47 protein-coding genes and 2 pseudogenes (2 of these 49 only partly in view) are annotated in these 57671 nt (G+C 42.8%); 1 reads left to right on the top strand and 48 read right to left on the bottom strand.

Features of this window, described 5'->3' with window-relative positions:
* The 40 genes and pseudogenes from LA360_RS01765 to LA360_RS01570 form a co-directional block, all read right to left on the bottom strand.
* Positions 1-771, bottom strand: the 5' portion of a protein-coding gene (locus tag LA360_RS01765) for a WD40/YVTN/BNR-like repeat-containing protein (protein WP_330411419.1). 288 nt of this gene lie to the left of the window's left edge; the window shows 771 of its 1059 coding nt (coding positions 1-771); it begins with the start codon at positions 769-771; its stop codon lies beyond the left edge, outside the window.
* Positions 772-777: 6 nt separating this feature from the next.
* Positions 778-1218, bottom strand: coding sequence for a hypothetical protein (locus LA360_RS01760; protein ID WP_112483082.1), 441 nt, complete (start codon positions 1216-1218; stop codon positions 778-780).
* An 11-nt stretch (positions 1219-1229) separates the two neighbouring features.
* Positions 1230-2498 carry a DUF6070 family protein gene (locus tag LA360_RS01755; RefSeq protein ID WP_225537264.1) on the bottom strand — a complete coding sequence of 423 codons (1269 nt, stop codon included), beginning with the start codon at positions 2496-2498 and terminating at the stop codon, positions 1230-1232.
* Positions 2499-2502: 4 nt separating this feature from the next.
* Positions 2503-3780: a DUF6070 family protein gene (locus LA360_RS01750; protein ID WP_112483084.1), complete on the bottom strand. Its 1278-nt coding sequence runs from the start codon at positions 3778-3780 to the stop codon at positions 2503-2505.
* The gene (locus tag LA360_RS01745) at positions 3780-5021 is read right to left on the bottom strand and encodes a DUF6070 family protein (RefSeq protein ID WP_112483086.1); all 1242 of its coding nucleotides are present in this window, start codon (positions 5019-5021) and stop codon (positions 3780-3782) included. The genes LA360_RS01750 and LA360_RS01745 overlap by 1 nt, the downstream gene beginning before the upstream one ends.
* Positions 4969-7080 (bottom strand): penicillin-binding transpeptidase domain-containing protein, encoded by a 2112-nt coding sequence (locus LA360_RS01740; RefSeq protein WP_112483088.1) that lies wholly within the window; start codon positions 7078-7080, stop codon positions 4969-4971. The genes LA360_RS01745 and LA360_RS01740 overlap by 53 nt, the downstream gene beginning before the upstream one ends.
* 187 nt (positions 7081-7267) lie before the next feature.
* Positions 7268-7474 (bottom strand): transposon-transfer assisting family protein, encoded by a 207-nt coding sequence (locus LA360_RS01735; RefSeq protein WP_112483090.1) that lies wholly within the window; start codon positions 7472-7474, stop codon positions 7268-7270.
* 3 nt (positions 7475-7477) lie between these two features.
* The gene (locus LA360_RS01730; RefSeq protein ID WP_112483092.1) at positions 7478-11341 is read right to left on the bottom strand and encodes a YodL domain-containing protein; all 3864 of its coding nucleotides are present in this window, start codon (positions 11339-11341) and stop codon (positions 7478-7480) included.
* A 131-nt stretch (positions 11342-11472) separates the two neighbouring features.
* The gene (locus LA360_RS01725; RefSeq protein WP_002582170.1) at positions 11473-12084 is read right to left on the bottom strand and encodes a hypothetical protein; all 612 of its coding nucleotides are present in this window, start codon (positions 12082-12084) and stop codon (positions 11473-11475) included.
* Positions 12068-12262, bottom strand: coding sequence for a hypothetical protein (locus LA360_RS01720; RefSeq protein ID WP_002582171.1), 195 nt, complete (start codon positions 12260-12262; stop codon positions 12068-12070). Before LA360_RS01720 ends, LA360_RS01725 begins: the two co-directional genes overlap by 17 nt.
* 124 nt (positions 12263-12386) lie before the next feature.
* The gene (locus LA360_RS01715; RefSeq protein ID WP_330411424.1) at positions 12387-13481 is read right to left on the bottom strand and encodes a hypothetical protein; all 1095 of its coding nucleotides are present in this window, start codon (positions 13479-13481) and stop codon (positions 12387-12389) included.
* A 25-nt stretch (positions 13482-13506) separates the two neighbouring features.
* Complete coding sequence (locus LA360_RS01710) at positions 13507-15363, bottom strand: recombinase family protein (protein WP_001820670.1); 1857 nt, start codon at positions 15361-15363, stop codon at positions 13507-13509.
* A gap of 54 nt (positions 15364-15417) precedes the next feature.
* Positions 15418-15609 (bottom strand): hypothetical protein, encoded by a 192-nt coding sequence (locus LA360_RS01705; protein ID WP_001820669.1) that lies wholly within the window; start codon positions 15607-15609, stop codon positions 15418-15420.
* Positions 15610-15680: 71 nt separating this feature from the next.
* A complete protein-coding gene (locus LA360_RS01700; RefSeq protein ID WP_001206986.1) occupies positions 15681-15911 on the bottom strand; it encodes a YdbC family protein in 231 nt (76 codons plus the stop codon).
* A gap of 45 nt (positions 15912-15956) precedes the next feature.
* Positions 15957-16811: a ParB/RepB/Spo0J family partition protein gene (locus LA360_RS01695; protein WP_000743700.1), complete on the bottom strand. Its 855-nt coding sequence runs from the start codon at positions 16809-16811 to the stop codon at positions 15957-15959.
* Between the two features lie 8 nt (positions 16812-16819).
* Complete coding sequence (gene mobV, locus LA360_RS01690) at positions 16820-17785, bottom strand: MobV family relaxase (protein ID WP_001820668.1); 966 nt, start codon at positions 17783-17785, stop codon at positions 16820-16822.
* Positions 17786-18302: 517 nt separating this feature from the next.
* Positions 18303-19335 (bottom strand): annotated as a pseudogene (locus LA360_RS01685) (AAA family ATPase).
* A 154-nt stretch (positions 19336-19489) separates the two neighbouring features.
* Positions 19490-19964: pseudogene (locus tag LA360_RS01680) on the bottom strand (RNA polymerase sigma factor).
* An 83-nt stretch (positions 19965-20047) separates the two neighbouring features.
* Positions 20048-20473, bottom strand: coding sequence for an RNA polymerase sigma factor (locus tag LA360_RS01675; protein WP_000323895.1), 426 nt, complete (start codon positions 20471-20473; stop codon positions 20048-20050).
* 94 nt (positions 20474-20567) lie between these two features.
* Complete coding sequence (locus LA360_RS01670; RefSeq protein WP_105116765.1) at positions 20568-21077, bottom strand: sigma-70 family RNA polymerase sigma factor; 510 nt, start codon at positions 21075-21077, stop codon at positions 20568-20570.
* Between the two features lie 490 nt (positions 21078-21567).
* The gene (locus tag LA360_RS01665; protein WP_004614788.1) at positions 21568-21738 is read right to left on the bottom strand and encodes a cysteine-rich KTR domain-containing protein; all 171 of its coding nucleotides are present in this window, start codon (positions 21736-21738) and stop codon (positions 21568-21570) included.
* 54 nt (positions 21739-21792) lie between these two features.
* Positions 21793-23712: a tetracycline resistance ribosomal protection protein Tet(O) gene (tet(O), locus tag LA360_RS01660; RefSeq protein ID WP_000691758.1), complete on the bottom strand. Its 1920-nt coding sequence runs from the start codon at positions 23710-23712 to the stop codon at positions 21793-21795.
* A 366-nt stretch (positions 23713-24078) separates the two neighbouring features.
* Complete coding sequence (locus LA360_RS01655) at positions 24079-24453, bottom strand: TnpV protein (RefSeq protein WP_001129922.1); 375 nt, start codon at positions 24451-24453, stop codon at positions 24079-24081.
* The gene (locus LA360_RS01650; protein ID WP_112483094.1) at positions 24434-32362 is read right to left on the bottom strand and encodes a DUF3849 domain-containing protein; all 7929 of its coding nucleotides are present in this window, start codon (positions 32360-32362) and stop codon (positions 24434-24436) included. The genes LA360_RS01655 and LA360_RS01650 overlap by 20 nt, the downstream gene beginning before the upstream one ends.
* A gap of 84 nt (positions 32363-32446) precedes the next feature.
* Positions 32447-33550 (bottom strand): DUF5688 family protein, encoded by a 1104-nt coding sequence (locus LA360_RS01640; protein WP_112483097.1) that lies wholly within the window; start codon positions 33548-33550, stop codon positions 32447-32449.
* The gene (locus tag LA360_RS29495) at positions 33550-33684 is read right to left on the bottom strand and encodes a hypothetical protein (protein WP_263870208.1); all 135 of its coding nucleotides are present in this window, start codon (positions 33682-33684) and stop codon (positions 33550-33552) included. The genes LA360_RS01640 and LA360_RS29495 overlap by 1 nt, the downstream gene beginning before the upstream one ends.
* A 14-nt stretch (positions 33685-33698) precedes the next feature.
* Entirely contained in the window at positions 33699-34004 is a 306-nt protein-coding gene (locus LA360_RS01635) for a hypothetical protein (protein WP_112483099.1), read from the bottom strand.
* Between the two features lie 26 nt (positions 34005-34030).
* The gene (locus tag LA360_RS01630) at positions 34031-36133 is read right to left on the bottom strand and encodes a type IA DNA topoisomerase (RefSeq protein WP_112483101.1); all 2103 of its coding nucleotides are present in this window, start codon (positions 36131-36133) and stop codon (positions 34031-34033) included.
* Positions 36133-37746 carry a CD1107 family mobile element protein gene (locus LA360_RS01625; RefSeq protein ID WP_112483103.1) on the bottom strand — a complete coding sequence of 538 codons (1614 nt, stop codon included), beginning with the start codon at positions 37744-37746 and terminating at the stop codon, positions 36133-36135. Before LA360_RS01625 ends, LA360_RS01630 begins: the two co-directional genes overlap by 1 nt.
* Positions 37721-38005: a cell envelope biogenesis protein TolA gene (locus tag LA360_RS01620; protein WP_112483106.1), complete on the bottom strand. Its 285-nt coding sequence runs from the start codon at positions 38003-38005 to the stop codon at positions 37721-37723. The genes LA360_RS01625 and LA360_RS01620 overlap by 26 nt, the downstream gene beginning before the upstream one ends.
* 19 nt (positions 38006-38024) lie before the next feature.
* Positions 38025-40646, bottom strand: a complete 2622-nt coding sequence (locus LA360_RS01615; RefSeq protein ID WP_112483108.1) for a CD1108 family mobile element protein — start codon at positions 40644-40646, stop codon at positions 38025-38027.
* A complete protein-coding gene (locus tag LA360_RS01610) occupies positions 40646-43096 on the bottom strand; it encodes a VirB4-like conjugal transfer ATPase, CD1110 family (RefSeq protein ID WP_112483110.1) in 2451 nt (816 codons plus the stop codon). Before LA360_RS01610 ends, LA360_RS01615 begins: the two co-directional genes overlap by 1 nt.
* The gene (locus LA360_RS01605) at positions 43059-43451 is read right to left on the bottom strand and encodes a PrgI family protein (RefSeq protein ID WP_112483112.1); all 393 of its coding nucleotides are present in this window, start codon (positions 43449-43451) and stop codon (positions 43059-43061) included. Before LA360_RS01605 ends, LA360_RS01610 begins: the two co-directional genes overlap by 38 nt.
* Positions 43452-43483: 32 nt before the next feature.
* Complete coding sequence (locus tag LA360_RS01600) at positions 43484-44356, bottom strand: VirB6/TrbL-like conjugal transfer protein, CD1112 family (protein ID WP_112483114.1); 873 nt, start codon at positions 44354-44356, stop codon at positions 43484-43486.
* Between the two features lie 3 nt (positions 44357-44359).
* Positions 44360-44575, bottom strand: coding sequence for a Maff2 family mobile element protein (locus LA360_RS01595; RefSeq protein WP_002582189.1), 216 nt, complete (start codon positions 44573-44575; stop codon positions 44360-44362).
* Between the two features lie 167 nt (positions 44576-44742).
* The gene (locus LA360_RS01590; RefSeq protein WP_416822206.1) at positions 44743-46596 is read right to left on the bottom strand and encodes a VirD4-like conjugal transfer protein, CD1115 family; all 1854 of its coding nucleotides are present in this window, start codon (positions 46594-46596) and stop codon (positions 44743-44745) included.
* On the bottom strand, positions 46593-47069 hold the full coding sequence (locus LA360_RS01585; RefSeq protein ID WP_112483116.1) for a PcfB family protein: 477 nt from the start codon (positions 47067-47069) through the stop codon (positions 46593-46595). Before LA360_RS01585 ends, LA360_RS01590 begins: the two co-directional genes overlap by 4 nt.
* A 178-nt stretch (positions 47070-47247) precedes the next feature.
* Positions 47248-49569, bottom strand: coding sequence for an SEC-C metal-binding domain-containing protein (locus LA360_RS32085; RefSeq protein WP_330657039.1), 2322 nt, complete (start codon positions 49567-49569; stop codon positions 47248-47250).
* A gap of 16 nt (positions 49570-49585) precedes the next feature.
* On the bottom strand, positions 49586-50236 hold the full coding sequence (locus LA360_RS01575) for a hypothetical protein (RefSeq protein ID WP_112483118.1): 651 nt from the start codon (positions 50234-50236) through the stop codon (positions 49586-49588).
* Positions 50237-50336: 100 nt separating this feature from the next.
* Positions 50337-50699 carry a hypothetical protein gene (locus tag LA360_RS01570; protein ID WP_330411425.1) on the bottom strand — a complete coding sequence of 121 codons (363 nt, stop codon included), beginning with the start codon at positions 50697-50699 and terminating at the stop codon, positions 50337-50339.
* 169 nt (positions 50700-50868) lie between these two features.
* Here LA360_RS01570 and LA360_RS01565 point away from each other — a divergent pair, with 169 nt between their 5' ends.
* The gene (locus LA360_RS01565) at positions 50869-51075 is read left to right on the top strand and encodes a helix-turn-helix domain-containing protein (RefSeq protein WP_035779437.1); all 207 of its coding nucleotides are present in this window, start codon (positions 50869-50871) and stop codon (positions 51073-51075) included.
* 52 nt (positions 51076-51127) lie between these two features.
* Here the strand turns inward: LA360_RS01565 and LA360_RS01560 are convergent, their stop codons facing one another.
* The 8 genes from LA360_RS01560 to dusB all read right to left on the bottom strand — a co-directional run.
* Entirely contained in the window at positions 51128-51457 is a 330-nt protein-coding gene (locus LA360_RS01560; RefSeq protein ID WP_112483122.1) for a DUF6050 family protein, read from the bottom strand.
* Entirely contained in the window at positions 51438-52508 is a 1071-nt protein-coding gene (locus LA360_RS01555) for a DUF6017 domain-containing protein (protein ID WP_112483124.1), read from the bottom strand. The genes LA360_RS01560 and LA360_RS01555 overlap by 20 nt, the downstream gene beginning before the upstream one ends.
* Before the next feature lie 15 nt (positions 52509-52523).
* Positions 52524-53417, bottom strand: a complete 894-nt coding sequence (locus LA360_RS01550) for a ParB/RepB/Spo0J family partition protein (RefSeq protein ID WP_112483126.1) — start codon at positions 53415-53417, stop codon at positions 52524-52526.
* A complete protein-coding gene (locus tag LA360_RS01545) occupies positions 53410-54192 on the bottom strand; it encodes a ParA family protein (RefSeq protein ID WP_112483129.1) in 783 nt (260 codons plus the stop codon). The genes LA360_RS01550 and LA360_RS01545 overlap by 8 nt, the downstream gene beginning before the upstream one ends.
* A gap of 199 nt (positions 54193-54391) precedes the next feature.
* Complete coding sequence (locus LA360_RS01540; RefSeq protein WP_112483131.1) at positions 54392-54865, bottom strand: DUF6075 family protein; 474 nt, start codon at positions 54863-54865, stop codon at positions 54392-54394.
* Between the two features lie 293 nt (positions 54866-55158).
* Positions 55159-56655, bottom strand: a complete 1497-nt coding sequence (gene lysS / locus LA360_RS01535) for a lysine--tRNA ligase (RefSeq protein ID WP_112483134.1) — start codon at positions 56653-56655, stop codon at positions 55159-55161.
* A 24-nt stretch (positions 56656-56679) separates the two neighbouring features.
* A complete protein-coding gene (greA, locus tag LA360_RS01530; protein WP_002574940.1) occupies positions 56680-57162 on the bottom strand; it encodes a transcription elongation factor GreA in 483 nt (160 codons plus the stop codon).
* A gap of 105 nt (positions 57163-57267) precedes the next feature.
* On the bottom strand, positions 57268-57671 hold the 3' portion of the coding sequence (gene dusB / locus LA360_RS01525) for a tRNA dihydrouridine synthase DusB (protein ID WP_022202830.1). Its footprint extends 562 nt past the window's final position; 404 of the gene's 966 nt are visible here — the last part of the coding sequence; the start codon falls outside the window, past its right edge; it ends in the stop codon at positions 57268-57270.

Here is a 57671-nt window from a genome sequence, read left to right as displayed (position 1 = left end):
TGCAATTCCAAAATTATCATCCAAAAACATCACCCCTTCAGCAACGCCTGCTTGATTATCAAAAGGATCTTCGTTAATTCGCTCCCAAGTATCACCGCCATCAGCAGTCCGTTCCATAACGTAAAATCTACTTCCAGCAGCCGCATCTACTACCACTAAACGCCATCCATTCTGTTCATCCAAAAAGAAATACATGGTTCCATTACTTTCATCCATTGTCCAGCTTTCTGCTTTTTTCGCTTTATCTACCTGCTCTGTAATATTTTTTTGATTTGATTCTCCCAGATCAATGCTATCAGGCTTCGTGGTATATTCAACAGATGTATCATTTTCTTGCTCTGCAACTTCTGTATTAGGCAACTGTTTCATATCTACCGTACCATCAAAATATAAAATGACTTGCTCATCAAATTGTTCTTCGCCTGACAGGATTACTTCTACATAGTCCTCATACCATGTAACTTTCCAACAACTACTGGTGATGCTTCCACCGTCATTGTCCAATTCAAAATCTGTTTGAGATATCTTATCTTTGCTTTCCATAAGGACTAATCGTCCACTTGCTGAACCAAAAGGCCAGTCTGGTTCTCCGACTGCCTGAAGTGTCAATTCGTATTTTCTATCTGGCGAATTCGAGGTATCAATAGTTATCTTCTTATAATTTGTAATATAAGAAAAGGATATCCCCAAAATTAAAATCATCGCACAAACTAAACCTATAAAACAAATAATAACTTTGAAATATTTCTTCATAATCAGTATCATCTCCAATCCATTTTAGTGTCCACGTATATCCAATTCCCTCAATAAAGAATTTCCACTTCCCCACGAATATACAATATAATAACTGTTGCCCTTTATTTCTTCTGAAAATTGTAGTCCACCGTGTTCAAGCATCTCAACAGACTGCCCTTCCTGAACTTCCACAAGATATTCCCATCCATTACTCCTGTACTCTGAATAGTAAGCATCCAATTCTTCCAAAGACAATTCACTCTTGATTAGAATTGCCCCGAAATATTGCATCCCATTTCCGTTTCCCGTCAGCTTTCCTGCCTTTGATATAGCTTCTATCAATTCTGTCTGTTCTGGCAAAGGTGTTTCACACAACATTTTCTCTACATTATATGCACAGTAATTATTGTAAACAGGAACCGATACAAATGCTGCAAGTATCAAAACAATCAAGCATATCCCCGCTATTTTTGTTTTTTTCATACTCTGCCTCCTTAATTCACATTGATACGATATTGATAATCTGGTATCTGCTTAATTCCATCATTCAGAATTTGATTCCCTAAATACTGAAAACTGCCATCCTCTGCAAACCTTACCGTAAGTTCATGGGTTATGACCGCATCATCACAAATGACCATATCACAAACCGCCTCCACAGTTAACGTGACTGTCCCATCTTCGTTATCTTTGATATCGACAACCTCCGGAAGGGAAGTTCCAAAGAAAGTAGGTGCATAATTAAAACATCCAAGTCGCACCCAATAATATGTCTGGTTTTCATCATCAAATTCTGCGTACTCCCGTATCTGCTCTGCTGTTACAGGGAGATACTCCATAATCAAACTCTCAAATTCCTCTTTTGGTATTCCATCCGGATAATCCTCTGAATTAAACGCTTTCTGATATTTCATTGCATACAGATATTCATACATTCCGTTGTAATCTAATTTCTCCATATGATTATAATCCCAATTAGAGCATAAAACGTTATTGCCTTGATAACCAAGACCTCTCACACATTTTTCAGACATTTCACGCTGTTCCTCTGTCATTGGCTTTACTCTGACTAGGCAGCTTCCATCCATAATTTCACTGACCTCTGGCGGTTCTGGCACACATAACTCATAGCAGAACCATCCTTTATCTGTATATTTCCACTCTTTTATTCTGGTGTAAGATATATAGGACATTCCCGGCTTGTTATTATCATCCCACCCACATCTTGCACTTACAACATACATATCCGTTCCATCATAAATGTATTTTATTCTACCTATTCCACCATCACTATGTATCTCATAAACTACTACAGAACCACGTTTTCCTTCCATACTCTCAGTAAGAAAATCGTCCACATTTTCATAATTTTCCATATTTGAGTATGTTATCAATGTTGTAATTGAACATTTCGTCTCTGCCAGTTTTTTTTGCATTTCAAAGACTATCTTATCACTCAATACAACATTGGATGCCGAACCTTTATCTGCCCCTTCATAAATATCAGAGATAAGTTCAATCATCGCTATGCAATCATTCTCAGCTTCTTTCGCTTCCTGTTCATCCACAGGAAGGTCATAGCCTTTTGACCATTGCTCTGCCGCTTCTTCCTCAGCCCCTTTTGTTTTCTCAATATAAGCTGATTCTTTTGTATCTTCTACAAGTGATTCACTTGCATTATTATCTTCTTTTCCACATGCACATATGAAGTACCCGATTATAAATATTATAAGCACTATAAAGTATTTTTTGCTTAATTCCATAATGTCACCCTTTCCTTCTTGCTATAGGTGGTAGTTCCAATTCTATTTGCTCTATAGAATTAGAAAGATATCTGAAAGTCCCATCTCCAAAAGGCTGAACTACAATCTTATTTCTAAAAGCAAGGTCAGAATTGTAATCCGGCCATACTCCGTCCACGATAAGTGTAATCGTTCCATCCGCATTTTCCGTATAGTCAACAACTTCCCCGAAAGGTGGATATGGACTGGCGTAAATCATTTCATACTCATAGCTATTACTACTCTCGTCATATTTACAATTTTTCCTTAATTGTTCTACAGATACCGGAAAATAAGTGGTCATTATATTCTCATATTCTTTTGCTGGAATCTTCCAATCTTCAGTTTTTAAATTTTCACCCGTGTGAATACGATAAATATCTTCAAACATACATGGCATCAATATGTCTTCCACATTGCTGCTATCCCAGTTTACAACGAGCATATTATAATTTACATAGCTTAATCCCGAAATGTATTTCTCAGTTAGTTCTCTGCATCTTTCGGAAAGAGGTTTTATCCTCCAATACTGCCTTAGACTTGCATGAGCCATAACTTCTTTATAGGCATAGATAAAATATCCTTTTTCTGTCAGTTTTATTTCAGCCACATCACTTACAGAAGTTCCTTGTATTTCGGGCACTCCGCCTTGCTTCCATCGAACCCCAATATAATAGTTCTGTAACTTTCCTTTCCGATAAATAAAGGTTACTGCTCCAATCAATCCATCTTTCTCTACCTCAAACACTGTAATCATCGAATCTTGACCATTCAAATAATCTGAATAAAAATTCTCAATTAGTTCTGAATTTTGCATATAAGTATCTTCTTCTACACTCACCAATCCTTTACTGCCCAAGTGTTCTACAACAACTTTTCGCTGTTCGCCAGTGAAGTCACTAATACCAGAAGAATAGTTTGGTGCATCTGAAATTACTATATCCACATATATTTCACTGACTGATTCAGCTGCTGATAATACCATACTTTGTAATTCTTTCTTTTCCTCATCTGTAATTAAACACTCCTCAGATTGAGGCACGAACCAATATACAGACTCCATAGAAGATTCCGTATCTGCTTCCTCTACCGATACCTCTTCGCTGTTCTCGATTTCTACAGGAGGTTCCCATACTTCCTCTGCTACATTTTGAGGTTTCTCCGTTTTCAATTTTTCCCAACAGACCGTACCAACTATAACAACAAACAAGAATATCAAAATTGGAAATCCGCACTTTCTAAGCAGCCATTTCACATCTTCCATCATTTACCTCCATATATTTCATCCCATTCCTTCGCTGTCAGGCGAGGTGTATGCCATGTTTCCTCACAATTATCCTCTGATGGTATAATTCGGTTAGACACATACTGTACTCCTCCATTCTCTAAAGGACGAACTACAACCTCATGTGCATATACTTTAGAATCCCCCACATACGGAAACACCACATTGGCTGTCAGAGTAAGTGTTCCATCACCGTTTTCTGTGAATCCGATTACCTCTGAATATGGGTATTCCGGATACTCTACTTCCTCAAATCCTCTCGGTTTATATTCATATGTTTTATCCTCTGCATTATAGATGGTTTTGGATTGCAATGTTTCACTATCAATATTGAAATAGGGCAGGATAACACGCTCAAAATCATCCTTGGGTATTTGATAAACAGCGCCAACTCCCAAATTGTCATCTGCAACATAAGGAATATTTGTCCCATAAACTTTTGGATAGAGCAGGTCAAACATATCGTAGAAATTCAATTCTCCAAAATCATCCTCACTCCAATCTACAAGAAACATATTATTCTGTTCAAATCCGATTGAAAGAAGATATTTCCGACTCAACTCCCGGTATGTTTCATCCAATGGCTGAACTCGTAATGCGGTATGCTCCTCTGCTCCACTTAATGTAAGAAGATATAATTCTTCTGAGAACCAGACCCCTGAAAACATAAGATATCCTTCTTTTGTATAGCTCCAATTTTCAGCCTGATAGCTTATTGTAGCCTCTCTTTGCATATTTCCGTTTTCATATTTATAACAGGTATTGACCACATTGACTTTTCCATCTTTTGTATTCAAATCATATTTGACAAATCCCCCTGAATAACCAACTTCAATAATTGTTATTTCAGCTTCTCCCTGTGTCTCTACAATCTCACAAAATTCTACTACCTGATCCGCTTGGGTCATATCAACTTGGTTTTTACTGTCAACAGCGGAATACCCATTTTCCCCAAACTGATTTACAATACTGCGAACCACTTCTAAATCAGCAATCTTGTTTTCCTCTGCTGCATTTTCATAAAGATGCAAACAAGTATTTATAATCTCCTCTTCATTTTCCTTCGTATTCTGCTGTTGAACTTGTACCTCATCTTCACTATCTACAAAAGGTACTTCTTCCGAAGATATATCACTACACCCAGAAACGCTAAGCAACGTCATAATGCTAATTACTATGAAACCACTCCTCCAAAACTGCACTATCCTTTTTAACGACATAGCCACTTCCTCCTCTTCCTTTTACATCCTCTACCATGCTGATAATCAATATAGGGTGTTCCACTGTATTATCTGTCGTATAAATAGCAAACCATCCCAGTTCCGTACCCGAAGTATCATCCTTCGATGCCTTAATCTCTGCGGTACCTGTCTTTCCAGCCAAAACAATATCATCCCGATGGGCTGCATATCCGGTTCCATGAGAATCATTCACAACTCTTTTTGTTCCTTCTAATACCCGGTTTGCTGTTTCCTTAGAAAATGCTCCCGGCATCCAATACGTGACAGCTGCTTCATTCTGATAAACCAAATAAGGTTTAATGATATTTCCCTCATTACAGAAAGCAGAATAGATACATGCCATATGCAAAGGATTTACCAAAACCTGTCCTTGTCCATAACCACTGTCTGCTAATTGTATTTCCGTTTCAATGTTTTCTGTATTAGAGTATTGTGATTTTGCCATCTTAATATCAAATGGAATCTCTTCATTAAATCCCAGTTCCGTCAATGAGCTTTCCATCTCTTCTGTACCAATTTTTAATGCAGCTTTTGCAAAATAAATATTATCTGAATAAATTAATGCATTCTCTAAAATGACAGGTTCATATGTATGAAGTGTAGTCACACAATAAGACCCCCATGAAGAATCTTTTTGCCAACTTAACCCTTCATTTCCATAGTCCTCCATCGGATCAATTGCTTCTGATTCCAACCCAATTGCTGCAATTATCGGTTTGAAAGTCGATCCAGGACACCATACCTGTCGAAAGCGATTATACATCGGCTTATTCTCGTCCTCGTTCAGTGCAGTCCACTGTTCATTAGATAACCCCATGATGAAATCATTATTATCATAGGACGGTGTACTGACCAAAGCCAAAACTTCTCCTGTATACGGGTTCATCGCTACAGAACAACTTTTATCTTCTTTAAACTGCTCATATAATGACCTCTGAAGTTCAGCATCTATAGTTAGTTGTATGTCCTTTCCATCCTGTACAAATATGCTCGCAAGTTCCGCTTTCTTGTTCCCATTAGAATCTACAATATAAATGTCGCAGCCGTTTTGTCCTTTCAGTTCTTTTTCAAATAAACCTTCCATTCCGCTTTTACCCATTACGCTATTGGCTGTATATCCCTCTCCCGCATGGTTCTCTAAATCTTCTGCGGTAACACTCTGTACATAACCTACTAAATGCGCAGCTGCCTCACCTAATGGATACTCTCGCACCTCAGTGTCAGATATCATCACTCCCGGAATTTCAAGCAATTTTTTTTGTCTTTCATTCTCTTTCAACACCTCTTCATCCGGCTCGATTTTCATTAACTCAATTTCTGCCACTTTAGGAATCGTTTTAATTGGTACAAAGGAATCTTCTTTTACCCACTTTGCAGACAGTATCTTTTCAATCACTTCTGGTTCAATTTCCAACAACTCTGCTATTTGCTGAATAGCTTCATCTCTATCTTCCAATTTTCCCGGTACAATTCCAACCGAAGATGCAACGCCTTTTCCGGCAAGAACCCGCCCATTTCTATCCAAAATATCCCCTCGATTTGCCTGCGTGGTAGAAATCTTTACCTTGTCTGTTGAACCTAATTTCGGAAAGATCAGTGAATCGTCCCATACCAACTCATATCCCTCTTCGTCCTTCTGAAAAATTGCCTCATTTTCAAAACTGATATTACCTGCTACCGTATCAAAAGAAGTTTGATAAGTTACTGCTTTTCGTTCCTCATCATATGCTGTAACTTCAATCTCCATATTGTCCACTTCAATACCTTCATAAATAGCCGAATTTCGCTTTACAAAATCATCCTGACTTATATTTCTTGATGCTTCAATGTTTAACATCGCATACATTTCTTCATACTCCTGCTTTGGAATATGATTCATATATTCAACTAAAAGTTCTTCTGGAGAAACCAATGTATTTTGCTTTCTATACAAAATGCCAATACATACAATAGCTCCAATAAACGTTATTCCCAACACAAATACCGTCAAACAAATTGTCGTTCTTTGTTTCTTTTTCCTTCTTACTCTACGCTTCACCTTTGTCTAACCTCCGTTCTTTACAAAATATATTTCCTACTCACCTTTAATATTACACTTGTAAGATTTTAAACTAAAAAAAATTCTCTCGTGTTAAATATTACACCCGTAATATTTTTGTGTCAAGCTAATATAATTTATGCTGGCAAAACACATGCATTTCCATGCTCTGCCAGCAAAACTATTTCTATTCCGTTACTACAAACTCCATCACTGCGAATTCTTTATCTGTCATATTATTCAACTTGGCAACTACCCGATTTGACAATTCTACCATTTCACCATCATCCAAATGCTTAATCGCTTTTTTAATATCACTTATAACCTTTGTCCTGCTCTTACACTCAAAAATGCAGATTAAATTAACTTCTTCTACTGTAAATTTATTATTCATCGCTTATATCTCCCTCTGATTTTTCTTTGTATTTTCCTGTACTTCATGTTCCTGTCCACAACCTTCCACCTGTGCTTTTTTCTCAGCCAATCTAGCTTTTAAGGAAACTTTTACCGCAGATTGTTCCTGATTCTTCTTGTTTGCTTCCCTCTGTGCTTTCTCTGCACCATTATTCAGCACATTGTCAATCATGTTATAATTTTGTTCTTCCATTTCTTCAATCTTGGCAAGAGGCTTGTATTCAGCCAATTTTTCCAGCAATACTTTTGCCCTTTGCATTTCGTCTGGCAAAGCTCCCTCGGAAATAACCTCGTTCAACCAGTCTGTAATAGGCTCCGTATTCCCTTGAACTATCATCTCGGAAATCTCTGACACGCTTTCCGTCATATTTGGGTTGTTGTTGCGGTAGGAATAAATATCATAATCATGGCTGAAACGGTCAATTTCCACAGCAAGCTGTTCTGCAGGTGTCAAATCCGGCATACGTTTCTCCCATACCTTTGCTTCCATATCTTCAGACATGACACCATCTATCTCCATTTCAGGCAGCTTTGCTACAAGCTCTGCAATGACTTCCATAGCCTTCGGTTCACCGGTTATACTTGGGATATGTTCTAATATCTCCAGATCAATCCGGTTACCCGATAACAGGTCAACTTCGTCATCCATATAGTTTTCTTCTCCCGGTCTGTGAACATTGATGCCGATTGCAGGAATGCCATGCATTTGTTCTGGCGGTATCTGTTTCCAGATAGCGATTGCCTCCTCTACTGTGGGAATATTCTCATAAAATTCTCCCAAATTATGAAATTCTCCACACTCGGATACCATCAATGTTACTTCAACCTCTTCTTTCTTCATTTCGCCCTGTGTATGCATCTGTTGTGTCAGCTCCTGCTCCCTTTCCTGCCGGATGCTCTCCAGATACTTCTCAGCCTGTGGCAGATACGTTTCCAGTGTCCCGGTACGTTGGGCAGTAATCGGATTGATGTCAACCTTTACCTCACCGATATGTAACCCGTCCTCATTAAACGCATTGAATAAGTCATCCTCTCTCTCATTCGTAGAAAGTTCCACTACCACATCAAGATCAGAGCTGTCCTTCTCCAAACCTCTACACCTGCTTCCTACAACAACAGCATCAATGATTGTGGCATCAATATCATACTCATCAATCTTTGCCTGTACATGGCATTTTATCGTTTCTTCTATTTCTGCCGGATTCATTTCACTAATGTCATGGAACATTTCATTGGTCTTTGCCCTGAAATCTGCTATGATGCTGCTCTCTTGATTTTTTGGTACAACTTCATTGGCTTCCTCAACCTTTTCCATCAATCCATCATAATCAATCGGTATCAGCTCATCCTTTTCCTTAATACTCCCTTTCGCTCCGTTATGGTCTGGAGCGGATTTCAAATCATCTATGATGTCTGTCAGTGCCTCCCTAATTGTCACATCCGGATTGTCATAAACTCCACCGTCAATCTCCTTATAATCGGCTCCCATAATGGAATAATCATAGCCTCCATCCACCTCTTGGATACTGATATAGCGGTCTGCAATCTGAAAGGCAAGCTCGGTTTCTTCCCCAATCTCCAAGGATTTCTTCATATCTGCAAGCACCTGTTCCTTTTCATCACCAAGGTCAATGATTTCATCCCCATCTTCCAACGTGTTGTCCGAAGTCTCCAGCTCCTGTTTCTCCGGCTCTGACTTCTGGACATCCTGTCCAGAGGTGTCAATCTCCGCTTCCTGCTCTTTTACTCCCTCCAAAGTCTGCATAAAATCAGAAAGTCCGGTAAATCCAAAGGAATCCACAAAATGAGCACTGTTTTTCCCATTCTGATGCAGGACCACAATATCACTGACAGACAGGGAATGCCCTCTGTAATCTTCCGGGTGGTCTATATTGAATTTCTCATAGATTGCTTCCAGCATTTCGCCCTCTGTCTGCTCTTGCAGTTCAGACAGATTTCCTACATAAATCAGTTCATAATTTTCTGGCTTGATAGCATCAAAATTGTCCTTTGTAATACCCATACGCTTTAAAGACTCTGTGCCCTCAAACCGCAAATGATCTAATTCCGGATTATGCTTCAACTGATAAATACCGTACTTGTCAGAACTGCCGTACAAAAGCTTTGCTTCTTTATTTATTTCATTGTCCGAAAGTTCAGCCTGCATAGAACGAAGTTTTCTTTCATTTTCCCAATCACCTTTTTCAATGCCAAAAATTCCTTCATGCTCCGTAATCTGTTTTCTATCTTCTACCGTGGTTTCCGAACCATCATTGTGTAACAGATACACGGGCAAATCATGGTCAAACAATTCCAATGCTTTCTCCTGCGTCAGTGGTAGCATTTCATTCCATGTATAACCGTACTCACGCATTTCAGACAAACCAATCATCGGGTCTGGAAGTGCATCAATCTCTGCCTGTGCATCTATGATAGTCAGACCCACATCCTGCTGTGCATACTCAAGCTGATATGCCAGTTTTTCTGCAAGCTCCCTTGTCTTATTCATATCATCGAGCTTATAAGCATAATTTACAATCAAGTTACTCTCATCTGATGTAAATATGGTTTTCTCCGCTTCCAACTGATTGATAAGCTTCTCTGCCTGTCCCATCACAGAAAGGTTACTGTCAATCTGTTCAGTCATTTTTGCTTTTACATCAGTAATCTCATCCGTATCAAAATTGTAACGAACATCAAGGTGGTATTCCTCAAATTCTCTTGATTTCTCATTGCCAAGCTCTGTAGTCCATGCACCTTTACTTTCCAAGTATGCCTGTATACTGAGTTTATCATCCTCACTCATGTTAGTAAGAGCAGCCACAAGCTCCTGCGTATCCATTCCACGGACATTGACAAGGCTGAACTCCGTCAAATCCTCATTCTGTATCAGCAGGATACACTCTTTACTCTGTTCCTTCTCTATGGCACGATTTAGCTGCAATTCCTGTAACGCTCCTTCAATTCCTGTAATAAGCTCCGATGCTGTCTTTCGTATGGTGTCCAGGGAAGATTTCAGTTCCTTCATATCCTTGCCACTGCTCCACCCTGCAATATAACCAAAGGAATAATCAGAGGTATCTATGCCAAAATGCTGGCATACCGTATAGGCAACGCTTTCTGCTTCTACTTCTTTTGTATTTCTGTCTTTTGCAGGTACTTCCATCAAATCATCCCGATTGATTTCCTTATTATGTAGCATGGAATGAGCTACCTCATGAACCATTGTCTTTAAAGTCTGGCTCTCGCTCATATTCTCCTGCACCGCAATCCGCTTTTCCTCTGTATGGAAATATCCTTTGGAATCGCCTGGAATATCCTCAAAGCCAATAGGAACCGGGGCAACATTCATAAGTGCCTGCACAAAGTCCTCATATCCCTCCACTGTAGATAACAACTCCTGTGCTTCCAGTTCCGGAATTGGCTTTCCGTCTGTCTGCGATACATCAAATACAGACACAGCACGAAACGCCGGAATCGTGACCTCTACCTGCTCCTTTTGAGGCATACCGTTTTCGTCAAACATCATCTCTCCCGTCACAGGGTCTAATTTATCCCGTTCCTCTTTGATTTTATAAGGAGCCGGGGCAAGAATACGGATTGCCTTTTCTCCTTTATTGACGTGTCTTTCAAAATTTTTCTGCCATGCTTTATATCCAGCTACAAGCGTTGCTTCCGGCTTTTGCATGGCGATAAGTAAAGTGTTGTTAAAGCTGTAATTATGAAATTTTGACATGGTGGAAAGATAAGTCTTGTACTTTTCGCTCTCAAATAGTTCCTTTAACCCTTCCTCCAGCTTGTCTGTGATTTCCTGTACTTTTTGTTTTTCTGTTCTTTCGTCTGCCATAATTTTTCTCCTTTTCAAACGCAAAAATACCGCCCTGTAAATTCACAAGACGGTATCTCAAAATTAAAAAAAGTGTATGGACTTGATTTCTCTTTTTCCATACACCTTTATGGTTAATATTTAGTTTGCTTTTAGAGCAACCTTAAAAGCTGCACAAGCTCATGAGGTTCTTCCGAATCCGTTGCGGTCTGCCGGGTATCAAATGTCTGGAAACGGTTCGCCTGATAGAATGACAGCAACCTCTCACTGTTCTCTGCTTCCAGAAAGGTTACCATTCCACCACCCATGTACTGCATCTTTTCAACAATGTCCCAAGCAAGTTCAAGCAATTCCTCACCAGTAATCTTTTTTTCTGCTCCATTTTTGAAATTCTTTCCAAGCTGCGCAATTAAATATGCTGACATTGTATATGTTTGTGACTGTTCGTCCAGCTCACTGACACGCATCAGCTTCTTTTTAACTGTATTACTTACTGTTTCACCTCTGACTGTCAGCGGCTTCAATGCTATGGTAAAATATCCTACCAATTCCATGCTGCTTACATCAAAGACAAGATATGTAACAGACTGGTTCTTTTTTGTAAATTCTATGGAGCTTTTCTTTAGAAAGCGTTCAACATCCGGGTTCTTCGGACAAGAAAAACCGGAGAGAACTTGAAGAAGCCTGCTCTCTCCGAGTTTTGGGTTATCACTATTGAGATATCGCCGTATGTTGATAACAGAAAATTTATTTGTTTCCAACATTTGCCTTCTCCCATTTTTCCATAAATTCTATCAATTCCGCTTCTTCCGTTATTTCCCTTGCGGATACCGGAACACGTACAGGACGGTTTTTGGCAGATGCTTCAATCGCATCAGCAAACATCTCCACCTGTTTCTGACCGGATATGATAAAATTCTTAGTGATACTTGAAGTTGCCATAAAAACACCTCCTTTATTAGTGTGGCTTATCTTCTCTTATTCATACTTCTTCAACTATATTTTATGATGTTATCCCAGCTTTTGCAACAAAATTTTTGTGAATTTTTTGTAGTATGCTTTTCAGTTATATAGTCACCTCTTTTCCTTTGTCCATCTGTTTGCCCGGCTTTTCAGCTCCGGCAACCTTTGCTTTCATCACCTCCAACTTCGCCTTCAGGGACACTCTTTCTGCAGGTGCATCCGCATACTGTCTGATGCCCTTATCCTGCTCTGTACCCACTGCTTTCTCTGCAATCGGAATATTCTTCGCCGGACAGTCTGCAACCTCTTTTTCGCTCTTTGGAGCTTCCGGCTCATCATCCATATCAATCCCATCATTGCCCTTTTCATCCATGTTAAGCAGGGCATTTAATGCAGACAGACGCTCCAACTTCTCTGCAAGCTCCGCTTCCTGCGCAAAAGGCTTGGTTACCTCCACCTTTGCGGTTTCAAGCTGATGCTCCACAGTTTCAAGTTTTGTCTGTGCTTCCATGAGTTGCTTTGGCATGGATTCCAGTGCATGGTTGATACGGGCAATATTTCCAATCGGGTCTGAACCGACTTCCAGATTGTGGGAAAGCTGACCTTTCAGGTTCATCACAAATTTGTGGTTGAACGCATCAAAAGATACTGCCATCTTAAAACCTGCATATTCGCCAATGACCGCAGGGGCATTGACTGTTTTTATTTCTTTGCACATCTCCACAAGGGCTGTTCCGGCTTCTTTTTTATCCGTATAGAGCTTGTCCCCCACTTTCATAGAAAACTGCTCTTTATCCACCGGAAGGTTTGCTTTCGCAGCCTGAATGTCTGCCTGCATCCCGCTGATACGCTCCTTTAAAATTGTAATCTGCTGGGGATAATGCTTTGCGATGTTGTCCTCCAGTCGGTATTTCTGACTGGTATGGTTTGCTTTCATAAGTTTCAGTTTTGAAACCTGAATATCGAGGTCCATCTTCTCCTTGATGTAAGGATTTCCTGTTGCCAGAGCCTTGACCTCCGCATAAGTAAGTGCTGCTTCATCCACATCCTCACAGGAACGTACCGGAGATTTGCTTGTCATGATCTGACCGATGAATTTCTGCTTGTTCTCAATGAGCTGCCACGAATAACTATCAAAGGTTCCTTCCGTCACATAGCGGAAAATCTTGACCTTTGGATTAAGATTGCCCTGTCGCAAAATACGCCCTTCCTGCTGTTCAATATCAGTCGGTCATTTTTTGCGGACAGTTCATACATGCTATCCTTTTCTGTTCTCTGCTCCTGCGTTTGCTCTCGTTTGATTTCTCCCTCCGTATCTTCTTGGCACAAGCAGGACAATACCTTGATGCACCAGAGCCCGGGACATATTCAACGCCGCACACCGTACAATTTTTAGCGGGCATTGCTGCCCACCGTTTTGTAGGTATGATATGTAATTCATCGACAAAGCCGATGAATTTATAGTAAATCTTGATTTCCTGCTTCACTGTTCCGTCTGCCATCTTCTCACGCTCCGAAACAAGTATCTTGTCTATGAGTGCGTTTATAACTGTTGCATCCAGTTCTTTTAAGCCTTGATAATTTCGGATAAGGGCGAGGAAGTCACGGATTCCCCGTGATTTCTCGTAGCTTTCATTAAGAGTTTCCGTCACCTCTTTCAGCCTTGCTTCAATTTCAAGCTGCTCTTTCTGGTATTTCCCCGACATCATCTCAAAATTCCGCTCGGTAATACGCTCCATGACCTTATCCTCGTAGAGAGAGGAAAACAGCCTGTCCAGTTCCGCAAGGCGTTTGTTCAGCTTCTTACGTTCTTTCTCTAATGCTTTCGCCCTGCTCTGGTCTGTTTCCGTGAGCCGCTTTTCTATGGCCCTGACCGCCTTTTCATCATTCACTGCCATATCCGCAAAACAGTTGATGTCGGCAAGAACGGCATTGAATAAATCCCTTGCTTCTATATTGTGGGCACTACACTCGCTTCTTCCGTTTCTTGCATAATTATTACATGAATACTGTACACAGTCGATAATCTCTGGGCGTTTCCTCCTGTGTACGTTCATTGCCCGCAGAGCACATCCGCAGTCCACACACTTGATAACGCCTGCAAAAATATTTACAAATCCTCCCTTGTTCTGTGGAAGCCTACGACTTGTAATAAGCTGTTGGACAATATCAAATTCCTCCTGCGTGACTATTCCCTCATGGGTATTGGGTATCACTTCCCATTCTTCGGGCAGCTTAGAGGGGCGTTTCTTGCTTTTCATATTGGCGGCAATCCGTTTGTAGCCTACAAGATTTCCCGCATATATCGGGCTTCTTAAAATGCTCCTCACGCTGTTCCCACTCCAAATATAGCGTTTGTCCTCGTTCCCCTCAAAATGACGTTCAAAGCCTGTTTCGCCACGCTCCGCCGCATAAGCGGCAGGGCGTAGGATATGCTGTTTATTAAGATGTCTGCAAATTTTGGCAACTCCATTCCCTTTTAATGCAAGGTCGAATATCTCTTTTACAACATGTGCCACTTTATCATCTATCAGCAGATGGTTGTGGTCGGCAGGGTCTTTGATATAGCCATAAGGGGCGGTAGTTCCCATGAATTTCCCCTGTTGAAACCTCGCCCGATATGCCGATTTTATCTTAACAGATATGTCAGCGGCATACATTTCGTTTAAAATGTTGCGGAAAGGCGTGATGTCCATAGCAGATTTATTCAAGGTATCTACGCCGTCATTGACCGCTATATACCTCACGTTATGCTCTGGGAAGAAAACTTCCAGATATAACCCACAATCAAGATAGTTTCTCCCCAGACGGGATAAATCTTTCGTAATCACGCAGTTTATCAGACCGCTTTCAATGTCTTTTATCATATTCTGGAAACTTGGTCTTTGGAAATTTGTACCAGAATAACCATCGTCCACATACGTTTTTGCTATGTGCCATCCCTGCTTTTTCACATAATCCGTGAGGATGGATTTCTGTGTCGCAATGCTCGCACTCTCGTTATCCGTACCATCGTCTTTAGATAAGCGGCAATAAATGCCGACTAAATAGATTTTCTTTTCTTCTTTGATTCCTGCCATACTGTAAAACCTCCGTATCTGTCCTATCTGTTTTCATGTCCCATTGCGTACATTCTAAGCGGACAGCCCCTCATTGTCGAAGGTGTCGCCCTCGGCAATCTTCTTCCGAATATCCTCGGAGATAATCGGGACAAACGCTTCTGTAACGGTCTGTGTGCCGACATATTCACGGCTGATTATCATCTGCACTGGTGCTTTTGGCACGATACGCTTTCTCTTTTTATCTGCTTTCTTATCCTCGCCCATACTTAAATCTTCCTTTCCAGACAGGGCAGGGAAGAGTTTGGAAATGTCCCCGCCCTGCCAATCAGATACCATTAATCCTCGCTGTTTAATTCTTTCTGTAATGCTTTAAGGAGTGCCGCCGCTTCATCAGCGTTCAGCGTGATTCCCTTGCCGCACTTTTCACGGTTCGGGGAAAAGCTGCGGATGTCATACTTCGGCTCTTTCCCATTCCATGAAATGAGATTGATTTCCTTTGTGTAGCCACTGTCGCCCGTAGACAATACTGCGATTTCCTTTACGATTTCATACTGGATTTCTCTCATTCTCCATACCTCAACTCTCTGTATTTACTTCCCGAAAAAAGAAGATTAGCGGCTGTCACGGTTGCGTTTCCTCTGCAACTCACGCTCCAAAAGTTTGATGATGGTTTCCTCCATCTGCTTCGGCGTTGTGTTCTTCGGAAAGTATTTTTTCAGCTTGCTTGTGTTGATTTTCAAGGTTTCTTTCTGGTTGCCCTTTTCCTCCGTCATAATCGCAAATATCGTATCCATGTCAAGCCGCCCGCTCTGGCTTAACTGTTTCATCCGCTGTGCCTGTGAGAGTGAGGGCGTTGCTTCTTCGCTCTCCATCGTGGCAAAGAGGTTTTCCTGCTCGTCTTTCTTCAAGAAGGACAGTTCCACCGCAGGCGTGAGGGCGATTTTCCCCTCGTCCACCATCTGCAAAATCGGCGGTATCAGTTCCGTCAGGCGGATAAAACGCTGCACGGTCATCCTGCCCACGCCGAAGCCCTGTGCCACCTTGTCGTCCGTCCGCAACTTCGTCACAACTTGTGACGAGGTTAAGTCTGTGCGGAAACCCTGCCGCTTCATGGCTTCGGATTTCATCTTGTAAGCAAACGCCCGCTCCGATGGCAGGATATTCTCACGCTGCAAATTGCTGTCTACAAGGGTGATGATGGCTCGGTCACGGTCTAAGGGCAGGACAAACGCAGGCACGGTATTTATCCCTGCAAGTTCAGAAGCACGGACACGCCGCTGTCCTGCAATCACTTCATAACCGTCCCCGTCCTCTTTCGGGCGTGTGATTATCGGCGTGACAATGCCAAATTCCTTGATGCTTTCCGCTAACTCTGACAGTGTTTCATCTTCTGCCACATGAAACGGATTGTCGGGGAACGGGTACAAGTCTTTGGTCTTTAACACCTTAAAATCCTGTTTCTTCATTCACATATCTACCTTTCTTTCGCTCTGCTTCTATGATTTTTCTGCAATTCTTCCAACACTTCGGGCGGTATTTTTGACAGCAGCCGCCCCATCTGCTCGTTGGTTCTCTGCAATTCAAATATCTTCTGATTCGCTTTCTGCACCTTTAGTTCCTGCTCGTACTTTTCATCACGCATACGCCCCGCATAGTCTGATTCCTGCCCAATTCTCTCTTTCAAACTGTCGATATACGCCTGCTGTTTCCCGATTTCCTTAGAGAATTTCTCCACGTCTGGCAGCCATGCAGAGAGTAAATCTAACGCTTTATCCCTTTTCTTCCCTGCGTTAAAGGCGTTGATGTCGGATAGGGCAGACACGATTTCTTCATACTGTTTATCAAGCCTGCCGCCTAATTTATAGAGCCATGTGGGGACGTGTTTCCGCTTGGTTTCCATTGAGGACTGCCCCCGTTCAAGCTGATTCCACCGTGAGGACATCCGCTCATGGTAGGCGGTCTGCCACTCGGATAATGATTTCTGGTTGCCTAAGATAGCTTTCGCTGACAGCTTATTGTCTGGCGTAATCGGCACAAAGCAGAGGTGCATATGGGGCGTTCTCTCGTCCATATGGACGACAGCGGAGAGGATATTCTGCTTTCCAACACGCTCCGAAATGAAGTCAAGAGCCGTCTGGAAATACGCTTTTTGTTCTTCGGGCGGTAACTGGTTCATAAATTCTGGTGAAGCTGTGATGAGCGTTTCCACCATCATCACGCTGTCTTTCCTTGTCCTGCACCCCGCTTCGGCTACCATGCGGTTAATCTCTTTCTTGTAGGTGTACTTTGGTGGTGCTATGAGATGGTAATTGTTTTTAGAGCGTTCCATATCTATATCTGGGTTGCTTTTGTAGGCTTCTTTCTTCCGCTCGTTGTGGCGTTCACAAGCCGCAACGCCGCCCGCTTTTCGTTTCTGGAAACGCAGGATTGCATAAGGCATAGGCGGATTCCTCCTTTCTTTCGGCGGGTGACCGTCCTTTGGGGTGACAGCGGTGACGGTGGTGACAGCAGTTTTGGGATACCCCCTGCCGACTGCCGCAACTGTCACCCTCACCCCCTGCATGACGGTCATGTCGATGATGACGGTGTTTTTGGGATACCCCCCTCGCAAGAGCCGTCACCGTCATGCCGCCATTCTTTTATCCGAAGCCGTAAGGCGTAGGATAGCAGGGCACAGCCCTGCCTTAAGGGAGTCCAGAGGGAACGTCTGGCACACGACTTTGCAGGGCAAAGTGTAGTGTGTTACACCCTGTAAACGCAGTCGGAAAAATCGGAATGATTTTTCTGACCGCAGGGGTGGTTTTACACGACCGAAAAGGGCGAGTAAATCTCACGCCTGCATTTTGCGTTTACGGGGTGTTCTCCCGTAGGGATGACAGCGGCAGGGTATCCTAAAATCACTGTCACCACCGTCACTGCTGTCACCCGCAGGGCAGAGCCGCCAGCTTTACATGGCTTTAAGCGTCAATGACAGTAACAGGGGGGTATCCTAATATCGCTGTCACCACCATCACCGCTGTCACCCGCCCTCCTTGCAAGGGCAATCCGCCTGCCGTCTTTCCTGCGGCTGTACTGGTAGCAGATACGGTTCTCGCTTAAAAATGTGGTGCGGTATTCATTCAGCCATTTCGTAATCACCGTGGGTATGGTTTCCGTTTCCCCCATAGCGGCTAACAGTTCCGTTGCCGTGCCTATCCATTCTTCCTTATCCCTCATAAAATCCACCAACCGAAAAAGGACATCTGGTATCGTTTCTTTCGCAAGCTGCTCCTGCGTTTTCCGCTCCACAAGCTCCCAACGGCAATCACGGAAACGCAGCGTGTATTCCTGATAAGGCGTGTCCCTGCCCGTCACATACAGCTTGGCGGTGTCAGACGCACGTTTCTCCTTTTCCAGAACAAAGGTAGCGTCCGCACTCCCCGTTAATCCTGTCGTCCCAGACACCTTGTTGAACACGTCGCTGTCATTCTGCTTTCGGATGTGGTGTACGACAATGACCGCCAGAGAGTGCCTGTCGGCAAAGTCTTTGATGAGGGAGATGTCCCCATAGTCGCTTGCATAGGCATTGTCTTTTGAAGCTGTACGGACTTTCTGCAAGGTATCAATGACAATGAGCCTGCTGTCTGGGTAATCTTTCAGATAATCTTCAAGCTGCACGATAAGACCGTCTGACAGCTTGCAGCTTGCCACGGCAAAGTGGAGCCGCCCGCTTGCTTCGTCCGTCAAACGAAATAACCTGTCCTGTATGCGGCAGAACGTGTCCTCAAGGCAGAGGTAAAGCACATCGCCCTCCATTGTCGGCATATCCCATAAAGGGATTCCCTGCGACACGCATAAGCATAGCTTCAGCATGAGCCAGCTTTTGCCTATCTTCTGTGAGCCGCAGAACAGCGATAAGCCTGTCGGGATAAGGCTGTCCACCACAAAGGATGGTTTCTCAAGCGGTTCATAAAGGAGCGTTTCGGCGTTGACTGTCTGTAACTTCTGCATGGCTTTCCTCCTTTCGGGCGGTGTCTTTGTTTTCGTTGCACATAGGCGTTGACCTCCTTAAAAATAGATTTACTCCCACGGAAAAAAGTGAGAGTATGTAATGCCGCCAATCCCACACAAATAAAAAACAGATTTCTTTTTCGGGCGGTGTCGGTCACGGTTGGAGATATTTCTTCAATTTCCGCCTTTACTTTCTCCTTTGCAATCGCAACAGATTTCTGTATTGCCGAAGCGGTGCAATGCTCCATAGCGGCGATTTGGTAAAAATTGAACTCATACTCGTAGTAGAGCAGGAAACGCCGCCTTTGTATCTCTGGAAGGCTCCCAACCGCCTTATAGAGCGTTTCATTCCGTTCTTCCTCAACCATGCGTTCATCAAGGCTCTTAGGCACACGCAACGCCCGTCTGTAAAGGGTTTCGTCCCATACCTCGTTAAACTCCCTGTGCCGCTCGTCCCATTAGAAAAGATTCCTGTTCCTGCGCTCCATCTGCCGAAACTCCATAAAGAACTGTTCCGACACTTCCAACTCGTGGGATTTGCCCTGCCCGTCCTTAAAGCTGATAAAATACCTTGTGCCGCTTTCCGTGGATTCCTCCCGAAGCGTGTATGCCTTAACCCTGTATGCCATCCTGTTGTCCTCCTGCAAAAAATGAGTGAGGGGATTTCCATCCCTCACCCAGTAGCCCGCAGGATGGCAGGCTGTTTTAGAAGCTATAAAATTTTCCGCAGCTTCTTCCGCAGATGGTCTAACCTCGCATAGATGGCACCAGTCGTCAAATGCACAAGCGGGGCAATCTCCTTTGTGGAATACCCCTGCATTTTCAGCAGGACGATTTTCAAGGTACGCCCGTCCACCGTGACTAATACTTGATAGAGATTTTCGCTCTCAATCTCTTCCAGTAACTCCGCAACCGTACCCACTTCCGCCTGCCGCTCCCTGCCTGCCATGTCCTCAAGATATTCCGCAACGTCATTCGTCCATCGGTAAAACCGCCTGTTGGAATTGAAGTCTGCCCTGTCCGCCATGCGTATCTGCTCAATGGTCGCTTCATCAACGCCGCACTCACGCAGCAGCTTTTCCTCCGCTTCTTTCCAGATACGCCATTTCCTGTCCTCCCGTCCGTGGTTGTATGCCATTCTTACTTCCTCCAATCAGAATTGATTGAGAGGGCAGAGAAAAGCCCCCTCATCTTCCCAAAGGAAAAAACAAGGGGGCTGAACGCCTTAAATTTTAATTTTCTATTATCTTTCTTAGTTTTATTAGGATTCTGGCTTTGCGTTTGTTTACAACGCTCTGGGTTATGCCCAACCTCGCCCCGACTTCACGCTCGGAAAGTCCGTCAAAAAAGATTGCCTGTATCAGCTCCTGTTCACTATCCGACAGCAAAGGCAGGGCGGCTTTCAGCCTGTCCACCATGACCGCATTGACAACGGTTTCTGCAATGTCCACCGCTTCATCAGTGATAAAGTCCAGAGGATTCCCCTCGCTGTCCGTAAATCCGTCGAGAGATAGCAGTCTATTCTTTGTATCTAATTTTTGCAGATAACGCCACCGTTCCTTGTCACGGTAGAAGTCTGTGTATTGCTCCCTCACGACTTCAAGCAGACAGCCTTGAATGGGGATAAACAGCTTGTCCATATAGGTCTGGTCGGATTCCCTGCAACGGCAGAACTCCGTGTAGGATAATTCCACATAGCCGCCACTTTCTCTGATATATACCTTTCTTGGTGCATATTTCACCATAAATACCTCCCATCTGAATTTTTGAAATGTAAAAAATCCAGATGGAGAGGCGGAGAACGACACCGCATATCAGAAACAGCCCTACGGCACTTTCCAACAAAAATCGACAAAAGAAAAACCGCAAAGGCTCTGTGACCTTTACGGTTATAGGAAATAGTAATTCTATTGTATGGAGATTGTACTTCTACTTTCAAGGTGAGAAGTACCGTTGCACTGGCAGAAATTTTTTTAACTGGTTTCCTGCCGTTCTCTGATATGCTATGTATTGATAAATTTTGCTTCGTATGAGCAGATAGATAACTGCCCGAAAAAAGGACATAAAAAAATCCCTCCAAATTTAAAAACAAATTCAGAGGGTAATTTAGGGTATAACAAAATAACCCACCCGAATATCGTTTTTTTTATTTGGTGAGTTTGTTCTTTCAAATACGAAACAAAAAGAGCCGATGATTCGTGAATTGTTCCACAATTTCATCGGCTCTGCGTCTTAAGCGTCTGGCTCTTTGATGACAGTTATCTTCAAGTTGTCAACTTTAATCAATCTTTCTTGTCTGCATTTTGGACAATAAAGGGGATAATTCTCCAAAACAGTGTCCTTCCTAATTTTATTACGGGTTTTGCTCCCACAAACAGGACACAATATCCATTCGCATTTCATCATAATTAGTCTCTAATCCTTTCAAATCTCATTTTATATGACTTTTGCAAGCTGTTAAGCTAACTTGTGGAACATATGCCGAACCTTATCTATACGGCTATTCGGGCGGCGGGGTTGGCAAATAAATTTACCAATAGCTGGCTGGTATCCTTTTAACTCTGTCAAGCAGACTCCCTGCCCATTTGTGAAATAAGTTAAATCGTTCCTGTATTCTTGAATACATCTAGCAGGGATTTCTCCTTTCAGAATGACCTCGTCATTCTTTATCTGAGTACTTACAATATCTGCACAATACCTTGGAGCATCATGATACGCCCGTGAGAGATATTCCTGCGGTGCATAAATTTCAAAGTGGAGATATGGCTCTAATAGTTCTGTCCCTGCTTTTTTTAAAGCCTGCTCCAATACGATAGGGGAAAGCAGCCGAAAGTCTGCGGGGGTACTTACAGGACTATAATACAATCCATATTCAAAACAGATTTTACAGTCTGTCACTTTCCATCCATACAGCCCCTGCTCGCAGCCATAAAGAACCCCCTCCATAACCGCATTTTGGAACGATTGATTTAAATATCCAAGTGAAACTCTGCTTTCATACTGCACTCCGCTTCCAATAGGGAGCGGCTCTATGGACAACCCGACAGAAGCCCAGAAAGGATTTGGCGGGACTTCTATGTGGATGGTATATTCTGCTTTTCTAAGCGGTCTTTCCATATATATAACAGTAGGCTCTTTTATTTCTGCCTCCACATGATATTTTTCCTCAAGGATGGCACAAATGACTTCCATCTGCACATTCCCCAAAAAAGAAAGTATAATCTCATGCGTTGTAGTATCCACATAATATTTTAAAAGAGGGTCGCCATCTGAAATTTCTGTAAGTGCCCCAAGCAATATTTCCCGCTGTTCAGATTTCTTTACTGCAATCGTTGTTTGGAGCATAGGGAGAGGATTTTCAATAAATTTTCTCTGCGGCAACAGTATTTCGTTCCCCAAAATACTGTTTAGCTGCAAAACATCATTTGGTAAAATTACAATATCACCAGAGCAGGCTGTATCGGATGAATATAATTCACCGTTTGTCGGAACACACATCTCTGTGATTTTTATTTTCTCTTTTTCAGATATTCTAATAACATCCCTCAAATGCAATGTTCCGCTATATATACGCACATAAACAAAACGCCGCCTTTTCTCTGAATATTCAATCTTAAAAACCTGCCCGCATAGTTCAGATTGACCTTCAGGCGTTGATGAATAAAATTTACTGGCAATTACTTCTATAAGCTGCCGAATCCCCAGATTGTTTTTAGCGCTTCCGTGATAAACGGGAAATAACGTTCCGTTTTGGAATCTCCTGTTTTCTTCCTGTTCCAGTTCTGACATTTTAAACGGTTTCCCTGACATATATTTCTCTAATAGTTCATCGTTTCCCATAATTACCGCATCCCACTGTTCCATATCGTCATTGTCCGTTACATTTATATGGGGATGCTGCCCAACCTTTTGCTTCACTATAATTTCCGAAGAAAGCTTTGCTTTCATTTCCCGATATACCATTGGCAAATCAATCCCCTCTTGGTCAATTTTATTGATGAAAAAAATTGTCGGAATCTTCATTATCTGTAGTGCATGAAACAGTATACGGGTCTGTGCCTGTATGCCATCCTTTGCAGAAACTAATAATACTGCTCCGTCTAATACGGATAAAGAACGGTATACTTCCGCCAAAAAATCCATATGGCCTGGCGTATCTATAATGTTGACTTTTACATCCTCCCACTGAAAAGATGTCACTGCTGTCTGGATAGTGATTCCCCTTTGACGCTCCAAATTCATTGTATCTGTCCTTGTTGTGCCTTCATCTACGCTCCCTAGTTCTGCAATTGCACCACTGGTATACAATAAACTTTCCGTTAATGTTGTCTTTCCTGCGTCAACGTGAGCCAGAATGCCTAAGTTAATTATTTTCATGTGATTTTCCTCCTATCAACACCCAAAAAAGGGCATAAAAATACCCAGTGATAAATACTCCTATCACTGGGTAAATAACTCCAATAGCCCCAAAACACTTATATGTTTTCGGGCATATAAAATTACATGATAAAAGTATTCTTAAACTGGGTACAAAAAACTAAGCCCCATATTAAAAGTGAAACGGGACTGCTACTTTTTGTTCCCACTATCAAATTGACAGTTTATTTAAGAATACCTTGCCGCATATTTATTAACTCCTTGTATAATACTGAATCTAATTATATTCCTTAACCCTTTATTTGTCAAGCTGACAAACTAAAGCAGAAAAAGCGGCAGGATTTCCCCCTGCCACTAATCATCTGTTTATGCAAAAATAATTTCCTTTTCCACAATCTCCCTCGCACAAGCCCTTATGTTATTGAGGCATCCTGTCCATTCTAAGGCGTTTTCTGCCTTTAGCTGTTCCGTTATGCCCTGTGCCTGTTTCATACCCTCTATGAGCCTTTCAAAGCGTTCCTGTGCCTGTCTGTTGATGTCGGCAAGGTAGGCGTTTAGCCTGCCGCTTGTAAGAAGATTGGTGTATGTAACTTTACGGTACTGTTTTAGATAATCTAAATGCCGTTGCCCCCAGATGCCTATTGCCTGTTCTTCTTCGGCGGGTACAGTTAAGCACGGTATCAAATAATCCCCTTGCCTTTCGTATTTGCCGCCCAGTTCCTCAAATAATGATTTTGCCATTGTCTGTTACCTCCACATTCTTTTTTATTTTGAATGTCCGCAAAATCCGTCCTACATCAGAAGGACGCCAAGGCACATCAAGGTGGTGCAGTGCGATAAGTCTGTCCTGCACATTGGTTCCGGCTCCCATCTTCTGTGTGGAACCAAGCAAAAAACGGACCTGTCCGCTTCTTACTTTTCCGAACAGCTCCGCTTTCCTAAGCTCCGTATTTGCTTCATGTATAAATGCGATTTCTTCCGGTGGGACACCCTTTTCTATCAGCTTGTTTCGGATGTCCTCATAAACATTAAATGTACCATCTCCTTTCGGTGTTGACAGGTCACAGAAAATAAGCTGCGTTGATTTCTGCTCCTTTGTCTGCTCCCATATTTCAAATGCCTTTTCCACACAGTTGCTTGCCTTTGAATTTTCATCATCCGGCAACATATCATTGATAAGTCTCTGGTCTAATGCCAGCTTTCTTCCGTCATTGGTAATCTTTAGCATATTGTCCTCATAAGGCTGTACCTGTCTGTCACGCACGGCTTCTGCCCTTTCTGCCAAAGATGCCACCATGTCCTTTTGATATTCACTTGGCTTTAGCACCACATTTTCATACTCTGCTTCCGGCACAGGAAGATTTAGCATATCCGGTGTCTGAATATCCGCACTCTCCTTAAAAAGTGCAATCAGCTCCGGGAGATTAAAGAACTTTGCAAACCTTGTCTTTGCCCGGTATCCGGTTCCCTCCGGTGCAAGCTCTATGGCTGTCTGCGTTTCTCCAAAAGAGGATGCCCAACTGTCAAAATGTCCCAGTCCCAGCTTCTGAAGCGTACCATACTGAAGGTAACGCATATTGGTATAAAGCTCTGTCATACTGTTTGAAATCGGCGTACCTGTCGCAAAAGTTACACCCTTACCGCCTGTCAATTCATCAAGATACTGACACTTTGCAAACATATCCGAGGATTTCTGTGCCTCTGACTGTGCGATTCCCGCCACATTTCGCATCTTGGTATAAAGAAACAGATTTTTGTAATTATGGCTCTCATCCACGAAAAGCCTGTCCACGCCAAGCTGCTCAAAGGTCACTACATTATCTTTCCTTGATGCATCATTCAGCTTTTCAAGCCTTGTAAGAAGTGATTTTCTTGATTTCTCCATCTGCTTAATGGTGTAGCGTTCTCCGTTGTCGGCTTTTGCCTGTGCAATGGCAAGCTCTATCTCATCAATCTGCCTTTCAATAATGGCTACCTGTCTTTCCTGTGAAAGCGGAATTTTCTCAAACTGACTATGCCCGATAATAACCGCATCATAATCTCCCGTGGCTATTCTGGAACAGAATTTCTTACGGTTGGCAGGCTCAAAGTCTTTCTTTGTTGCAGCAAGGATATTGGCTCCGGGATATAACCGCAAAAAATCACTTGCCCACTGCTCCGTCAAATGGTTCGGAACCACAAACAGGCTCTTTTGACATAATCCTAGACGCTTGCTCTCCATGGCTGCCGCTGTCATTTCAAAAGTCTTTCCGGCTCCCACACAATGGGCAAGCAGGGTATTATCTCCGTAAAGTACATGAGCCACCGCATTTTTCTGGTGAGGCTTTAACTCAATATCCGGTGTCATGCCGGGGAATTTCAGATGTGAACCGTCATATTCCCTTGGTCTTGTGGAATTGAAAAGCTGGTTGTATTTTGCCACAAGTACCTGTCTGCGTTCCGGATCACGGAACACCCAGTCCTTAAATGCTTCCCTTATGGCTTCCTGCTTCTGTGATGCAATGGTGGTTTCCTTTTTATTTAAGACTCTCTTTTCCTTGCCGTCCTCCTCTATGGTATCGTAAACACGGCTGTCCTTTAAATTAAGGGAATCCTCCAGAATGGTATAGGCATTTCTCCGGCTTGTACCGTAGGTCATATTTACAAGGGAATTTCCATAGTCCGCATTTTTGCCCTTTATGTTCCACTGTCCTGTCACATCGGAATACTGGACTCCTACGACATTCCTGTCTAACAAATGCTGCGGCGTTTCAAAGGTCTCCCCCATAAAATCCTCAATATACTTCGGGTCAATCCATGTGGCACCGATACGCACCTCAATCTCGCTGGCATCCAGTTCCTTCGGCTGTACCTGTGTAAGTGCCTGCACATTCACGGCGTATTCCGGGTGGCTCTCTGCATAGACCTTTGCTGTTTCCAGTTTGTCACGGACATTTCCACTCAGATACTCATCCGCTGTTTCCCATTTATCCGTCAATGGGTTCTGAAATATAATTCCTGTCAGCTCCTCCTTTACCGTATCCACATCTTTTCCGGTCAGCTCTGCCATGTAATCGAGATCAACCCTTGCTTTTTCCGACAAGGATACTGCCAATGCTTCACTTGCCGTATCCACACTTGTGACAACCTCTGCCTTTTTAATGGTACGCTTCGTGAACATATCCGCTTTGCCCTTGAAATTGCCCTCATCGTCCAATTTTTCAAGAGAACACAACAGACAATAGCTGCTGTCCTGATTAAATGCTCTTTTGTTGGTCTGCGAGTTGATCAGACCGTGTTTCTTGGAAAAAGCATCATATAAGCTGTTTAACTCCGCCTGCTTTTCCTTGATTACTGTATCCGGATATTCCTCTAATTGCAGATTGATAAGCTCCTGCGTACAGTTTCGGATACCCACCATGCCCTTGATACGTTCCTGCATGGAATCGGACATATCCACAGGCTTCATAATGGAATTTTCACGATAATACACCTTGTCATCCACAAGAGTATAGCTGTAATTCTTGACATCCGGATCCGCTGGAATAGTTGTATCCGCAAGCTCATCTGCCAGCTCATCCAGTTCCACCGCTTCTATCTCTCCATCAATATGGCTGACTGCTTCCTGCAGCTGCTGTGCAAATGGTCTTGTAGTATCGGGCATACAGGTACTTTCCATGCCATACGGTCCGCTGACCATTTCCATTTTTCCCACGATCATTTCCGGGTGTTCGGCAAAATAGCTGTTCATGGCAATGCCGTTCCCATCCTCTGACAGATGCACCCAGTCCGGCTCCAAATCCATCACACGGTCACGCTTCTTTAAGAACAAAATATCAGAAGTGACCTCTGTTCCGGCATTCTCCTTAAATGCTGTGTTGGGCAGTCTGACCGCACCAAGAAGCTCTGCTCTCTGTGCAAGATATTTTCTGACCTCCGGACTTTTCTTGTCCATCGTTCCCTTGCTGGTAACAAAGGCAACCACACCGCCGGGACGAACCTTATCCAGGGTCTTTGCAAAGAAATAGTCATGGATTAAAAAATTCTGCTTGTCATACTGCTTATCCGCCACCTTATACTGTCCGAATGGCACATTTCCGATTGCCACATCAAAGAAATCGTTCGGATAATCTGTCTTTTCAAAGCCTGTGATTTTAATGTCGGCATTCGGATATAGCTGCTTTGCAATCCTCCCCGTAATGCCGTCAAGCTCCACACCGTATAGTCTGCTCTCCTGCATCTTCTCCGGTAGCATTCCGAAGAAATTTCCGATACCCATTGCCGGCTCCAGCACATTTCCTTTTTCAAATCCCATTTTTTCCAAGGCATCATAGATACTGCGGATTATGGCAGGGCTTGTATAATGGGCATTTAAGGTACTCTCCCTTGCCGAAGAATACTCCTGTTCCGATAACAGTCCCTTTAATTCCTGATATTCATTTGCCCAGGCACTCTTGCTTTCATCAAAGGCATCCGCAAGCCCGCCCCAGCCAACATACTGAGATAAAATCTCCTGTTCCTCCGGTGTTGCGATACGGTTCTCGCTTTCTATTTTCTCTAACGTGCGTATGGCTTCCACATTTCTGCGGAATTTTTCCTTTGCAGTACCAATTCCTAAATCATCATCCGTGATACGGAAATTGACAGCTCCGGTCTTATCAATCTGCGGTTCTGCCTGCTTCACGGGTACTTTGATATCCGGCTCTAATGGTGTGTCTGACACTTCCTCCGGCTTTTGGACATCCTGTCCGGAAGTTTCCCTATTTTCTCCAGACAGCTCTTTTTCCTTCTGGCTAAATTCTTTCCATACCCTATCTGAAACTGCCGAAAAATAAGGAGACTCATCTTCCATAATACTGAACTGAATCTCCTCCATATCCTCTACGCTTTTTGCATCTGCTATTTTATCATGGTATTTAAAATACAAAGCTTCACGGCTGATAATGCCCTCAAGACGCTCAAGTTCCGGCTCAGACATCCGTTCCCAAATATCATCCTTCTGCGTATGAATGGTAAAACCTTCCCCATCATCGTGATGCTCTAAGGTATATTGCAATGTGTCATGTTCTCCACGAATATCGCACCCAAAATCATAAACCGTGGTTCTGGTCCCTGCAGAATACTCCCTGTTAATCAGAACCAGATTTTGCACATCCTCTGCCGTTAATGGTGATTCCTCAACACCTTCAGGATAATCTTCGCTTCCTTCAATCTGTGTAAACACCTCTGTTTCGTGACGGTCTATATCCCTTTCCGTCATCTCGTTGAGATAATCTTCCTCGACTTCTCCCCGCTGTGGCTGATAATCGTACTCAAAGGCAACACCATTTACCTCTGCATAAAAAAATTGATTATCTGTTACGGAATTTCCAAGCACATAGGTTTCTTCCTCAGTCCCCCATTCATCGACTTTGATGCACTCCTGTCCATCAATCGTGATTTTCTCAGCCGCCTGTGCCGCAAGCTCTTTCTCCTGCTCGATATACCGTCTTGTCTGGTTGATAAATCCATTTAATACAGCCGGGTGGGAATCCACAACCATATCCTCATTTTTCACCATGGCATAAGGCTCAATAGCTTTTGCCCACTCCTTATTCTCCGGAGAAAACCGTCCATCCTGCCTTTTGTGCATGACAGAATTGGCAAGCACATAACTTACTCGTTCAGAGCCATATTCCTGAATGACTCCCTCCGCTGTATCCTTTGGCAGACGATACCCGTCAAACTTCTCAGCGATTGCCTTTTCAATGGCATTCTTACAGGCTACCTTGGTTTCATGCTCCATCTTTGCCTGTGCCTGCTCCAAAGCCTTCTGCTCCTGCTCCACTCTGTACTGTACATAGGCTTCTTTTCCTTCCGTAGATAAATACTTATCTTCTTCAATGAGCTTTCGGATACGTTTCTCCACAACCTTCCAGGACAACAGCACTTCTGCGTATGGTTTTCCGATATTTCCCTTTTTCAGCTTTATTCCTTTTGCATCATGATCCTCATAGCTGTGGTCAGCTCCGGCAAGTGCATGGCTACTGCCGCCTGTTCCATATTCATTCTTTAAGAAATTAGCTGCTTCTTTGCTGTCATGCCCTTCCTTAAAATAATCATAAATACGAAAAGACCCATTTGAAAAACCACTTCCCCTGCCAAGCCTGTGGTCAATCTCATCCTGCGTGATAAAATCCTCGTGTTTAATTTCCACATGTTCAGCAGCTGGAAATGTCAGCCTGTCTACCAGAAGGTTATCGAGTTCGGCACGAAGCTCCTCTTTTGGCATAACAGAACGGAAACGCAGGCTTTTTTCTCCGGTTTCCAACTGATGCAGAGCATGATCCATGTGGGCAGCTATCCTCTCCACCTCTTCCGGTGTAGAAAGAAGTTCCACCAGTCTTGCATGGGCATCCGGGTAATTGCCCGCCTTTAATTCCAATTCTTCCGGCATTTCTCCCATACCGTCACGGAAAAAGAAAAATAAATGGTTTGCAATCCTGCTACGCTCCACCTCATCCACAAGATAAGCTTCATTTGCACCCATATATGTGCCATTCTCTACCTGCCTGCGGATATTCTGCTCAATCTCTTTCCATTCCATCGTGAGTATCGGATGCTCCGTTGCTGACGTACCGTATCCAACACGCATGCCGCCTTCATCAAACCATACGGCTATCTGCTTTCCGTCAAACTCAAAGCCTTTTCCGGTGGTTCCATACTCTTTTTTCAGAAAGGCAGTCATTTCTTCCGCCGTCTTTCTCTGTTGGTACTTGGCATAAATACGCTTGCGGCTGTCATCCCTGCCTCCGCCGCTTCTTAAAATATCATCAATCTGTTTCTCCGGCAGTACAAAGCCTGTCGGCATAACACTTTTTTCTTCTGCCTGCTTCATGGCAATGTTGCCGACCTGCTCCGAAAACATGGTAAAAAGATCAAGCTGTTTGAACATTCCGTCTGTATCAATCTGCTCTGCCACTTCCCCCGGAAGTAAATAGACACCATCCTCGATATAAGAATCGACCCAGTATCTTGCATCTTCCCATGACAACCTGCTCTCTGCTTCACGGGTCAGATAATTGCCTTTCCACATGGTAAGCCCGTCCTCATCAGCTCGATACCCGGCTCTTACATCCCCAATATACAGCTCTGTAAATTCCTCCATACGGAAAGAATTTTTCAGATACTCCGTCTGTAAAACCGCATCCTGCTCTGACTGGAAATATCCCGCAATCTCCGGTCTTTTATGGATAAGGTGATTATCAAAACATAAGATTCCCTTTTGAAGCTCTGTGAAATCTTCGGTTTTATCCGAAAAAGAACCGGATAATGAATTGCTGTCACTATCCGGCTCCTGCATGGTAATATTAGCTTGTTCCTCACTGCTTAAATGTAGATCAGTTCTGTCAGCACGATTTCCTCCGCTGAGTGTCTGATGTTGTTCATCTTCGCTACCCAGCCCATCTGATCGGCTGCTTTCAGTTCCTCGTTCACTCCCTCCGACTTCGCCATCTGTCCGGTCAGAAGTTCCATTCTCTGTTCTGCCTGCTCCTGTACCTGCAGACAATGTGCTTTCAGTTCCCCTGTCAGTATCATTCCCTGATAAATCCCTCTCCTGTGTTCCTTCAGAAAGTTCTTCCTCATCAGTCCGTACTTGGTCAGTGCCTGTTCCGGCTCCTCGTTCGCTGTCAGGTTCGGAATCAGATAATCCCCGTTCTTTTCGTATGTCAGTTTCATTGGCAATGCCCTCCATTTCTGTATAATTTTCAGTTTCCCTTGGTTTTTCTATAGTTGTTTCGCTTTCACGCTTTAAAGCATTATAGTCTGCTTCTGGTGCATTTGCAAGTCCTTTTTCAACATTTTCCTCATGGCTTCCAATATACTCCCCAGCCGCTTTTTCTCTTGCCTTATTTGAGGCATTCTGCCTTGCAATCTGACGCTCGTATGCCCCTATTGTCCTTCCAATTTCCATAAGCAGGGGCTTACACATTTCCGTAGTTGCATTTCCAATGACAGCTAATGACTTTGTATTATTAAATTCGTGGATATATTCAAAATTCATGTCATCTTTCCACAAATCCATATCGGCACCGCATCGGGATAGCAGGGTAAAGGAGATACTGGAAGCCAGCGTTTCCCTCAACCTGATTCCAAGATTCAGTTCATCCAGATCACCAAGGAAACTGCCCTCTTTCACATAGTTTAGCTCCGGTAAAAGTTCCTCATAATAATCCTTGGCAATCCTGTCAGCTATCTCCATAATCCTCTCTTCAAAAGGCATATTTACATCGGTTCCACCATAAGTCTTTTCAAGCTGTGCAAGCACAGGAGCCTTATGTTCCTCCTTAAGTTCCCACAGATAAGGATCACGCCCGATTCTCCTTGCCTTATGCACATCTGATACATCAAAGACATATTTTAATCTCGGACGTTCGCTATCCGTATCAATCAAGGCAATTCCCTTTGCTCCACGGTTGACCCAGCAATTCATCTTTTCATTCCACGTTTCCAGAGAAGCACAGGCTGTTGCATCCGGTCTTTGAGCGTATATTAACATCTGCTCGTTAAAGGGATATTTATACAGCCTTGCAGCCGTGGTCAGAAATCTGGTCCATTCATTTTCGTTTTTAACAATATCTCCTGCTGTCATTTCTGCCAGTGCAGATATATAATGATATTTTCCTGCCATAGATACTCCTTTCGATTCATTTTGTCCTAATAGCAGAAAAGCAGCCCAAAGTGGCTGCCTTCCTGTGTTTTATGTATAAAGTGGCTAAATCACCGCTTCTTTCTTTTTATCTGCTGTCGGCTGTTTCCTGTCAGCATCCATCTTAATTACATCATTTTTCTTTTCTGCAAGTCTCTCTTTTAGTGAAGGACGTTCTTTCTTCTCATCACGCTTTTCCTCTTTCTGCTTTGCACGTTCCTCGGCACGGTCACTGCGGAACAGCTCATGTTCTTTTGCATCATACTCATACACATGATCCGAAAGTCGTTCCTCTGGTGCTACCTGTGTCTGGTTCACTTCCTGCACCATCTGTTCAAGGTCTCTTAACTCCATTCCGGCATCTTTCGGGATAATCAGCGTTTCATGCACAGATGAAGGCAGTACATAGAAGTCTCCAACCTTGTCTGCAATTTCCTGTCTGGTATCATCATTTAATATAGCGGCAGCTCCATTTACCTTCGTGTCATTTGTCAGTACAAACATTGTATCAGGAACATCCGGTATCATCTGGGACGCCATTTCTCTTGCCTCTGATATGTCCATGCCAGTATCCCTTGCAATGTCCCCAGCCATCATTTCAATAATGGTCTCGCTCATTCCCTTGAAGCTGTATGGCTGTAAAACATCCATGTTCAAAAGAGCCTGTTCATGCAAATCCTCAAGAGTAATCCCATACCTGTCCATCAGATTATCTGTAATCGTTATGGTTGCAGTGCCTTCCGCATTTTTGTCCATTAAAATCTGATACACAGCTGCCAGATCTTCCACCTTGGTGTATGGTTTGTCCTCAAGGAACTGCCTGTTGGCTTCTTCATTGATGAGCTTGCACACAATCTTGTCTTTTACGTTATCAAAATCAGTAACTGCAGATACATCCATATCATGGTCAATATAATGTGCCTGATATGTGGCTGCAATCTGCCCAAGCACATCATCCATCTCAGCTCCATCCTGTATCTGTTCAAAATACGGATTCAGATACACGGTTGGAGAAATATTGCTTTCCTCTGTCCGGATTGTCAGACCATCCAAAATACAATCATTATTCTTTACTACCTGATGAACAGAAACCGTTGCATCTGCAAATTTTTCCGGTAAAAAATCCTGTATCTGCTCTTTTACCTGTTCTACAAAATCCTTATATTCCATTACTTTCTCTCTCCCTTCCCGGTATTCTTCTGTGATTTGTCTGTCAGCTTTGATGCTTTCGTTCCATATAGCTGATAACGTTTCATCATGCTCTGCTTGTTTGTTTCTGTGACTTCTTTTTCTAACTGTTTCATTCCTGGTTTCCTCCTTACTCTGCATGTGTTCCAAAAGAAAAAGATGTATTATCCTGTTTCTTTGTACTGAATTTTGCTTTTACATCTGCTACCTTATTATCTAAAGCACCAAACATAGCCTCTACCTGCTCCGCTGTATATTCATAAGCTGACTTATTGGCAAGGTGTTCCAATCTTCCGATCGCATCAATCGCTTTGTTCATGCGGTATTCTCCAAGGCGGATGAACTTCTCCGCTTTGGTTTCATTATTCTTTGCCACAGGCTCCTCATCCTGTGTTCCGACTCCGTTTACAGTTACATTTTCATTTGCTTCATTCATGTTCGTATCCTCCATTTTCTATGCTGTTACTTACTTCTTTTTGCAAACTCCAGCTTGACCTTATACTGTGAGCCTTTGATTTCCTTGCCATCTTTGGTATAGGAATAATCCTCAATTCCTTCTGGAATCAGGTAAGCATCGTAAGTGCCTTTCTTTCCCTTTAAACCTTTGACGAAAGTCTTTTTCCCCTCTAGCATACTCTTAATCTGCGTATCAGAAAGTACAGTCCCCATAGCCTTGCCAACATTCATACCACACTTACTTTTGCAGTAAGCTCCATATTTTCCCTTTACCACATCCCCGCCACATTTCGGGCATTTTCCAAGGGCTTCCTGTGCGCTCTGATTTCCTCCAAACATGGATTTCTGTTCATCACTAATGCTGTGATAGGTCTGCACAAGGTTCTTTACCATATCCGCAATTCCATCCATAAATTCCTGCATGGAATACTCGCCCTTTGCAACAAGGGTAAGGGCATTTTCCCAATCAGCGGTAAGTTTTGGGGACTTCACCACATCGGGAAGCACCGTAATCAGCTTCATTCCGTCCTCTGTGGGAATCATCTGCTTTTTCTCTCGTTTCACGAAACCGTCCTTGACTAACTTCTCTATAATGTCTGCTCTGGTGGCAGGTGTACCAAGTCCCTTGCGCTCCACATCGTCACTCATGTCCTCGTTTCCGGCTCGCTCCATTGCAGAAAGAAGGGAATCTTCCGTAAAATGTTTCGGCGGTGTGGTGTAATGCTCGCTGATTTTCGTCTGTACCCCGTCAAAGGTCTGCCCCTTTGAAAGCTCCGGCAGCTTCTTATCCTCCTGCTCTTTCTCTTCCGTGGTCTTAAAAGAACGTTTAAAGGCATCTTCAAAATCTTTCCACCCGTTTTTTAAGACCGACTTGCCGGAAGCAGCAAAGGTGTAACCGCCACAGGAAAACTCTGCCTTGACTGTTTCATAAAGATGTTTCTCCCCCGTAGCGCACAGCAGCCTGTTGGCCACAAGGGATAAAATCTTTCGCTCCGTTTCCGGCAGGGCTGCAAGGTCAGCTTTGGCAATCTCCATTGTGGGGATAATCGCATGGTGGTCTGTGACCTTTTTGCTGTTTAACACACGCTTAATATCCGGATTGAACATCCTATTTTCCTCAAACAATATGGAACCAAAAATTGCTTCAATCACATTTCCGGCTGTCTGCTCCATATCATCAGACAAATACTGACTGTCCGTTCTCGGATAGGTACACAGCTTCTTTTCATAAAGGCTCTGGGTGTACTCTAAGGTCTGCTTTGCTGTAAAACCGAATAGACGGTTGGCATCCCTCTGGAGTGTGGTAAGGTCATAAAGTTTCGGCGGTGCCACCGTCTTTTCTTCCTTTGCCACAGACGTAACAAGAGCCTGTCCGTTCAGACAAGCTCCTGCAACATTTTCTGCTTCTGTTTTACTGTCAATCCTCTCTGTGACCGCATCCACGCCGCCACAGAGGATATGAGCAATAAAATACTGCTCTTTCTTGAAATTCATAATCTTTGCTTCACGTTCTACAAGCATTGCAAGGGTAGGTGTCTGTACTCTGCCCACCTTTAACACCTTGCCGCCATATAAAACGGTAAAAAGCCTTGTCCCATTGATACCCACAAGCCAGTCCGCTTCCTGTCTGCACAGTGCTGAATGGTATAAGTGATCATAGTCACTTCCCGGCTTTAAGTTCTCAAATCCTTCTCTTATGGCACTTTCCTCCATAGATGAAATCCATAAGCGTTTCATCGGTTTGCTGCATCCCGCCAGTTCATACACCAGACGGAAGATAAGCTCTCCTTCCCGTCCTGCATCCGTGGCACATACCACGCTGTCTACTTTAGTATCATGCATCAGCTCCTTTAATACCCTGAACTGTGCAACCGTGTCTTTCTTGACCTCATGCTGCCAATGCTCCGGTATCATAGGCAGGCTGTCGTAAGTCCACTTTTTCCATGCATCAGAATAGGCATCCGGCTGTGCCAACTCAACCAGATGCCCCACGCACCATGAAACGATAGAACCGTTTCCCTCCATGTATCCGTCTTTTCTTTCATCTGCACCAAGCACCTTGGCAATTGACTGTGCCACACTCGGCTTTTCCGCTATCACTAACTGCATTATTCTTCCTCCTGTTCCTCAAAGAAATCATCATCCGAACTTCCCTCTGATTCCTCATCTTCGTTCTCATATTCTTCGTTATCTTCCTCGTCCTCATCTTCGTCCTCGATGAAATCCTCTTTCTTTTTGCGTACCACTTTGAAATAATACGCACCTCCGATTACTGCCACTGCAAGACCTCCCATAAGGATATAGGAAATCATAGGATTTGCCTGCTCTTTAACCTCCGTTTCTTCCGGTTCCTCGGTGCTTTCTGTATCTTCCTCGGTTCCCTCTGTATCTTCCGCAGCTTCCTCCTGCTTATTTTCCTGTTCTGCATTATTATTTGGCAATGCACTTTCAGAAGTCGGGATTGCAGACTCTAATGCGGCAGAGTTTTTCGGTAAGGTCTCGCTGTTATCAGATGTGGTATTCAGCAAGTCATTTTCCGTAATCTCTGTCAGGAAATAGACCACTTCTTCCTCACCATCCCTGTCGATAATCAGATAAAACACCTTGTCCGATGCCGTCTGAATGGTATAAAATTCCTTGCCCTGCCCGGACTGCTTACTCTCCTTATCCTCATTCTCTCCTTTCTCCGAAGCATCCGCTTCCGCCATTGCCTGCTTTTTCTGCTCCGCAGGACTTGTCTGTGAAGTGGTATTTCCATCACTGTCTGTCTTTGTATGCTCTGTTACGGTTCCTGTGGCACTTCCCGGCTTGGTAGCTTCTGCATTAACCGGAAGCTGTTCTGCCGGATTTTCATCACTCTCATCTGCCGGGTCTTTGTAGTATGGATTTTTCGTCTTGTAGACCTCCGACATATTTCCGGCATTGTCCATTGCTGAAATGGTAAAATACTCATACCCCGCATCAAATTGCTGCAGGCGGATATTCAAAGTTCCGTTTGTAAGGTCTGTAAATTCATATCCGTTAACATAGACTGCTTTCGCTCCGGAATCCGTATCATGTACCTGTACACTCAAAAGTCCGTCACTGACCGCAGCATTAAGCGTAGGCTTTGTGGTGTCAAAACATTTGATTGCACGGCTTCTCTCATAGGTATGATCCTTCTGGTCAGTGACCTGTACATACACCGTACAGTTTTCAGAAACCTCCAGCTTTCTGTCCTCTGTCACATCCGTCCAGCTTCCATTCTGTCCTACCTTCGCCTGAATCTTGGCAATTTCAAAATTTCCTGTGTGTGCCACATCCGCAACCGTAAATGTCACGGTTGCTTTGTCATTATGCCACCCATCCGGCTGATTGATCTGGATTGTGACATTCGGCTTTTTATATGCACAGAGCTTATAATCTTTCACGCATACTTCGCAATTATGGTCGTATTCATACGCACCACATTTATCCTCACAGGTACACTCCGGTTCTTTTACATCGCCACCGGATACCGTATGCTCTTCCGTGCTGTTTTCTTCAGAACCGCTTTCTGTTTCCGGCTCTGTATCATTCTCGGTTCTGTTTTCCTCAGAACTACTTTCCGGCTCTGTATCCTCCGCATGAACACTCACTGCATAATTCCCGTTCATGGCAAATCCCAAAGCGGGCATACAGAATAAAACCGCTGATAAAATAAGCGATAACACCGCCTTAGATGATAGTTTCATTTTTTTCATGGCTTACTGCCTCCTTTTCTGATTGTTGTATCTGTTCTTCCTGTTCCTTTTTCTTTAACAGATGAAGGATTTCTTCCTCACTGACTTTGTTCAGTAAAATCAGCCGTTCCAGAGAGATTTTATTTTTCTCAATGAATTTCATCTTCTCCGCATCCTCTGCCATCTGTAACTGCTCCTCTAAGTCCTTCTGCCTTGCCTGCAATCCTGCAAGCTGCTCCCGGACTTTCAGAAGCTCTTTTTCAATTCTTTCCTTTGTCATTTATCCTCACTTCCTGCTTTTAATTTAATCTTCCAAAACTGTAGAAATGGCTCTGCCAGTATGGTGTATTGATAGAAGCATATTTGATTGGGTCACCACAGTGTATCATCACACCATTTCCGCAATAGATACCCACATGGCTGACAGGTCCCGGCGAATTGTAAGTACCTGTAAAAAATATAATGTCCCCAGCCTTGGCATCTGCCGCTGACACCGGAGTACACTGGTCATATATGCCCTGTGCCGTGGTTCTTGGCAGATTATGTACGCCGCTGTTGGTAAATACCCAGCATACAAAGCCGGAACAGTCAAAACTTGTGGACGGAGAAGAACCGCCCCAAACATACGGATAGCCAAGATATCTTGCTGCTTCCTCCATTAGTGCCTGTACTGTTGCATCATCATAGGAATCAGGTGGTATGACATTTCCCGGCGAACCGCCACCACCCGGACTTTCTCCATAAAGAGTTCCCTCACCCACATCAAAGTAAAATAACGGGTTATAATACTCCCCGTTATACAAACACTCGATATGAAGGTGGCTTCCGGTACTGCTTCCCGTATTTCCCGTTGTTCCTATGGTTGTTCCGTGTGTAACAGTCTGTCCGGCACTGACACTTAATGTATCCATGTGTGCATACTTGGTGCAGTAACCATTGCTGTCCTCTATCACAACATAATTACCATAAGAAGCATCATAGGTTGCTGTTGTAACCGTTCCATCCATCGCTGCCAGCACGGTTGTCCCTGTGGGCACCGCTATATCCACACCACGGTGAAACTGTTCCTGCCCTGTGACCGGATTGATACGGTAGCCGTAATAACTCGACACATAGCTATACCAATACAGATTGAGCGGTGTATAAAACTGCTGTGTCAGTCCATGGGTTTCATTGTAAAGAGCATAGATTTCTTTCTGCTCCTCATTCATGTGTCCGGCTACCACCACACCCAGATCGGTGGCTGTCAGTGTTACTTCAAGTATGGTTACGGTGTATTCTTCTTCCGTCTCCTCACCCGTTTCCGGATCTGTTACAGTCCTTGTCCTCGTCTCCGTGGTAGGATTTAAGGTCAGCTCATACATTTCTTCAAAAAGGCTTTCTATCTCACTTTGTACGTCACTTGCCGTAAATTCCGTATGTACTGCCGACAGGTAACTGATTAAAACAAACGGGTCATGCCCTATGGCATCCAGATTGTAGCGGTATTCGTCATAATCCGGATAGTCCGTTTCTATGTCATTGATTTCTTTCTGCAATTCCATTTCCAGCTCGGAAAACGCTAGGTCCGCAGCATCAATCTCTGCCGGAACACTCATATAGCTTCCTGCCAGTGTGGTACTCATACCATCTGAGAACATCGCTCCACAGGACGATATGGCTGTCATGATCATAATCAGAAGCAGTGCAAAGATACCGATTGTTACCAGAAGCGAAACATTCCTGCTTGCTATCTCCTGTATTTTCTTGGCAACCTTGGTAACAAAATTGGCTGATTTTGCAGCCGCTTCCTTTGTATTTTTTGCTGCCTGTCCTGCCCGCCTTGCCTTTGCATACTCCCGCTTGATACGCTGTTTCTGCAATCGTTTCTGCATCTGCTTTTTCAGGGTCTTTTCCTGCATCTGTGGGTTTTCTTCCAAAAACTTCTGATACCGGAAATTGACCTCTTTCTTAAACTGCTTTTTCTCCAGCTTTGCGACTTTCTCTTTCTTCCTTTGCAATCCGCTTTTATGATTGCGTTTCACAAAATGATAGACATTCTCTGCTGTCTGTTCCGTCTTATGTGCTCCTTCCACAGCAGAATTTTCTTTCTCCACTTCGGCAACCTTGCCATGGGCAAAATTGGAATATTCTGCACCTACCCTGCCTGCAACCACTTTTACCGGACTATCCGGTTTGAATTGCTTTTCTTTTTCCACGGCAGTCAGCACATATTTTGCTTTTCCTGTCTTTTCATCAAAGACACGCTCAAAGGAATACTCCTTTTTCTTAGGTATCTTCTTTCTTGCAGCTTCGGTCTTTTTCCCGGCTTTCTCTGCCTTATTTTGCAATCTGTCTAATTTTTTGCTTCCATGAAAATCCGGTTCCATCCCTTCCGTAAAGGCTTTGTCATTCGTTTGGAAATCACGTTCAAAATCAGATTGTTTTGTACGTTCCCTGTTCTGATACTCCCGTCTGTGGTATTTTCCTTTTTTCTCGGATTGGTGGTAGGTATCCCTGCGGTGGTAATCATCCTTTTGCTGATGTTCCTCCTGCTCCCTGTTACCTTCCTCTGTAAAAGTATTATCTTCCTGCGAAAAATCGCTTTTCCTCTTACTGTCCGCATCCGTATTCTCAGACTTCAAATCCTTCTGCTCTGCGGAAGGATTTTCACTGTGTCCAAAAGTGTCCTGCTTCTGATACTGCTTTTTATTTCTGCGTTTTGCTGAATTCCCCGACTTCTGGACATTCTGTCCAAAAGTTTCAGACTGTTCCTTTTTCGGAACATCTCCGGAAGTGTCATTTGCATCTCTTGGCTGATGTGTACCGGAATGCTTACGCTGTACTTTTTGCGAAGCAGTTCCCTTTTCGGAGCCACCTTTAGAAAAAGCACTCTTATCCCTTGCAAACTCAGCCGACTTGTCTTTTTTATTCTCTGCCACTAATCAACATCCTCCTGCTTTACACTTTCTTCCGGTTTGGTATTCATAATCGCATAGGTCTTTGTGTCTGTCGGGTATTTATCCACAAAAGGAATCACCACGTTATCAAACAGAATCAGACCGGAACCCGGCTCTGAATTGGTCACATGGGAAAGCTGTTTTTCCGAAAGCCCCAGCTTATCAGCAAGTATCGCCTGATCCTTTGCATTCTGGTTCAGCAGATAAACAAAATCAGAGTTACCAAGAATACCCTCGATTTCCTCCGACTTTAAGAAGTCACCCACATTCTGTGTCAGACCTGTCGGAATACCGCCCCATTTTCTGAAACGCTTCCAGATTTCCACTGAATAAATGGCAGTCTGCCTCTCCTTTAGAAGAAGGTGGAACTCATCACAGTAATAACGGGTAGCGATTTTTCTCTCCCTGTTCTGCGACACCCTGTTCCATACGGCATCCTGTACGATGAGCATACCCAGCTCTTTCAACTGGTTTCCCAAATCCCTGATATCAAAGCACATGATACGGTTCTTACTGTCCACGTTAGTGCGGTGATTAAAATAATTCTGCGAACCATGCACATACAGCACAAGGGAATTGGCAATACGCTCTGCTTTCGCATTCTTATGGTCTAAAAGGGCATTATACAAATCCTCAAGGATAGGCATATTCTCCGGTACCGGATTTTCGAAATAGGAATCATAGATATGACGGATACATTCATCAATGATGCCCTTCTCATCATTCTCCAGACCGTCCTTTCCTCCGGCAATCAGATCACACAGGGTAATGATAAAATCACTCTTTAATTTCAGAGCTTCCTTATCCCCCTTATGGCTTAACTGAATATCCATCGGGTTCAGATAGTCTTTGGAATTGGTTGCCAGCTTTACCACCTGCCCATGCAAAGCTCCCACAAGGGCAAAATACTCGCCCTCAGGGTCACAGATAATCACATCATCCCTTGTCATAAGAAAGCAGGATAAAATCTCCCTTTTTGCACTAAAGGACTTACCACTACCGGGTGTTCCTAAAATCACTCCGTTTGGTGTACGAAGCCGCTTTCTGTCTGCCATGATCATGTTGTTTGACAGGGCATTTAAACCATAGTAGATTGCCGGTGAAGGCATAAATAATTCCTGCGTACAGAACGGTACAAGAATAGCGGTACTCTTTGTGGTAAGCACACGCTCAATTCCCGTATCATTGCATCCAATCGGTGCGGAAGCCATAAGTCCCTGCTCCTGCAAATACTGCAAACATCTTAGGTTACAGTTTGCCTGCTGAATAATGCCGGACACCCTCTGCGTAATATTTTCAAGCTCCCTTTTGCTCCTGCCATAACAGGTAATTAAGAAAGTCATTTTGATAATCTTCTGGTTACTGGTGTTCAGATCGTCAAGCAGTTCCAGCGTATCCTTTTCATAAGTGATAATATCCGTAGGAAGAATATCCATGTCATACCCACTGCGGACTGCCTTTTTCTGCTCCTCAATCTTCATCTTCTGAATATTGGTCAAAGCACCCTTTAACATCTTGATTGCCTTCACGGGGTCCATCGTCTGCATGTGCATGGTAATGGTCAGGTTATCATCAATATCAAGGAGCTTCTTTAACAGCTCATCATTAAAACGTGGTGCAATAATATCCAGATAATGGACACTGCCATACATCTTTCCTGCCTTAAATCGGCTTGGATAACGGAAGTCAAAGCCCGGCGGTGCAATGTAGTCCTTTACACTCTTACCGGACTCTGCCAGCTCCTTAAATGAAAAACGGAAAGGCTCCATGGTATCCTGATTAAAATACTCATGCAGGATACGCAGACGTTCCTTTCCGTCAAGGCTTTTGGCGTGGGTTCCAAGGTTTAATAAGTTTTTGATAACATCCTTTTCAATGTTATTCAGTTTTGATTTCGCTTCCTTATATCCCTTACACTCCGTACCAAAAATAAGATATTTTGATTTAATGATACCATTGTTGCCCTTTGCAGCCTGCTTCTTTAACATTTCCGTGTATTCCTCACGGATATCGTCAAAATCATCTCCCTGCAAAGGAATGTCAAACTGGTCTATCAGCGTCTGCTCGTTGACCTGCCTGTTAAATAAAAACAGTTCAAATCTGATAGACGGGTCAAAATAATTGATGAGCTGGCTGTACTCCTCCAAAATCTCCCCCTGGTCCTCTATTTCCAGAAGATCATAATTTATATCATAAAATTCCACCATTTTTGTGTAGAAATCAGAAGTCACCTGACAGATACCATCACGGAACATCTTTTTGAATGTAATGGTATTCTGTGCCGTGGTAGGTTTCTCCTGTTCCTTATGGTTTCCCGCAAGAGTACGCTGAAGCTCTTTTAGCCTTTTCTTTTCAGAAAAACTTAAGCCCGCTTTAGGCTTGGTATTTTTCCCTTTACTGCCCTGTAATTTTGCCTTTGGCTTTTGCTTCAAGGTAACTCACCTCCTTCTTCATTTTTTCCTGTTCCTCTAACTGATTGTAGAGATTTTCTGATTTATAGGGGCGTATTCCCGGTGTGAGGAATTTCTGCCTTATCATAAAGTACAGAATCTTTTCTGCCGGAAAACCGTCCTTTTCATACATTGCCAGAAAGAAAAACGGCAGCATGACAGCCACCATGATCAGTGCGGATGCCTGTGTCCCGATGATATCTTTGGTAAAGATATAAAAAGGAATTCCAACCGCACCTGCCGCACCAAAACAGATGAGCTGACGTTTTGTCAGATTCATTGCCACCTTTGTCTTGATGCCGCTTAAATTCTTCGGCACTGCGACTGATATTGCCATAAACAGCCTCCTTCCTGATGTATAACGCTGCTTTAATGTGCATTAAAAATAGATTTGCTAAGGGAACCTGTCTTAAATAAGCTGAAGCACAGGATAACGGTATATGCTGCCACCGACCATAAAGCCGTGTGAAGATTTCCTGCAACTGCAACACTGGATACCAGCACTGCATAGATTGCCACACATACCATGATGAAAAATCCCTGAAATGCCAAAGCACAAAGTCCCTTGATATAGTTACTTCCGATACCGCCCCATTCCCGGTTACTGAGTGTTGCAAACGGAACCGGAGCCACTGAAACATAAAGGTATATTTCAATCATTCGCCCATATAGCATGACGGTGATTAGCAGGGAAATGATCTTCATACATAAGCTGACAATCATGGTCTCTATTCCAAGTCCTATCAGTTCGCCTATCCCCATGGTGGAGAGCTGGCTGTTAAACATGGACTGTAATGTACTCGTCACATCAAGTGTCGTGGAACCTGTAATGACTCCTGCTGCACTTGTAACGATATGGTTGCCCACATCAAAAATTGCCATGGTAATGTCAGAGGTATAGCTGACAAGCAATACCGCAATACATGCTTTCACAAGATAACGGAAGAAAAACTCGCTTCCCATCTCATGCATGTTATTCTTATCCATTACCATGGTAATCAGCTCATAGCAGAGAATCGCACTGATGATCATCCCTGCTATGGGCACCATGACTGTATCTGACAGGTTATCTATCATGGAAAAAATACCTGCGTTCCAAGAGCTGGGTGTCTGCCCAACCTCTCCGGCAATTGTTCCTACTTTCGTATTCACGTCAGTAAACATCGTTTCAAGATTGTCCAGCACCCATCCTTGCAGCATTTCCTTTATAAATTCAGTGATTTTCTCAATGATTGACCCCATGAATTATGAGAACAGCGTTGAAAGCTGTGGAATCACCGTCTGTGCTACGATAATAATACCGCCTCCGGACATAAGCTGCTTGATACCCTGTGACTTTGCACCGGGATTATCATTACCATAACCCTCCAGGAGATTGATAACTCCCCACACGCCTACACCTGCTCCGATTGCGGTTACTACCGTCTTTAATCCTGTTACTGCTGTTGTAAAAAATGACATTTTAATCTACCTCGTTCTTTCTCTTAATTTTTTCAAAAAGAAAGAGTTTTGAGATGTATCAGCATACACAACAAAACTCTTTTTACTTCTGGACACAATGTCCAGAGGCTAATGGTTCCATATTCAGTTGTCAGTTCTACACCTTTAGACATTCTGTCCAAAAGTAGCTATTTCGTTGTATCGCCCCCAACTTCTCCACAATCAAAGGCATCATCTACCTCTGTGTCCGGTGTGACCTTCATGCGATGCAGATGTTTCACATAGTCCTCAATGTCAAAGGCATTTTTCGGGTCAAAATCGGACAGCTCCTTGTATCGCCTGTGCTTTGTTATATCAAACTTATCTGAGAAAAAAGGTCTCACACCCCTAAGCTGCATGATACATTTTCCGCCATCCATGACCGCTATCTCATCCTGACTCATAAGCTCTTTTCCGGTCTTTTGGTAATTCAGACCGTAGGACTGGCTCGTACCTCTTGTATCCGAGGTATTATAAAGGTCAATCGTTTCTTTACCCAATACTTCCGCCAACTCTTTTAACGTGGTCTTTTCCTTTCCTCCAAGGAATAAGGTGGTATCACAGTTGCCCTCTATAGTGTCGGCATTGTCCTTATAAATCGCCTTGAGCTGGGATTTTGACTGCAAAATAATAGAAGCTGATATTTCACGGCTACGGATTGTAGCGATCAGCTTCTCAAACTGTGGAATCTGCCCGATGTTCGCAAACTCATCAAGGAGCATACGCACATGAACCGGGAGCCTTCCGTTATAAACATCATCTGCTTTATCACAAAGCAGGTTAAAGAGCTGTGAATACATGATTGATACCACAAAATTAAATGTGGCATCGGTATCGGAAATAATAACGAATAATGCCGTCTTTTCCTCTCCCAGAGTATCAAGTTCCAGCTCGTCATATTCCATAAGGTCACGCAGCTCCTTAATATCAAATGGTGCTAACCTCGCACCGCAGCTAATCAAAATTGATTTCGCTGTCTTTCCGGCAGCAAGTTTGTACTTCTTGTACTGTCTTACTGCAAAATGATTGGGTTTATCCGCTTCCAGCTCCTCAAACAATAAATCTACGGCATTTTTGAAATTCTCATCGTCCTCTCTGGCTTCGCTGGCATCTATCATATCAATCAGCATTGCGAAATTTTGCTCCTCTTCCGGAGCTTCATACCAGATATAAGCGATAAGTGCCATGTAATAGAGCTTTTCCGCCTTGACCCAAAAGTCCTCACCGGATTGCTGTCCCTCTCCTTTGGTGTTGACTATAATCGTGTTTACAAGTTTCAAAATATCCTTTTCGCTCCGAATGTAGGCGAAAGGATTGTAATGCATGGATTTAGCAAAGTTTATGGTATTCAAAACTTTTATCTTGTACTTGCCCCTTTTTAACATTTTTCCGCACTCCACCAGTACCGTACCTTTCGGATCAGTGACAACATAAGACGAGTGCATCTGCATCAGATTTGGCTTCACAAAAAAACGAGTCTTGCCGGAACCGGAGCCACCAATAACAAGAATATTTTTATTTCTTGCATACTTCGGCTCTTTCGGTCTGCCGGACATCATCAGCCGTTCTGTCTGTGTCAGAAGGACATTATTTTCAAACACAGAGTCCATATATGGCTCTATGTCCTTGGCATTTCCCCACCTTGCGGAGCCGTATTCTACACCCTGCCGGAACTTCTTGGCATTCTTGGCTTTGTAATACACCACAAGTCGGAGTGCTATGCCACCTGCCACACCAATCAATAAATCTCTTGGGTGTAAGCTGGGCAAAGGATTGGCAAACAGCTTATCAAAACGGTTCATGACTGCCATCATCTTATCAGAAGCATTTGTACCTTCTGATACTCTCCACAGCCATGCAACCTTATCACAGAAATATCCAACAAAGATATAGGGCAGATTCAAAAGCACCAGCTTCTTGGTATCCATACCGCCTGCTTTTGCTTTCAGATTTTTCGGGATAGCTTTCAGGTCTTTGGTTATGCCCTCAATGATGTTACTCAAAGGCTCTGCCCCCTGTCCTTATTCTTTTCCCGGCTCCGTTCTCTGTTCTTATTCTGTGATACTGCATCCCTGAAGCGTTTCAGTTTCTCCCTTACGGAAGTTCTGCTCTTTCGTTTCTCATTACCATAAACAAATTCCTTGAATGCCTGTGCTACCGCATCGGCATCCCTGCCCTTGAAAAATACCACATATTTCGGCGGGTCCGTTGTCTTGTCTTTCTTGACGGCGAAATCAACATTATATTTACGAGCTACCCGCTCAAAGGATTTGATATTGCCGTCCGTCACTTCGATAGACGAAACTCCCACGCCTTCGCCAACCAGCTTTTTCACAGAAGTTTTACCATGCGTTTTCTGTGCTTTCTGCCTGCGGTGGTTCAGATACATCCGCATTGCAGCTTTCAAGACGTTGGCATCCAGTTTAGCGGTCTTAATTACAAGAGCAATTGTTTTCTGCGTTACTTCCTCTTGCATAAGTACCTCCGATCTGCATCTTCCATGTGCGTATGCTCCGCTAAGGTGGAACATACAGCCGATGTAATAAATACCTCATAATTCTCCTTTCCGCTTCTGGACATCGTGTCCAAAAGCAATAAAAAAGGGCAGCTACAAATCTCTCGACTTATAACTGCCCTGACGCTGTTATATTATATTATTTTCCACAACATTTTTTGTACTTTTTCCCACTACCACATGGACATGGATCATTTGGGTATATCTTTTTTCCTTTTATAATTTGTCTTTTTTGATTTATTGTTTCTCTAAACGGATCTTTAGACAAGCAAACATCCTCAAATGCTATCAAATAGTCATCTTCAAAAGCTGGAATAGTTTTTATTTCATCTTCCAGACATTCAGTTATTTGTCCTATTGTTACGGGTTTTTTCAAATATGCTACAAACTCCGAAACGGAAGGTTTTCCATCCTTCCATAGAAATTCAGCACTTAATACTTCCGTCATTCTACTCTCTTTTGAATATATAGCAACAAATGGATCTGTAAAATACTTTAATAATGTTGATTCATCTGTAATCATTATTCCATCTATAACTAATGTAGTAAAATCATATACATTTGTGCACACCAATTTTATAATTCTATCTTCTGGATAAGTTTTTTCAGGCAACGAAATATTCACATTTTCTCTGATTTTATCCCAATCATATTTAACAATTTCACACCGCCTTTTTATTTGTTCAACTCCTTCTTTTATGACACCCTCTCTCTTTAATACTTCCGATTCATCATAAGGAATCAAAACTGACTTAAATTCAAATAATAATAGGTAATCATCAAATGTTCCTATAAAATCAAATTCAACATCTTTGCCATCATATGCATTAAACGTAAATTTATTAGTATTTACTTCAATTCCATTTATTGAACCTAATTTTTTTCTTAATTTATCCTCAAACTGATAGCCTACTGGAGTTAAATCAACATCATATTTCTTCAACCATTGTTCAACATTTCTTTCAATATTGATTTGTTCTATCAATGATTCACATAGCAATACCTGACTTTTATTAACTTTTAATAAGGGTCTAGAAAAAATGTCTCCCTCCTCTTTTTTCAAATGTTCATGATATACAAAATTATCCAATAATTTCTTTGCTAAGTTCCTTTCATACCCATATAAAAGAACAAACTCATTAAGTAAATACTCTAAACTGACTACCGGAACTATATACTTATATGTAGTATAATCATCTTGATTAAAATGCTTTGAAGCAGATTCCATGTAAATCTGACTATATGTATATAAAAACTCATACATATTTATCAAATCATCTACTGTAATACCATCAAACTTACACTGAAAATAATATTTCTTTGTCAAATCCCTATAAACAGTAATCAGACTAGAAACAACTTCTGTTGCTTCCTTATATAGCCTTCTGTCCACTTTAAATTTCTCTATATTATCTATTTCAATTTGTAGGGCAAGTTTTTCTACTGCAACCATTGCCCTTTCAACTTTTTGAAAATTTGCATACCGAGTAATATTTGACTTATACTGGTATTCTCTCCTAATGGAAGCTGTAATATGGCTTTTGAATTTATCTTTTCTTTCTGGTTTAAATAAATATACATTTTGATTATTTTGATTATGTACTAATTCTACTCCCCATTCCCCATATCTAAACTTTTCTTCTAATAGCTCATACATCCTTCTTTGTTGAGCGATATATGTTAGTTGCTCAAATTCAGGTATGCCAAATGGATGAATATCCCCATGCTCACCAATGTCATTTTTCTTTAAATCCTTTTTCTTTGAATAGTACACAAAATGAATTATTGTATTGAAATATTCCAACATCCCCTCATAATTATCCGAAAACGAAATCTTCTCTTGAGGAAAGTGATCCACTGGTCTATTAGCAATGTTCATCTCCATTCCTGTACGAAATGATTTCTTCCTACTTTTATAAAGCTCCTCTTTCATCAATCTACTCTGATCCTGTATAAATATACAAATCATTCTCAATTGCTTTGACAAAGAATATTGAGAAAATGTGTTCATTTCCAATTTTTGCGTATTTGTTTGGCTGTTATGATAAAAACAATGCGTATATAAAAGCATCTCTCCAATCTGACTCACGATTTGATTTTCGAATTTCATTTCTTCAGCCTTTTTAAATGCATTTATCATAATCTGCATTGTCTTTTTATAATCTGTTTCGGTATACTTCATACCCATCGGGTTCTTTAAGCAATTAGATCTAAGCATACATTTTTTTAAATTGTTAGAATTTTCTAATGCTATTTTTAATACCATCTCCACACATTTGTGAATTCTATTATTTTTATAAGCCTTTTCAAATATCTGGTAATCATTCAACACACCTACATCTTCTATATCCTCAAACTGGAATTTAACTTCTGTATATGATTCCTCATCAATCTCCCCATTCTTTTTCATATTTTCTAAAACCATTTCTGGTGTAATATTGTCCAAATCAAATTCTTCCATATATAGCCTTCTTTCTTTAACATAGTAAAATTGTTATCAGTTCAGCATACATATTATTACTAATATCACCTTTTACACTATCTAATAATAATGCCTGAAACAAAACATCCCCTGCATTCTCCAGCCTGACCATTCCATACTCTTTTTCTGTAAGCCCTTCCACCTGCACATCCTGCATGGCAGCTTCTTTTCTTGCCACCAGACAATGCGTATATAGTGCCATGATATATTTATCCGACATCAGAAAGGCGTATGTTTCGTTCCCCTGATATGTATATCGGCATTTTTCCAGATTTTCTTGCGGTATATCGAAATAACATCTGACCGTTTCCAGATATACATCTCCATTATACTGCGGCTTTAGCTTCTTTGCATACCTTCTGATTGTTGCAAATATATTATTTCTTTCCATAGCTGTCTTGGTTCTCTTAAATACAGGCTTTTTTCCTCGCAGGTCCATATAAACATTATTTAGGATAGTCTTTCCGGCATACTGCTTGAAATTACCTATCCGCAACAAATACGATAACACCTCCAGCAATTTCTCTTTTGATGTTATCTCCTGATACGAATAATCCCCAAATTCAATATGATCCAGCTTCAAAGGGCAGCTCCCTTTCGCTATCTCACGCTCCATTACCCTGTTAATGTCTCTCATTGATTCCATTTGTATATCTCTCCTTCCCGCTTCTGGACATCGTGTCCAAAAGCACAAAAAAAGCAGCTACAAGTATTTCACTCATAACTGCCCTAACGCTGTTACCTGATTATTCTATTCCTGCCGTTTTTGCAAATCCGGCTTTTCTATTCATAAGTTCCTCTTGTTTCTCCTTTGGAAGACACCGGAATATCTCATTATATCCCATTCCTGCCATCGGTGTTCCTTTTGCCAAAAGAAAAAGCTGCGTGTCAAACCATTCCTCCCACAAGTTCTCAAACATGCTCTGGCTGTCCGTAAAGGTTATTGCATCTTCAAAACCCTGTGGCGGTCTATAATACTGTAACTTAACAAATCCGTATCTTCCCGCATCCACGACAAGTATATTCTCAATCTCATACAGCTCTGCAAAAGCATCTGCAACCTTTCTGCATTTTTCCCTTTCACTGTCTGTAATGTATATTTCTTTCACAATTAACCATCCTCCTGTTTCAAAACCACACTAACTGCATCTATATCCTCAATCTCCAGAAATAAACCATTATTGTCTTTACCATTTACATATTTTATGGTGCATACACGCACCATATTATTATAAGTTTCCTGCCATTAAAATACAAGGTAGGAAAGGAGTTGCCTGTATGATTAAATACGATCCCCTTTGGCAAACGCTTAAGGCTAAGAACATCAGTCAGTACCAGCTCATTAAAGATTATGGCATTGACAAAGCACAGCTTCAGCGGCTCCGGCAAAATATGGTAGTAAAGACCATTATTCTGAACAGGCTATGTCAGATACTTGACTGCCGGATTGAAGATATTATGGAATATGTTCCAGATGACAAGTAGAGGTATTGTTTATGATTGATTGACAATGCCTTTTTTGTTGCTCTTTTTTCTTTTACACCTTTGGACATTGTGTCCAGAAGTGTCCTGCTATTACTTTTATTATCTCCGTAAATATAACGATAATCCTCACAAGAACAATAATACCACCAATCAGACCTCCAACGATACAATTCAGTGCCAGTATTCCCATACTTCCTGCAATTCCAAAATTCTTCGGCACAAGAAACATACACATTTTTCTGATACCATAGGGACATCCTACCAAAATCCAATAAAGAAAATAATCAAACCTATCTGCTTTATTGCAAACCGGATAACAGGTAATCATCCACAGAACAAGAACACACAGCGGAATAATTATTTTAAACAATGCCTTTTTCATGCCAGCCACCTCCATACATATCGTGCTGCACTTCCTGCTGATAATAATGGTTTATCGTTGAGGGTGCATTATAAAGAGCAGTAACCATATATGCCTTGATATTGGTTATTTTCGTATTTGTATCATGCATACAGCCAATCACATACTCCAGATGTCCACTGTTCAGCTTCAGGAATTTAGATTTTACAAGCTCATAGGGATAATCCTCTCCTGCAATCCGGATCGTTGTACGTTTTACACATACAACCTCACAAATAACCTCAAAAAGCTCCTCATATAAAGCTTTGTTCTGCCAGTCATCATACTTCATGTGATGCTCATATTCGATGTTATCCTTAATCAGTTCTATGTATGCATTGACATCATCCATCAAATCAGTCCTATCTGGATTATCTTCACTACCAGATTGATTGATTGGATTGATATAATTTATATCATTATGACTCTGGTTGTTATAGTTAGTATTGTTATAATTAGGGGCAAAATCGTTTACTTCTTGAGGTTCAGTTTCTTTACTTTCAGAAGTCAAATTTCTTTCCCTCTTGAGGTCAGATTCCTTTACCTCTTGAAGTTCAATTTTTTTACTTCCAGAAGTTAAATTCTTTTGCTTCTTGAAGTTAAAATCTTTTACTTCTGTGGAAACATCAGTGTTTGAAGGCTCTTTTTCTTCTTTTTCATCCGGAACGGAAGCAAAATTTTTCACATAAATGATGTCCGGTTTGCCAAGACCTCTCCGTTTCTTCTCAATCAATCCGATGCCATTGTCAGAATCCAGCTCACGCATAATTTTTGTGCAAGTGGGTTTGGAACATCCCAAATCTTCCATAATGGCATCCACCGTATAAATGATGTAAGCCCTGTTTTCATCATCCAGCCAGCCGTTTTTCATGGATAATGACATTCTGTCAAGCATCAGCCCATAGAGGAGCTTAGCATCACTGCTAAGCCCCTTAAATCTCTCGTCTTTAATCAAAAGTCGGGGAACACGATAAAAAGAGAACTGCTCTGCTTCAATTCCGTAGTAATAATCAAAGTTTATTGTATCGCCCACTTTACCGTGCCTCCTTTACTGCTTATTCGACGCCTTTCCGGTGTTCCATTCTTCCAATAGCTGATAGATAATGTTTTCTATATCCTCACTGGAATAATCCTCCGTAAAATATCTGCTGATTTTATCAGCCTTAATTGTAACTTTTCTTTCCTTTGGCTTTTCCTCCGTCAATATCAGTCTTACCATTGGCAGAGTCAGCTCGCCTTTTTTCCCATATTCCTTTAACTTTGATGATTGGGTAGTCGAGATAGCTGCACCCGTTTCTTCAAGAATGACCTGCACCCATTCCTGCGCCTGTTCTGTCAGAAAAGATATGTCAACACCCTGTACCAGACCGATTTTTTTCTTATCAACCATATCCAGTAATTCATCTGACAGACGGGCAAGCCACATATAACGCTGAACTGTCTTGCCACTCTCTCCGGCTGCTTCTCCCACTTCATCAAGACTGCTTCCATTTCCTTTTTTGCCCTGATGCTTCATGGCTTCATACTTCATGGAATAGGCTTTTGCCTTTTCACTTGGAAGAATATCTTCCCTCTGGATATTAGTATCTACCATAATCACCGTAGCTTCATCATCGTTGTAATCTCTGATGAACATAGGCATTGTGGAAAGACCTGCAAGCTCACAGCCATGTTTTCTGCGGTGTCCGGCGATTATCTCATAACCGCCCTCTGCCCTCGGTCTTGCAATACCGGGCATAAGCACACCATAATTTTTGATACTCTCCACTGTCTCCTGCATTTTCTCATCATCCAGCACCTTAAAAGGGTGTCCTCTGAACTCATAAAGCTCTGAAAGAGGTATCTCCTGCACCTGATCGGTGCCTACTGTCATATCAGAAGCACCGAATAAATCATCAAAACTGTTTAGCTTTACCTTTGCCGCACTTCCTGCCTTATTCATTGCCAAGCACCTCCTCCGTCAAAGATTGATAGGCACTTGCTACTTTTCCCTTTGGGTCATGCTGATAGATGCTGACGCCCTCTGCCGAAATCTCGGCAGCTCTTACGGAAATCGGAATGCTATTCTCAAATATCCTTACTTTGCTGCCATAATTCTCAATCAGTAATGCACTAATGTCCTTTGCATAATTTGTTCTGCTGTCAACCATGGTCAGCAAAATACCCTCAATGGACAGCTTTGGGTTAATCTGACGCTTCACCTTACCAATGGTCTTGATAAGCTGTTCCAAACCTTTCACTGGCAAATATGCCGCCTGTACCGGGATTAAGATACTATCCGCACAGGCAAATGCATTTATGGTTATCATGCCAAGTGAAGGCATACAGTCAATCAGGATATAATCATATCTGTCTTTCACCTGCTCTATGTAGGAACGCATCACAAGCTCTCTGCTCATGACATTTACCAAGGATACCTCCAGACCGGATAATTCGATATTGCCCGGCATAAGGTCAATTCCTTCCTCATGCCTTAAAATACCGTAATCATCTTCCATTTCCACATCATTGATGATATTTGCCATCACAGTCGCAAGTGTTTCCTCCAGCTTGTCAGGCTCTGTAAATCCTAAACTTGCAGTCAAACTGCCCTGTGCATCGGCATCTATCAGCAGAACTCTCTTTCCCTGCTTTGCTAATCCTATTCCCAAATTACTTGTTGTGGTGGTCTTTCCGACTCCACCTTTCTGATTTGCGATTGCTATTATTTTACACATGATACATTCTCCTTTACTCTCTGCTAACTTTCTGCTACATTAGTCTTTTTCACTTCTACATACGCCCTGTAAAACTTCTTTGTCCCTTTATTCGGGTATAAATCTGAAAACTCTGTCACTTCGATTTTGGAATTTCTCTGCAAAATCTTCCCAAACCATTTAATATCATTCTTTGTTCCCATCAATCGAACCTTTAACATCAATCTGCTCCTCCAAACAGGGCATACAGTTTCCGGTTATAGGTTGCATACTCCGGATACCGGATTTGTATTGCCTGCCAAAAATATGGTGCATAGGCACAGCAGAATAATTCCTCCACTGTGTACTGCCTGCACTCGTTAATCTGCTCCTCTGCGTCCGTGTAATCATCCACGCTTGGTGTGGCATTGCAATATAAATTAAATGCCATTCTGACTACTTTCACGCTTCCGCTGGTCTGCCAGCCTTCATGCAAACATTCTGTTTTTACACAGCCTGTCTTAAAATCATAAATGCGATTCGCATTCCTTCTGGTATCATCGTTAATGCCGAGGCAATAGCAAAGTGCCTTGTGGTACACATCCTGATACCTTACTTCTTCTAATTTCTCGTAGTAGAATTTCTCATGTGCTTCACTGATAAAAATAATGCTCTCTTTCTTTGTGTTTTCTGCTCCTAACGCTGTACTATTCATGCTTTATTCCTCCAATTCTTTATTTTTGACCATAACCACACTCGCAGCATAGCTGCTCGTTGTCGCGGCATTCGCCAAATGCTCATGCAAGCATGGCACTTGGCTCATTGCAACACGCAAAAAGGACACTCCCAAATTCTCACTTGGAAAGTGTCCTTGAAGTACAAAATATAAAATTGAATGTCGCACAAAACGTATTATTAAGTATTATTCCGTATTATGCGTAGCAAATTTGTAGTAAATTTGTAGTAAATCACAACTTGTAATCGCTGAAACCCTTGATTTTACTGGATTTATTTATCTAAAGACTTCATCGTCGGGAACAGCAGCACATCCCTGATGGCCGGTGAATCCGTCAGCAGCATGACCATACGGTCAATGCCGAATCCGATTCCTCCCGTCGGAGGCATACCTACCTCCAGCGCATTCAAGAAGTCCTCGTCCGTATGGTTGGCTTCCTCATCGCCCTGGGCCAGAAGCTCTTCCTGGGCTCTAAACCGCTCCCTCTGGTCAATGGGGTCATTGATTTCAGAGTAGGCGTTGGCCATCTCCCAGCCGTTCATGAAGAACTCAAAGCGCTCCACGTAGTCCGGGTTGCCCGGCTTTTTCTTGGTCAGAGGAGAAATCTCCACCGGATGGTCCAGAACAAAGGTGGGCTGGACCAGGTGCTCCTCCGCAAACTCCTCAAAGAACAGGTTCAGGATGTCGCCCTTCTTATGACGCCCCTCAAACTCCACTCCCTTTTCCTTGGCAATGGCTCTGGCCTCTTCCAGGGTATGAATCTTGTCAAAATCCACTCCGGCATACTTCTTAACCGCGTCCACCATGGTGATGCGTGCAAAGGGCTTGCCTAAATCCATCTCCACGCCCTTATAAGTAATGGTGGTGGTACCCAGTACCTCCTGAGCCACAAAACGGTACAGCTTCTCGGTCAGGTCCATCATTCCGTTGTAATCCGTATACGCCTGATACAGCTCCATCAGGGTGAACTCCGGGTTGTGCCTGGTATCCAGGCCTTCGTTGCGGAACACGCGCCCAATCTCATAAACCCTCTCAAGTCCGCCTACAATAAGCCTCTTCAGATAAAGCTCCAGGGATATGCGAAGCTTTAAATCCTCATCCAGGGCGTTAAAATGGGTCTCAAAGGGCCTTGCGGCAGCGCCTCCCGCGTTGGAAACCAGCATAGGAGTCTCCACTTCCATGAAGCCCTCTCCGCCCAGATATTTCCGGATAGCAGCCAGAATCCTGGAACGCTTGATGAAGGTATCCTTCACCTCCGCGTTCATGATCAGGTCCACGTAACGCTGACGGTAACGCATATCCGTATCCGTCAGGCCATGGAATTTCTCAGGAAGCACCTGAAGGCTCTTGGAAAGAAGGGTTACCTCCGTGGCATGAATGGATATCTCACCTGTCTTGGTGGTAAAGGCATTCCCCTTTACCCCCACGATATCGCCGATGTCCATTTTCTTGAAATCCTTATAAGACTCCTCACCCACGCTGTCCCTTGCCACATAGACCTGAATGCTGCCTTTTAAATCCTGTACATTGCAGAAGGAAGCCTTACCCATGACGCGTTTGAACATCATACGGCCGGCAATGGCTGCTTCCTTCCCCTCCCACTGCTCATAGTTATCCTTGATATCCATGCTGTGGGCAGTCACATCATATTTTGTAATCTGGAAAGGATCCTTTCCAGCCGCCTGAAGCTCCGCCAGCTTATCCCTGCGCGCCTTCAGCACGTGATTTAAATCTGTATCTGCCTGATTAACCTTTTGCTGTTCTCCCACGTCCTTAACTCCTTTGTGTTAGATTTATGAAACCCTCTGGATTTCCAGCACCTTATACTGGATATCCCCTGCCTGGGTCTCCACGTCTACGCAGTCACCCACTACCTTGCCAATCAGGGCACGGCCTACCGGTGATTCGTTGCTTATCTTATTCTGAAGGCTGTTGGCCTCAGTGGATCCAACGATATAGAACTCCATCTCCTCGTCATACTCCACATCCAAAAGCTTTACCTTACATCCGATATTAATTTTATCCAGGTCGATTTCATCCTCTACCACGACTTCGGCGTTCTTAAGAAGCTTCTCCAGTTCCTCGATACGCAGCTCAATGTCCCTCTGCTCATCCTTGGCCGCATCATACTCTGCATTCTCGGACAAATCGCCCTGCTCTCTTGCTTCCTTAATCTTCTGCGCAACTTCTTTTCTCTTGACAACTTTCAGATTCTGCAGTTCATCTTCGTACTGTTTGAGTCCGGCATATGTCAAAATATGTTTCTTATCTGCCATCTTACCCGCTTCCTTCCTTTAATTCTTAATTTATGTTGATTTCACTTGAGTATCATTCTTAATGTCCACACATTCTGAGTATTATATAGGAAAATGTGTCCATTGTCAAGATTGGATTTTCCTGTCCAGAAGCTCCACGAACCCCTCCAATGTCTCCACCTGATTGATTTCATTCCTGAGCGTGGCTGAGTGGGGCATTCCTTTTGTATACCAGGCCATATGGCCTCTCATTTCCCGCATGGCAACACTTTCTCCCTTAAACCGGACCAGCATGCGGCCGTGCCGCAGAATCATGGCCTTTATCTCAACCATGGACGGGCCCGGAAGGACCTCCCCTGTATCCAGATAGTGGTTAATCCGGCCGAACAGCCACGGATTGCCCTTGGCTCCCCTGGCCACCATGATGCCGTCGCAGCCTGTCTCTTTAAGCATCCTCCCGGCATCCTCCGGCGTAAAGATATCCCCGTTTCCAATGACAGGAATCCTTACCGCCTCCTTCACCTGACGGA

Origin of the sequence: Enterocloster clostridioformis, from assembly GCF_020297485.1 — a bacterium.
GTDB lineage: Bacteria > Bacillota > Clostridia > Lachnospirales > Lachnospiraceae > Enterocloster > Enterocloster clostridioformis.
The sequence above is the reverse complement of the archived record's forward strand: the minus strand, read 5'-3'. Positions and strand labels throughout refer to the sequence as shown.

Bases quoted from the DNA above. Each gene is read 5' to 3' on its own strand.
- LA360_RS01585 (WP_112483116.1), bottom strand. From the start codon at position 47,069: ATGCAAGAGGAAGTAACGCAGAAAACAATTGCTCTTGTAATTAAGACC.
- LA360_RS01650 (WP_112483094.1), bottom strand. From the start codon at position 32,362: ATGGCAGGAAAATATCATTATATATCTGCACTGGCAGAAATGACAGCA.
- mobV (WP_001820668.1), bottom strand. From the start codon at position 17,785: ATGCCTTATGCAATCCTGCGTTTCCAGAAACGAAAAGCGGGCGGCGTT.
- LA360_RS01655 (WP_001129922.1), bottom strand. From the start codon at position 24,453: ATGGCAAAATCATTATTTGAGGAACTGGGCGGCAAATACGAAAGGCAA.
- greA (WP_002574940.1), bottom strand. From the start codon at position 57,162: ATGGCAGATAAGAAACATATTTTGACATATGCCGGACTCAAACAGTAC.
- LA360_RS01705 (WP_001820669.1), bottom strand. From the start codon at position 15,609: ATGGGCGAGGATAAGAAAGCAGATAAAAAGAGAAAGCGTATCGTGCCA.
- LA360_RS01675 (WP_000323895.1), bottom strand. From the start codon at position 20,473: ATGGCATACAACCACGGACGGGAGGACAGGAAATGGCGTATCTGGAAA.
- LA360_RS01695 (WP_000743700.1), bottom strand. From the start codon at position 16,811: ATGAAGAAACAGGATTTTAAGGTGTTAAAGACCAAAGACTTGTACCCG.
- LA360_RS01665 (WP_004614788.1), bottom strand. From the start codon at position 21,738: ATGAAATGCGAATGGATATTGTGTCCTGTTTGTGGGAGCAAAACCCGT.
- LA360_RS29495 (WP_263870208.1), bottom strand. From the start codon at position 33,684: ATGAAACAGTTAGAAAAAGAAGTCACAGAAACAAACAAGCAGAGCATG.
- LA360_RS01720 (WP_002582171.1), bottom strand. From the start codon at position 12,262: ATGGCAACTTCAAGTATCACTAAGAATTTTATCATATCCGGTCAGAAA.
- LA360_RS01595 (WP_002582189.1), bottom strand. From the start codon at position 44,575: ATGTCATTTTTTACAACAGCAGTAACAGGATTAAAGACGGTAGTAACC.
- LA360_RS01745 (WP_112483086.1), bottom strand. From the start codon at position 5,021: ATGTCGTTAAAAAGGATAGTGCAGTTTTGGAGGAGTGGTTTCATAGTA.
- LA360_RS01735 (WP_112483090.1), bottom strand. From the start codon at position 7,474: ATGAATAATAAATTTACAGTAGAAGAAGTTAATTTAATCTGCATTTTT.
- LA360_RS01620 (WP_112483106.1), bottom strand. From the start codon at position 38,005: ATGACAAAGGAAAGAATTGAAAAAGAGCTTCTGAAAGTCCGGGAGCAG.
- LA360_RS01755 (WP_225537264.1), bottom strand. From the start codon at position 2,498: ATGGAATTAAGCAAAAAATACTTTATAGTGCTTATAATATTTATAATC.
- LA360_RS01710 (WP_001820670.1), bottom strand. From the start codon at position 15,363: ATGGCAGGAATCAAAGAAGAAAAGAAAATCTATTTAGTCGGCATTTAT.
- LA360_RS01625 (WP_112483103.1), bottom strand. From the start codon at position 37,746: ATGAAAAAAATGAAACTATCATCTAAGGCGGTGTTATCGCTTATTTTA.
- LA360_RS01640 (WP_112483097.1), bottom strand. From the start codon at position 33,550: ATGGAATATAAGGATTTTGTAGAACAGGTAAAAGAGCAGATACAGGAT.
- LA360_RS01575 (WP_112483118.1), bottom strand. From the start codon at position 50,236: ATGGAATCAATGAGAGACATTAACAGGGTAATGGAGCGTGAGATAGCG.
- LA360_RS01545 (WP_112483129.1), bottom strand. From the start codon at position 54,192: ATGTGTAAAATAATAGCAATCGCAAATCAGAAAGGTGGAGTCGGAAAG.
- LA360_RS01550 (WP_112483126.1), bottom strand. From the start codon at position 53,417: ATGAATAAGGCAGGAAGTGCGGCAAAGGTAAAGCTAAACAGTTTTGAT.
- LA360_RS01730 (WP_112483092.1), bottom strand. From the start codon at position 11,341: ATGGCAGACGAAAGAACAGAAAAACAAAAAGTACAGGAAATCACAGAC.
- LA360_RS01750 (WP_112483084.1), bottom strand. From the start codon at position 3,780: ATGGAAGATGTGAAATGGCTGCTTAGAAAGTGCGGATTTCCAATTTTG.
- LA360_RS01635 (WP_112483099.1), bottom strand. From the start codon at position 34,004: ATGAATGAAGCAAATGAAAATGTAACTGTAAACGGAGTCGGAACACAG.
- LA360_RS01600 (WP_112483114.1), bottom strand. From the start codon at position 44,356: ATGGGGTCAATCATTGAGAAAATCACTGAATTTATAAAGGAAATGCTG.
- LA360_RS01565 (WP_035779437.1), top strand. From the start codon at position 50,869: ATGATTAAATACGATCCCCTTTGGCAAACGCTTAAGGCTAAGAACATC.
- LA360_RS01725 (WP_002582170.1), bottom strand. From the start codon at position 12,084: ATGTTGGAAACAAATAAATTTTCTGTTATCAACATACGGCGATATCTC.
- LA360_RS01700 (WP_001206986.1), bottom strand. From the start codon at position 15,911: ATGAGAGAAATCCAGTATGAAATCGTAAAGGAAATCGCAGTATTGTCT.
- LA360_RS32085 (WP_330657039.1), bottom strand. From the start codon at position 49,569: ATGGAAGAATTTGATTTGGACAATATTACACCAGAAATGGTTTTAGAA.
- LA360_RS01630 (WP_112483101.1), bottom strand. From the start codon at position 36,133: ATGCAGTTAGTGATAGCGGAAAAGCCGAGTGTGGCACAGTCAATTGCC.
- LA360_RS01560 (WP_112483122.1), bottom strand. From the start codon at position 51,457: ATGAAAAAGGCATTGTTTAAAATAATTATTCCGCTGTGTGTTCTTGTT.
- LA360_RS01605 (WP_112483112.1), bottom strand. From the start codon at position 43,451: ATGGCAATATCAGTCGCAGTGCCGAAGAATTTAAGCGGCATCAAGACA.
- LA360_RS01760 (WP_112483082.1), bottom strand. From the start codon at position 1,218: ATGAAAAAAACAAAAATAGCGGGGATATGCTTGATTGTTTTGATACTT.
- LA360_RS01540 (WP_112483131.1), bottom strand. From the start codon at position 54,865: ATGAATAGTACAGCGTTAGGAGCAGAAAACACAAAGAAAGAGAGCATT.